Annotated in this window: 57 protein-coding genes and 1 tRNA gene (2 of these 58 only partly in view); 16 read left to right on the forward strand and 42 right to left on the reverse strand. The window is 63.4% G+C overall.

Going from position 1 to position 55,534, the window contains the following annotated elements:
- Positions 1-141: the end of an acetylglutamate kinase gene (argB, locus tag YWC_RS0106415; RefSeq protein WP_051306276.1), read on the forward strand. The gene continues 789 nt to the left of window position 1, outside the view; only the last 141 of its 930 coding nucleotides appear in the window; the start codon falls outside the window, past its left edge; the stop codon is at positions 139-141.
- A gap of 43 nt (positions 142-184) precedes the next feature.
- Positions 185-259 (forward strand) — tRNA-Thr (locus YWC_RS0106420).
- A gap of 22 nt (positions 260-281) precedes the next feature.
- On the opposite strand, the gene YWC_RS0106425 is transcribed toward YWC_RS0106420, so the two are convergent.
- Positions 282-1,184 carry a TraB/GumN family protein gene (locus tag YWC_RS0106425; protein WP_027864629.1) on the reverse strand — a complete coding sequence of 301 codons (903 nt, stop codon included), beginning with the start codon at positions 1,182-1,184 and terminating at the stop codon, positions 282-284.
- 27 nt (positions 1,185-1,211) lie between these two features.
- Between YWC_RS0106425 and YWC_RS0106430 the strand changes: the two genes are divergently transcribed.
- The 3 genes from YWC_RS0106430 to pabB are packed head-to-tail and all read left to right on the forward strand — an operon-like array spanning position 1,212 to position 4,416.
- The gene (locus YWC_RS0106430; protein ID WP_027864630.1) at positions 1,212-1,955 is read left to right on the forward strand and encodes a pyrimidine 5'-nucleotidase; all 744 of its coding nucleotides are present in this window, start codon (positions 1,212-1,214) and stop codon (positions 1,953-1,955) included.
- Between the two features lie 30 nt (positions 1,956-1,985).
- Positions 1,986-2,561 (forward strand): nucleoid occlusion factor SlmA, encoded by a 576-nt coding sequence (gene slmA / locus YWC_RS0106435; protein WP_027864631.1) that lies wholly within the window; start codon positions 1,986-1,988, stop codon positions 2,559-2,561.
- A gap of 19 nt (positions 2,562-2,580) precedes the next feature.
- A complete protein-coding gene (gene pabB, locus YWC_RS0106440) occupies positions 2,581-4,416 on the forward strand; it encodes an aminodeoxychorismate synthase component I (protein WP_027864632.1) in 1,836 nt (611 codons plus the stop codon).
- A gap of 6 nt (positions 4,417-4,422) precedes the next feature.
- Here pabB and YWC_RS0106445 read toward each other — a convergent pair whose 3' ends face one another.
- The 3 genes from YWC_RS0106445 to YWC_RS0106455 all read right to left on the reverse strand — a co-directional run bounded on the left by YWC_RS0106445 (position 4,423) and on the right by YWC_RS0106455 (position 6,264).
- Positions 4,423-5,034 carry an OmpW/AlkL family protein gene (locus YWC_RS0106445; RefSeq protein ID WP_027864633.1) on the reverse strand — a complete coding sequence of 204 codons (612 nt, stop codon included), beginning with the start codon at positions 5,032-5,034 and terminating at the stop codon, positions 4,423-4,425.
- A gap of 111 nt (positions 5,035-5,145) precedes the next feature.
- Positions 5,146-5,745 carry a glutathione peroxidase gene (locus YWC_RS0106450; protein WP_027864634.1) on the reverse strand — a complete coding sequence of 200 codons (600 nt, stop codon included), beginning with the start codon at positions 5,743-5,745 and terminating at the stop codon, positions 5,146-5,148.
- A gap of 93 nt (positions 5,746-5,838) precedes the next feature.
- Entirely contained in the window at positions 5,839-6,264 is a 426-nt protein-coding gene (locus YWC_RS0106455) for a CoA-binding protein (protein ID WP_027864635.1), read from the reverse strand.
- Positions 6,265-6,375: 111 nt separating this feature from the next.
- On the opposite strand from YWC_RS0106455, the gene YWC_RS0106460 reads away from it, so the two are divergent.
- Entirely contained in the window at positions 6,376-6,990 is a 615-nt protein-coding gene (locus YWC_RS0106460; protein WP_027864636.1) for a peptidoglycan recognition protein family protein, read from the forward strand.
- A 4-nt stretch (positions 6,991-6,994) separates the two neighbouring features.
- Here the strand turns inward: YWC_RS0106460 and YWC_RS0106465 are convergent, their stop codons facing one another.
- From YWC_RS0106465 to YWC_RS0106545, 17 genes are all read right to left on the reverse strand, one after another.
- Entirely contained in the window at positions 6,995-8,665 is a 1,671-nt protein-coding gene (locus YWC_RS0106465) for a serine hydrolase (protein ID WP_027864637.1), read from the reverse strand.
- A 102-nt stretch (positions 8,666-8,767) separates the two neighbouring features.
- On the reverse strand, positions 8,768-10,447 hold the full coding sequence (locus YWC_RS28535) for a serine hydrolase (protein WP_169728093.1): 1,680 nt from the start codon (positions 10,445-10,447) through the stop codon (positions 8,768-8,770).
- Positions 10,448-10,588: 141 nt separating this feature from the next.
- Positions 10,589-10,951 (reverse strand): hypothetical protein, encoded by a 363-nt coding sequence (locus YWC_RS0106475; RefSeq protein ID WP_084416333.1) that lies wholly within the window; start codon positions 10,949-10,951, stop codon positions 10,589-10,591.
- Between the two features lie 185 nt (positions 10,952-11,136).
- Entirely contained in the window at positions 11,137-11,559 is a 423-nt protein-coding gene (locus YWC_RS0106480; protein WP_027864639.1) for a F0F1 ATP synthase subunit epsilon, read from the reverse strand.
- 27 nt (positions 11,560-11,586) lie between these two features.
- Positions 11,587-12,990, reverse strand: coding sequence for a F0F1 ATP synthase subunit beta (gene atpD, locus YWC_RS0106485; RefSeq protein ID WP_027864640.1), 1,404 nt, complete (start codon positions 12,988-12,990; stop codon positions 11,587-11,589).
- Positions 12,991-13,035: 45 nt separating this feature from the next.
- Positions 13,036-13,911, reverse strand: a complete 876-nt coding sequence (gene atpG, locus YWC_RS0106490) for a F0F1 ATP synthase subunit gamma (protein WP_027864641.1) — start codon at positions 13,909-13,911, stop codon at positions 13,036-13,038.
- Positions 13,912-13,967: 56 nt separating this feature from the next.
- A complete protein-coding gene (gene atpA / locus YWC_RS0106495) occupies positions 13,968-15,509 on the reverse strand; it encodes a F0F1 ATP synthase subunit alpha (RefSeq protein ID WP_027864642.1) in 1,542 nt (513 codons plus the stop codon).
- A 76-nt stretch (positions 15,510-15,585) separates the two neighbouring features.
- Positions 15,586-16,119 (reverse strand): F0F1 ATP synthase subunit delta, encoded by a 534-nt coding sequence (locus YWC_RS0106500; RefSeq protein WP_027864643.1) that lies wholly within the window; start codon positions 16,117-16,119, stop codon positions 15,586-15,588.
- Between the two features lie 2 nt (positions 16,120-16,121).
- Positions 16,122-16,592 carry a F0F1 ATP synthase subunit B gene (locus tag YWC_RS0106505; protein WP_027864644.1) on the reverse strand — a complete coding sequence of 157 codons (471 nt, stop codon included), beginning with the start codon at positions 16,590-16,592 and terminating at the stop codon, positions 16,122-16,124.
- Between the two features lie 76 nt (positions 16,593-16,668).
- Positions 16,669-16,911, reverse strand: coding sequence for a F0F1 ATP synthase subunit C (gene atpE, locus YWC_RS0106510; RefSeq protein ID WP_027864645.1), 243 nt, complete (start codon positions 16,909-16,911; stop codon positions 16,669-16,671).
- A gap of 86 nt (positions 16,912-16,997) precedes the next feature.
- Complete coding sequence (gene atpB, locus YWC_RS0106515; protein WP_027864646.1) at positions 16,998-17,831, reverse strand: F0F1 ATP synthase subunit A; 834 nt, start codon at positions 17,829-17,831, stop codon at positions 16,998-17,000.
- Between the two features lie 3 nt (positions 17,832-17,834).
- Positions 17,835-18,173, reverse strand: a complete 339-nt coding sequence (locus tag YWC_RS0106520) for an ATP synthase subunit I (protein WP_027864647.1) — start codon at positions 18,171-18,173, stop codon at positions 17,835-17,837.
- Between the two features lie 326 nt (positions 18,174-18,499).
- Positions 18,500-19,387 (reverse strand): ParB/RepB/Spo0J family partition protein, encoded by an 888-nt coding sequence (locus tag YWC_RS0106525; protein WP_027864648.1) that lies wholly within the window; start codon positions 19,385-19,387, stop codon positions 18,500-18,502.
- Between the two features lie 23 nt (positions 19,388-19,410).
- Positions 19,411-20,181 (reverse strand): ParA family protein, encoded by a 771-nt coding sequence (locus YWC_RS0106530; RefSeq protein WP_027864649.1) that lies wholly within the window; start codon positions 20,179-20,181, stop codon positions 19,411-19,413.
- 108 nt (positions 20,182-20,289) lie between these two features.
- Entirely contained in the window at positions 20,290-20,937 is a 648-nt protein-coding gene (gene rsmG / locus YWC_RS0106535; protein ID WP_027864650.1) for a 16S rRNA (guanine(527)-N(7))-methyltransferase RsmG, read from the reverse strand.
- Positions 20,934-22,865, reverse strand: coding sequence for a tRNA uridine-5-carboxymethylaminomethyl(34) synthesis enzyme MnmG (gene mnmG, locus YWC_RS0106540; RefSeq protein WP_027864651.1), 1,932 nt, complete (start codon positions 22,863-22,865; stop codon positions 20,934-20,936). The genes rsmG and mnmG overlap by 4 nt, the downstream gene beginning before the upstream one ends.
- A 190-nt stretch (positions 22,866-23,055) precedes the next feature.
- A complete protein-coding gene (locus tag YWC_RS0106545) occupies positions 23,056-23,826 on the reverse strand; it encodes a sulfite exporter TauE/SafE family protein (protein ID WP_027864652.1) in 771 nt (256 codons plus the stop codon).
- A 93-nt stretch (positions 23,827-23,919) separates the two neighbouring features.
- Between YWC_RS0106545 and YWC_RS0106550 the strand changes: the two genes are divergently transcribed.
- Positions 23,920-25,077, forward strand: coding sequence for an iron-containing alcohol dehydrogenase (locus YWC_RS0106550; protein ID WP_027864653.1), 1,158 nt, complete (start codon positions 23,920-23,922; stop codon positions 25,075-25,077).
- On the opposite strand, the gene YWC_RS0106555 is transcribed toward YWC_RS0106550, so the two are convergent.
- The 9 genes from YWC_RS0106555 to YWC_RS32695 all read right to left on the reverse strand — a co-directional run bounded on the left by YWC_RS0106555 (position 25,072) and on the right by YWC_RS32695 (position 33,656).
- Positions 25,072-25,893, reverse strand: a complete 822-nt coding sequence (locus tag YWC_RS0106555) for an alpha/beta fold hydrolase (protein ID WP_027864654.1) — start codon at positions 25,891-25,893, stop codon at positions 25,072-25,074. The genes YWC_RS0106550 and YWC_RS0106555 overlap by 6 nt on opposite strands.
- A 34-nt stretch (positions 25,894-25,927) precedes the next feature.
- The gene (locus YWC_RS0106560; protein ID WP_027864655.1) at positions 25,928-26,905 is read right to left on the reverse strand and encodes a branched-chain amino acid ABC transporter permease; all 978 of its coding nucleotides are present in this window, start codon (positions 26,903-26,905) and stop codon (positions 25,928-25,930) included.
- 1 nt (position 26,906) lies between these two features.
- A complete protein-coding gene (locus YWC_RS0106565; RefSeq protein WP_027864656.1) occupies positions 26,907-27,791 on the reverse strand; it encodes a branched-chain amino acid ABC transporter permease in 885 nt (294 codons plus the stop codon).
- Between the two features lie 217 nt (positions 27,792-28,008).
- Positions 28,009-29,202 carry an ABC transporter substrate-binding protein gene (locus YWC_RS0106570; protein WP_027864657.1) on the reverse strand — a complete coding sequence of 398 codons (1,194 nt, stop codon included), beginning with the start codon at positions 29,200-29,202 and terminating at the stop codon, positions 28,009-28,011.
- Positions 29,203-29,239: 37 nt separating this feature from the next.
- Positions 29,240-29,944, reverse strand: a complete 705-nt coding sequence (locus tag YWC_RS0106575; RefSeq protein WP_027864658.1) for an ABC transporter ATP-binding protein — start codon at positions 29,942-29,944, stop codon at positions 29,240-29,242.
- The gene (locus YWC_RS0106580) at positions 29,941-30,714 is read right to left on the reverse strand and encodes an ABC transporter ATP-binding protein (RefSeq protein ID WP_027864659.1); all 774 of its coding nucleotides are present in this window, start codon (positions 30,712-30,714) and stop codon (positions 29,941-29,943) included. Before YWC_RS0106580 ends, YWC_RS0106575 begins: the two co-directional genes overlap by 4 nt.
- Before the next feature lie 174 nt (positions 30,715-30,888).
- The gene (locus tag YWC_RS0106585; RefSeq protein ID WP_027864660.1) at positions 30,889-32,514 is read right to left on the reverse strand and encodes a GMC family oxidoreductase; all 1,626 of its coding nucleotides are present in this window, start codon (positions 32,512-32,514) and stop codon (positions 30,889-30,891) included.
- Between the two features lie 561 nt (positions 32,515-33,075).
- Positions 33,076-33,261, reverse strand: a complete 186-nt coding sequence (locus YWC_RS32690; protein WP_156923533.1) for a hypothetical protein — start codon at positions 33,259-33,261, stop codon at positions 33,076-33,078.
- A gap of 218 nt (positions 33,262-33,479) precedes the next feature.
- The gene (locus YWC_RS32695) at positions 33,480-33,656 is read right to left on the reverse strand and encodes a hypothetical protein (protein ID WP_156923535.1); all 177 of its coding nucleotides are present in this window, start codon (positions 33,654-33,656) and stop codon (positions 33,480-33,482) included.
- Between the two features lie 337 nt (positions 33,657-33,993).
- On the opposite strand from YWC_RS32695, the gene aac(6') reads away from it, so the two are divergent.
- The gene (aac(6'), locus tag YWC_RS0106590; protein ID WP_027864661.1) at positions 33,994-34,440 is read left to right on the forward strand and encodes an aminoglycoside 6'-N-acetyltransferase; all 447 of its coding nucleotides are present in this window, start codon (positions 33,994-33,996) and stop codon (positions 34,438-34,440) included.
- Positions 34,441-34,468: 28 nt separating this feature from the next.
- Positions 34,469-35,236, forward strand: coding sequence for a 5'-methylthioadenosine/adenosylhomocysteine nucleosidase (locus YWC_RS0106595; RefSeq protein WP_027864662.1), 768 nt, complete (start codon positions 34,469-34,471; stop codon positions 35,234-35,236).
- Here the strand turns inward: YWC_RS0106595 and ald are convergent.
- Complete coding sequence (gene ald / locus YWC_RS0106600; protein WP_027864663.1) at positions 35,233-36,348, reverse strand: alanine dehydrogenase; 1,116 nt, start codon at positions 36,346-36,348, stop codon at positions 35,233-35,235. The two genes, YWC_RS0106595 and ald, sit on opposite strands and share 4 nt — an antisense overlap.
- Before the next feature lie 89 nt (positions 36,349-36,437).
- Positions 36,438-40,082, reverse strand: a complete 3,645-nt coding sequence (gene putA, locus YWC_RS0106605) for a trifunctional transcriptional regulator/proline dehydrogenase/L-glutamate gamma-semialdehyde dehydrogenase (protein WP_027864664.1) — start codon at positions 40,080-40,082, stop codon at positions 36,438-36,440.
- Between the two features lie 215 nt (positions 40,083-40,297).
- Between putA and YWC_RS0106610 the strand changes: the two genes are divergently transcribed.
- Positions 40,298-40,753, forward strand: coding sequence for an Lrp/AsnC ligand binding domain-containing protein (locus YWC_RS0106610; RefSeq protein ID WP_005664065.1), 456 nt, complete (start codon positions 40,298-40,300; stop codon positions 40,751-40,753).
- A gap of 34 nt (positions 40,754-40,787) precedes the next feature.
- Here the strand turns inward: YWC_RS0106610 and YWC_RS0106615 are convergent, their stop codons facing one another.
- Entirely contained in the window at positions 40,788-41,744 is a 957-nt protein-coding gene (locus YWC_RS0106615) for a LysR family transcriptional regulator (RefSeq protein ID WP_027864665.1), read from the reverse strand.
- Positions 41,745-41,885: 141 nt separating this feature from the next.
- On the opposite strand from YWC_RS0106615, the gene YWC_RS28540 reads away from it, so the two are divergent.
- Positions 41,886-42,083: a hypothetical protein gene (locus YWC_RS28540; RefSeq protein ID WP_036216849.1), complete on the forward strand. Its 198-nt coding sequence runs from the start codon at positions 41,886-41,888 to the stop codon at positions 42,081-42,083.
- Positions 42,084-42,582: 499 nt separating this feature from the next.
- On the opposite strand, the gene YWC_RS28545 is transcribed toward YWC_RS28540, so the two are convergent.
- The 5 genes from YWC_RS28545 to YWC_RS0106645 all read right to left on the reverse strand — a co-directional run bounded on the left by YWC_RS28545 (position 42,583) and on the right by YWC_RS0106645 (position 45,834).
- On the reverse strand, positions 42,583-43,134 hold the full coding sequence (locus YWC_RS28545; protein ID WP_084416334.1) for a DUF1003 domain-containing protein: 552 nt from the start codon (positions 43,132-43,134) through the stop codon (positions 42,583-42,585).
- Positions 43,135-43,231: 97 nt separating this feature from the next.
- Positions 43,232-43,492: a YfhL family 4Fe-4S dicluster ferredoxin gene (locus YWC_RS0106630; RefSeq protein ID WP_027864666.1), complete on the reverse strand. Its 261-nt coding sequence runs from the start codon at positions 43,490-43,492 to the stop codon at positions 43,232-43,234.
- Positions 43,493-43,528: 36 nt separating this feature from the next.
- Complete coding sequence (coaD, locus tag YWC_RS0106635; protein ID WP_027864667.1) at positions 43,529-44,029, reverse strand: pantetheine-phosphate adenylyltransferase; 501 nt, start codon at positions 44,027-44,029, stop codon at positions 43,529-43,531.
- 218 nt (positions 44,030-44,247) lie between these two features.
- A complete protein-coding gene (gene rsmD, locus YWC_RS0106640; protein ID WP_027864668.1) occupies positions 44,248-44,892 on the reverse strand; it encodes a 16S rRNA (guanine(966)-N(2))-methyltransferase RsmD in 645 nt (214 codons plus the stop codon).
- A gap of 48 nt (positions 44,893-44,940) precedes the next feature.
- Positions 44,941-45,834, reverse strand: coding sequence for a DUF6279 family lipoprotein (locus YWC_RS0106645; protein WP_084416335.1), 894 nt, complete (start codon positions 45,832-45,834; stop codon positions 44,941-44,943).
- Positions 45,835-45,860: 26 nt separating this feature from the next.
- Here YWC_RS0106645 and glmU point away from each other — a divergent pair, with 26 nt between their 5' ends.
- Positions 45,861-47,237, forward strand: a complete 1,377-nt coding sequence (gene glmU / locus YWC_RS0106650) for a bifunctional UDP-N-acetylglucosamine diphosphorylase/glucosamine-1-phosphate N-acetyltransferase GlmU (RefSeq protein ID WP_027864670.1) — start codon at positions 45,861-45,863, stop codon at positions 47,235-47,237.
- 112 nt (positions 47,238-47,349) lie between these two features.
- On the opposite strand, the gene YWC_RS0106655 is transcribed toward glmU, so the two are convergent.
- Positions 47,350-47,820, reverse strand: coding sequence for an Lrp/AsnC family transcriptional regulator (locus YWC_RS0106655; protein WP_027864671.1), 471 nt, complete (start codon positions 47,818-47,820; stop codon positions 47,350-47,352).
- 162 nt (positions 47,821-47,982) lie between these two features.
- Between YWC_RS0106655 and glmS the strand changes: the two genes are divergently transcribed.
- Positions 47,983-49,812 carry a glutamine--fructose-6-phosphate transaminase (isomerizing) gene (glmS, locus tag YWC_RS0106660; protein ID WP_027864672.1) on the forward strand — a complete coding sequence of 610 codons (1,830 nt, stop codon included), beginning with the start codon at positions 47,983-47,985 and terminating at the stop codon, positions 49,810-49,812.
- A gap of 81 nt (positions 49,813-49,893) precedes the next feature.
- Here the strand turns inward: glmS and YWC_RS28550 are convergent, their stop codons facing one another.
- Both YWC_RS28550 and YWC_RS0106670 read right to left on the reverse strand, forming a co-directional pair.
- Positions 49,894-50,973, reverse strand: coding sequence for an HNH endonuclease (locus tag YWC_RS28550; RefSeq protein ID WP_051306281.1), 1,080 nt, complete (start codon positions 50,971-50,973; stop codon positions 49,894-49,896).
- On the reverse strand, positions 50,974-51,381 hold the full coding sequence (locus tag YWC_RS0106670) for an HIT family protein (protein ID WP_229413031.1): 408 nt from the start codon (positions 51,379-51,381) through the stop codon (positions 50,974-50,976).
- A gap of 141 nt (positions 51,382-51,522) precedes the next feature.
- Here YWC_RS0106670 and YWC_RS32700 point away from each other — a divergent pair, with 141 nt between their 5' ends.
- From YWC_RS32700 to YWC_RS0106680, 3 genes are all read left to right on the forward strand, one after another.
- Positions 51,523-51,774, forward strand: coding sequence for a hypothetical protein (locus YWC_RS32700; protein ID WP_156923536.1), 252 nt, complete (start codon positions 51,523-51,525; stop codon positions 51,772-51,774).
- A 182-nt stretch (positions 51,775-51,956) separates the two neighbouring features.
- Positions 51,957-53,048 carry an NAD/NADP-dependent octopine/nopaline dehydrogenase family protein gene (locus YWC_RS0106675; RefSeq protein ID WP_027864674.1) on the forward strand — a complete coding sequence of 364 codons (1,092 nt, stop codon included), beginning with the start codon at positions 51,957-51,959 and terminating at the stop codon, positions 53,046-53,048.
- A 4-nt stretch (positions 53,049-53,052) separates the two neighbouring features.
- Positions 53,053-54,360 carry a phenylacetate--CoA ligase family protein gene (locus tag YWC_RS0106680; RefSeq protein WP_027864675.1) on the forward strand — a complete coding sequence of 436 codons (1,308 nt, stop codon included), beginning with the start codon at positions 53,053-53,055 and terminating at the stop codon, positions 54,358-54,360.
- A 17-nt stretch (positions 54,361-54,377) separates the two neighbouring features.
- Here the strand turns inward: YWC_RS0106680 and YWC_RS0106685 are convergent, their stop codons facing one another.
- Positions 54,378-55,534, reverse strand: partial view of a hypothetical protein gene (locus YWC_RS0106685; RefSeq protein ID WP_156923538.1) — the 3' portion only. Its footprint extends 244 nt past the window's final position; the window shows 1,157 of its 1,401 coding nt (coding positions 245-1,401); its start codon lies beyond the right edge, outside the window — the gene reads right to left on this strand; its stop codon occupies positions 54,378-54,380.

The following is a 55,534-nucleotide window of genomic DNA, read 5'->3' on the forward strand; positions in this document are numbered from 1 at the left end:
CTGCCGAAGATCTCGTCGGCACTGGATGCCGCCAAGTCGGGCGTCAATACCGTGCACATCATCGACGGACGCATCGAGCACAGTTTGTTGCTGGAAGTCTTGACCGAGCAGGCATTTGGCACTATGATCCGGTCTCACTGATTTTTTGTGGCGGAAATTTTCGCCACAGAAAATAAAAGGAAATGCCCTTGTAGCTCAGTGGTAGAGCACTCCCTTGGTAAGGGAGAGGCCACGTGTTCAATCCACGTCAAGGGCACCACCTCCCTCCTGCAGCACCTCCCTCAGTAGATCCGCTCCACCTTGATGCCGCGCTTGCGCAGCAGCTCGGGCAATCCGCCTTGTCCCAGCAGGTGCAGCAGGCCCACCGCCACCACCGCCTTGTCCTCGCGCGCCAGCAGCGCCGCTACCTTGTCCGCCATCGGTCCGTTGCGCTCGTCGAGCAGGATGTCGCGCGTGAACTTGCCGGTCAGGCTGTCGTCGCTTTCCACCCGCCGCATCAGGTCTTCCTGCGCGCGGCGGTCGGCGCGCTCGTAGGCATCGAGCATCTCGCGCGTTTCGCGCAGCTGGCGGCCCGAGGCCATGTCTTCCAGGGTTTCTTCCAGCAGGCGCCACTGTTCTTCGTCCGACAGGCGGTTCAGCAGGCCGGCCTGGTACTGCATGGTCTCGAGCTCGGCGATGCGGGTCTTGCCCTGGCGCGCCAGCGTGGCGAGGTGGTCGTCGACGCCCAGGGCCGGGTCGTAGCCCAGCTTGGCGGTCTCGAACACGGCAAGCATGGTTACCAGCATCCAGGGCTTCAACTGCGCCACGGCGGCCGGCTCCAGCCCGTGCTTGCGCAGCGCGGCTTCGATGCGCGCGCGACGCTCGGGCGCCAGGCCCGCGTAGCCCGGGCTGCCGGGCGGGAACATGCCGTGCTGCTGGACGGCGGCCGCGATCGCGGCCGGATCGCCCTTCATGTCGATTTCCAGCGCCAGCGTGGGGGCGGCCGCGACCGCCGCCCGGATGCGCGGCTCGAGGGGATAGAAGTCGGCGCGGCCGACGTGCATGGTGCCATACAGGTACAAGGTATTGCCCTTGTCCGTGGCCTTGAACAGCGCGCCCCGCGCTGTGCCTACTTCGGCTGCCAGCGCCTGGAAGGCCAGCAAGAACAAGCTGAGGAACACCACTATAATCGGACGTCGTCGCATTCATTTCCCCTTGTTGTATTCGGAACCGTGGCAAATCATACCCTCCCCTCCCCCGTCTGGCTGTTCGACCTCGACAATACCCTGCACGATGCCTCGCATGCCATCTTCCCGGCCATCAGTGCCAACATGAACACCTACATCGCGCGCGTGCTGGGCGACGACCTCACCCCCGCCACCCAGGCGCAGGTCGATGCGGCGCGCCTGGGCTACTGGAAGCGCTACGGCGCCACCCTGCTCGGCATGATCCGCCACCACGGCGTGTCGGCGGCCGACTTCCTGCACGTCACGCACGATCTCGGCGCCCTCGACAAGCTGGTGCGCGCGGAAAAGGGACTGGGCACGCTGCTGCGCCGCCTGCCGGGCCGCAAGATCCTGCTCACCAACGCGCCGACGCGCTACTCGACCGACGTGATGCGTCACCTGGGCCTGAGCCGCCACTTCGCCCACCACGTCGCGATCGAGCACATGCATGTGCACCGCCAGCTGCGCCCCAAGCCTTCGAGCCTGATGCTGCGCCGCCTGCTGCGCAAGCATGGCGTGGCGGCGCGCCGCTGCATCCTGGTCGAGGACACGCTGGCCAACCTGAAAAGCGCCAGCCGCCTCGGACTGCGCACCGTCTGGGTGACGCAATACCTGCGCATGAGCGACCCGATCGGAAAAGCCGGGCCGCGCATCGGACCGCTGCCGCGGACCCTGAAACGCCCCGGTTACGTCGATGTCAAAGTAAAATCCGTGCGGCAGCTTCCGGCGCGTCTGCACCGGCTGCGCTAATACCAACAACAACACCAAACTAGGGATCACATGGCAACCAAGCCAGGTCAGCGCAAGCTGCAAATCCTCCAGGCCCTGGCCTCGATGCTCGAGCAGCCGAAGGGCGAAAAGATCACCACGGCGGCGCTGGCGGCGCGCCTGTCGGTATCGGAGGCGGCGCTGTACCGCCACTTCGCCAGCAAGGCGCAGATGTACGAAGGCCTGATCGAGTTCATCGAGTCGAGCGTCTTCGGCCTGATCAACCAGATCGCCGAACGCGAGGAAGACGGCGTGCACCAGGCGCATGCGATCCTGCAGATGCTGCTGTCCTTCGCCGCCAACAACCCGGGCATGACCCGGGTGCTGATCGGCGACGCGCTGGTGGGCGAGGACGAGCGCCTGCAGCTGCGCATGAACGGGTTCTACGACAGGATCGAAATGGCGTTCAAGGGCGCCTTGCGGATCGCCGTCACCCAGGGCCACGGCCTGGAGACCGACGTCGCGGCGCGCGCCAGTCTGCTGGTGAGCTACGTAACCGGACGCTGGCACCGCTTCGCCAAGAGCGGCTTCAAGCAGAACCCGGCCGAAGGCACGGCCCTGCAGCTGTCGCTGCTGCTGGCGGCATAAGGACAAGCGCCAGGCGATCATGGACACCCAGGAAGTATTCGCGCTGCTGGACGACGCCGGGGCGACCGGCGAGGCCCGTTCGCGCCTCTACAGCCGCCACGCCGGCACGCTGTATTGCACGGACGCCGCCGGCTGGCCGCAGCTGCTGCGCGAACTACAGGAAGCACTGGGACGCGGCCTGTACGCGGTGCCGCTGCTCACCTACGAGCTGGGTGCGCACCTCCAGGGCGTCCCGGCGCACCCGTTGGAAGGCGCGCTGGCGCAGGTGCTGCTGTTCGAACAGTGCGAGCACCTGGACGCAAGCCAGGTCGAGGCCTGGATCGCCACCCGCGCGCCTGCGGGCGAACTGGCGGGCGTGGCCGGCATCGCGCCCAATGTGGACGAAGCGGCGTTCACCGAGGCGATCCGCCGCATCCGCGACTACATCGCCGCCGGCGACACCTACCAGGTGAACTACACCTACCGCCTGCGTTTCGACACCTACGGTTCTCTGGTCAAGCTGTATGCGCGGCTGCGGGCGCGCCAGCGCGTGCCCTACGGCGCCCTGGTGGCCCTGCCGGACGGCGGCGCCGTCTTGTCCTTCTCGCCCGAGCTGTTCGTGCGCCACGAGGCCGGCAAGCTGCTGGCGCGGCCGATGAAGGGCACCGCGCCGGCCAGCGGTGACGATGCGGTGGATGAGGAGCGCTCCCGGGCGCTCTCGTTGGACACCAAGAACCGCGCCGAGAACCTGATGATCGTCGACCTGCTGCGCAACGACCTGGGGCGGGTCGCCGCCACCGGCAGCGTCGAGGTGCCGGCGCTGTTCGAGGTGCGCCGCTATGGCGGCGTGCTGCAGATGACCTCGACCGTGCAGGCGCACCTGCGCGAGGATGCGAGTCTGGAGGACGTATTCGCCGCGCTCTACCCCTGCGGCTCGATCACGGGCGCGCCGAAGCGCCGCACCATGGAGATCATCCATGAACTCGAGCCGAGCGCGCGCGGCATCTATACCGGCGCGATCGGCTGGTTCGACCCACCCGCGGCAGGCAGCGCCAAGGCCTTCGGTGATTTCTGCCTGTCGGTCCCGATCCGCACCCTGGCGCTGGGCGCACCGGCGGGCGGCACCCGCAAGGGAGAGCTGGGCGTCGGCGCCGGCATCGTGTACGACAGCGACGCGGCGTCCGAATACGCCGAGTGCCAGCTCAAGGCACGCTTCCTGACCGGCCTGCCCAACGAGTTCGAGATTTTTGAAACCCTGCGCGCTTCCTGGGACGACGGCTGCCGCCACGTCGAGCAGCACCTCGATCGCCTGGCCGCGTCCTGCCGCTACTTCGGCTATCCGTTCGATTATGGCGCCGCCCGCGCGGCCCTGAACGAAGCCTCCCTGGCCCTGCCCCATGGCGGGCTGCACCGGCTGCGCCTGGCGGTGGCCCCCGGCGGCGAGCTAGCCGTGCAGGCGGCGCCGATCACGCCCTTGAGCGAGCCGGTGGCGCTGCTGCTGGCGCAGGAAAGCACCCATTCGGGCGACATCTTCCTGCGCCACAAGACGAGCGTGCGCAGCCGCTACGATGCAGCCTGGCGCGCCGCCGAGGCGCAAGGGGCTTTTGACGCCTTGTTCTTCAACGAGCGCGGGGAACTGACCGAGGGAGGACGCAGCAGCGTGTTCCTGCGTTTCGGCAGCGAGTGGATCACGCCGCCCTTGTCGAGCGGCCTGCTGCCGGGCGTGATGCGGGGGGTGCTGCTCCAGGCGCCGGCCTGGCGCGCCAGCGAACAGCTCATCACGCGCGAGATGCTGGCGGAGGCGGACGACATCGTCGTCTGCAATGCGCTGCGCGGGCCGCTGCGGGCGGTCCTGCTGGACGACCCGCAGGGGTAAGCTGCTTCAGAAGCGGTAACCGAACCCCAAGCCGAACAGCACCGGATCGACCTTGACTGCGCTTGCCTTCGCGCCGCCGACCATCAGGTCGCTGCGGATGTTCACTTTCTTCACGTCGAGGTTCAGCGACCAGCGCGCATCGAGGCGGATGTCCACGCCGGCCTGCAGGGCCAGGCCCCAGCTGTCGTTCTCGAGATCGGCCGCGCCGTCCAGCAGCTTCACGCGCGAGATGCGCGTGTAGTTGAGGCCTGCGCCCACGTAAGGATTCACCGTCGACTGCGGCGCGAAGTGGTATTGGGCCGTCAGGGTCGGCGGCAGGTGGCGGAAGCTGCCGATGCGGGCGCCGTCCAGGGTGACGTCGTGCTTCTGTGGATACGTCAGGATCAGCTCGGCCGCCAGGTGCGGCGTGAAGAAGTAGGAGATGTCGACTTCGGGGATGGTCTTGCTGGCCACGTGAATGCGATCCGCGGCGCCGCTGCCGGCCAGGGGCGCGGATTCATTCGCCGGGTCGATGTGGACGGCGCGCGCACGCACCATCCAGTTGCTTTCCTGTGCCAGGGCCTGGCCGCAGGCAAGTGCGAGAGAGATCGCCAGCACAGGCTTCAACAAGCTTTTCATTTCTTCTTCCTTTCGTCATGGTAACGAAAGGAAGAATATTGATGCAGCGCAAAAAAATCGTTGATGTGGATCAAATAACCATAATGGCAGAAAGGTTATTCGATCCCTGCCTTATATGGCGAGCGCCTGCTCGATCTTGCCGACCAGGGCCGGGTCTTCCGGCGTCACCTTGCTCGGGAAGTGTTCCAGCACCTTGCCATCGCGGCCGATCAGGTACTTGGTGAAGTTCCACTTCGGCGCCTGGCCGGTCGCCTTGGTGAGGCTGGCGTGCAGCGGATTGGCTTCCGGACCGGTGACCGCGCTCTTGGCGAACATCGGGAACTTGACGCCATAGGTGTTGAAGCAGAAGTCCGCGATCTCCTTCGCGTTGCCCGGCTCCTGCTTGCCGAAGTCGTTGGAGGGGAAGCCCAGCACCACCAAGCCGCGCCCGCCGTACTTCGCGTACAGCTTCTCGAGTCCTTCGTACTGCTTGGTGAAGCCGCAGTAGCTGGCCGTGTTCACGACCAGCACCACCTTGCCCGCGTACTGGCACAGGTCCTGCGGGGTGTCGTCCTGCAGGCGCTTGAAGTTCTGCTTGAGGATGGCGGGGCAGCTCATCGGCATGCGCGCGGCAGCCGGGGCGCCCGGCGTGGACGTGGCCTGTGCGGCGGCAGGAAGGGCAGCGCTGGCTGCGGCAAGGGCAGCGATCAGCAGGGCGGTGGTCTTGATCATGGCGGGGAGTTCCCTGGTTGGTGATGCCACGATTGTAACGCAGCCGCCGCCTGTAAAGATGGCGGATGACGGCGGCGCCCGGACGATATCCGTTCAGCCGGCGTTCAGGCTGCGGTGCTCGATCTTGATGCAGTGGTTCATGACGACGTCGAGGCCGGCGGCGCGCGCCAGGTCGGCGGCGGCCTGGTTTTCGATGTCCAGCTGCATCCACAGGCAGCCGGCGCGCACGGCGATCGCTTCGCGTGCGATCGGCGGGATGTCTTCGGACTTGCGGAAGCAGTCGACGATGTCGATCCGCTGGCCGTTGCTTGCCAGGGCGTCGGCCGCTTCCTGCAGCGTGGCGTATACCTGTTCGCCCAGGATGGTCTCGCCGGCGTAGCTCGGGTTCACCGGCACGATGCGGTAGCCGTTTTGCTGCAAGTAAGCGGCCACTTCATTGCTGGCGCGGTCGGGCTTGTTCGACAGGCCGACGATGGCGATGGTCTTGCTGTCGTTGAGGATCTGGGCAATGCTTCTCATGGTGGCTTGGCTCGATGTGGATTGGTGTCTAGCTTATCAGATTTGCATCATTGCTGGCGTTGCGGGTGCAAACGTGAAAAGATGCGGGCACGTCCGATTTCCATTCCAAGCATGCGCCCTACCGCCCTCTCCTTTCTCACCGCCCTGGCCCTCTCGCTGCCTCTTCACGCGGCCGAACCGCTGGCCGCGGTCGAACGCGCCATCGTCCCCGTCGCCAGCTGGGGCGGCACCCCGGCCGACGCGTCGAAAGCGCGCCGCCACACCATCAGCCAGATCACCCTGCACCACCAGGGCGAGCCCTTCAAGCCGGGCACCGATCCGCAGGGCTACCTGCGGCGCCTGCAGTCGTGGTCGCGCGCCAGCAAGGGCTGGCTCGACATCCCCTACCACTACGTCATCGACCTCGACGGCCGCATCTACGAGGCGCGCAACATCGACTTCGCGGGCGATACCAATACCGAATACGATCCGAGCGGCCACGCCCTGATCGAAGTGGTCGGCAATTTCGAGGAAGTGGAGCCGAACCAGCAGCAGCTGGAGGCCGTGGTCGACCTGATGGCGCTGCTGGCGGCCAGGTACAAGGTCTCGCTGGACGACATCAAGAGCCACCGCGACCACTCCGATAAAACCGTGTGCCCGGGTGCGAACCTGTACCGCTACGTGAAGGAAGACTGGTTCCGCCACAAGGTGGCGCTGCGCCTGGCGGGTGAGCAGGCCAGGCGCTGAGCCCTTACAACTTGCGCGCCGGGATGTTGCGCCCACCCTGTTTCAGCACGAAGCCCTGGCCGGCCGCCGGTTCGAAGCTGATCTCGGCATCGACGTCGTTCGAGAAGAACACGGTCTCGCTCATCGCAAAGATCTCCAGCTTGGGCTGCCCGGTGGCCTGGGCAAAATAGCGGTCGCCCTCGCGGCTGAGTTCCATCACGAAGCCCGGACCCAATTCGTAGCGGCCGACGCGGGTATCGAAGGCCGCGTTCGCGATCTTCACCGCCTTGCGGCCGGCCGGCGCGTCGCCGATACGTTGATTGACCAGCGCATTGCCATCCTGGTGCAGCGTCACGGCAGTCACCTTGCCCGCCGCGTCACGCTGGAATTCGAACCAGTCCAGGCCGCCCGGCACGAAGAAGCTATTGTCCGACGCGGCCTTCAGTGCTACCGGCGGCCGGCCGCTGCGCTGCATCACCAGGCCATCGGCGCTGCGGCGGAACACGCGCTGCACGCCCTTCTCGATCTCGTAGGTGCCGGAGACCGCGTCGAGCGCCGCGCCGTCCAGCGCCACCTCCGTGAACTCGCGGTAGGGTTTGCCGATGGCGATGGCGGCCGCCTTGCGCGCCACCAGGCCCGGATTGGCCGGCCCACTGTCGCTGTTGGTCAGCACCGCGACATACACCTTCTGCTCCGGGAAACGCAGCGCATGCGTCGCGAAGCCGTTGATGCCGCCGCCGTGGCCGATCGCGGTCGCACCCTGCACCTTGCCGGCTTCCCAGCCATAGCCGTAGCCCGTGGCCTTGCCGTCGCTCAGGCGGTACGAAGTGAACGCTCGCTCCCAGCTGGAAGGCTTGAGCAGGCGGCCTCCGGCGATCGCCGCATCCCAGCGCGCCAGGTCGTCCACCGTGGACACCAGCGAGCCGGCCGCATAGGGCTGGGTCATGCTGAGCGGCGCGGCGGCGCCATAGCCCTTCTCGGTGCGGCTATGGCCGGCCGCCACCGGCGCCTTGCTGGTCTTGACGCCCTCGTAATAGGTGTCGTGCATGCCGAGCGGTTTGAAGATGCGCTGCTCCAGGAAGCTGGCGTAGGTCTGGCCCGAGATCTTCTCGATGATCGCGCCGAGCAGGAAGTAACCCGAGTTGTTGTAGCGGTACTGGCTGCCGGGTTCGAACTCGAGCGGATCGTTCTTGAAGGTGTCGATCATCCGGGCAACGCTCATGTCCTGCGCCATGTTGAGCATGTAGCCCGGCTTGCCGGTGTAGCTGGGGATGCCCGAGGTATGCGTCAGCAGGTGCTCGATCGTGATCTTCTTTCCCTTGGCCGGGTAGTCCGGCAGGTGCTTCGTGATGTCGTCGTCCAGCGACAGCTTGCCCTCCTCCGCCAACATCAGGATGGCGGTCGACGTGAACTGCTTGGTGATGGAACCGAGGCGCAGCGCCATCTCCGGACGCATGCTCACGCCTTTCGCGGTATCGGCCATGCCGTAGGCCTTACGCAGCACGGGCTTGCCGTCCTTGACCACGATGACCGTGGCGCCGGGCGCGTCGGCCTTGAAATACGGCGCAATGAAGGCGTCGATGCGGCTGGCCAGGTCCTGCTCCGCGGTCGCGGATGTGACGGCATCCTGGGCGAATGCAGCTTGTGGATGGCACAGCAGCAGCACGGCGGCGCAAATGGCGGTACGAAGCAGCATGGTCGGTCCTTTTCCTTGTTGTAGGGGCTGGACAAGAATAGGCCCGGCTTGCCTGGACGGCAAACACCGGGCGACAAACGGCCGCTTAACCGGCCCAGACGGTCAAATCCGGCGACCGGTAAAGTTGCGGCTGCCCTGCTTGAAGCTCAAGGCCTGGCCCTCGAAACTGAGCTCGGCATCGACGTCGCGCGAAAAGAAGCGGGTTTCGCTCAGCGGGAAGATCTCGACCCGGCGCTGGCCGGTCGGCTGCACGAAGTAGCGGCTGCCCTCGCGCGTCACCTCGAACACCATGCCCGGCTGGATCTCGTAGCGGCCGGCATGCGCGTCAAAAGCGGCGTCCGCGATCTTCGCCACGATCCGCGGCGCCGGCGCCTCGCCGCTGCGCACGTGCTTCAGCGCCCTGCCGTCCTGGTGGTAGGTCACGCCCGTCACCTTGCCGGCAGGGTTGCCACCCTCGCGCTGGAACACGAACCAGTCGGCCGTATCCGGCACGAAGAACGCGTTGGCCGACATGGGCTTCAAGACCAGGGGCCCGCGGCCGGCGCGCTGCAGCGACAAGAACTCGCCGTCGCGGCGGAAGACGCGTTGCGTATCCTTGTCGAGGCTGTACACGCCCGCCACCGCGTCCAGCGCCGCGGCATCGAGCGCCACCTCGCGGAATTCCGGCAGCGGCTTGCCGATGGCGACGGCGGCCGCCCTGCGCGCCACAACGTCCGGCACCACCATGCCGGCGTCGCCGTTGGTCAGCACCGCCACGTACACGCCCTTGTTGGGCAGGCGCAGGCCATACGAGCGAAAGCCCCGGGTCGAACCGCTGTGGCCAATGGTCGGCTCGCCCTGGATCAGGGTCAGCTCCCAGCCATAGCCGTAGTGGCTGTCCTTGCCATCGCTCAGGCGGTAGGAGGTGAAGGCGCGTTGCCAGGTGGCCGGCTTGAGCAGCTTCTTGCCGACGGCCGCATCCCATTTCGCCAGGTCGTCCACGGTCGACATCAGTTCGCCGGCAGCATAGGACTGGTTCTTGCCGAGCGGCCGGGCCGGGCCAAACCCTTTTTCAAGCGGGGAATGGCCGGCGGCGCTCGGCCACGCGCTGCGCTCGTGGCCTTCGTAGGCGGTGTGCTCCATCCCGAGGGGCACGAAGATGCGCTGCTCCAGGAACTGGTGGTAGGGCAGGCCGGAGACCTTCTCGATAATGGCCCCGAGCAGGTAGTAGCCCGAATTGTTGTAGCGCCAGGTGCTGCCCGGCTCGAACTGCAGCGGGTCGTTCTTGAACGAGTCGATCTGGGCCGCCACCGTGATGTCCTGCGGCGCGCGCTGCGGGAAGCCCGGCTTGCCGGTATAGCTGACGATGCCCGAGGTGTGTGTCAGCAGGTGTTCGATGGTGATCTTCTTGCCCTGGGTCGGGTAGTCCGGCAGGTATTTGGTGATCTCGTCGTCGACCGACAGCTTGCCTTCGTCCGCCAGCAGCAGGATGCCGGTGGCGGTGAACTGCTTGGTCATCGAACCGATGCGCATGGCCATTTCGGGCGCCATTTTCACGCCCTTGGTGGTGTCGGCCATGCCATAGGCGCGGCGCAGGACGGTCTGGCCATCCTTGACGACCAGGACGACGCCACCTGGCGCCTCGGCGGGGAAATAGGGAGCGACGGTGGCGTGCAGGCGGAAGGACAGGTCGTCGAGGGCGCGCTTGCTGAGCGGCTTGTCCTGCTTGGCGTCGGCAGCGAAGGCGGCCTGCGGCGTGCAGAGGAGCAGCGCGGCGGCACAGATGGCGGTACGAATGAACATGGTCGGCATTCCTTTCTTGTTATGGCGTGCCGTGACTGTACGTACGGGGCCGGGCCGGCTGCAATCGGCAGCCGATCAGCGGTCGTTCGGATGGGTCAAGTGGTGCCTATCCGGGGGCGAACGGGACCGCCCCGGCAGGGGTCAAGGCAGGCGGGCGGCGAGGAACAGCCAGATCACGGTCATCACGAGGATGCCGGTGATGGTCACGCAGGTACCGGTGAAGAACAGGGCCGACAGCATAGTGGCGGACAGCACGCGCTCGAACAGGAAGCCGAGCGCGAAGTCGAAGGTGGCCAGCACCGACCAGCGCCGCATGTAGACCGGCAGGTAGCGGCTCATGCGCCGGTTATGCTCGCGCGCGGCGTGGCGCTCGTACAGGTTGCGCGCCCTGCTGACGTCGCGGAACAGCCAGTCGAAGAAGAGGAAGCGGTACAAGGTTTGGCCGAAGCGGTCTTCCGCCGGCAGGGTTTGCTGCTGTTCGCGATGGTCTGGAGGGCTTGCCATGGTCGGCTCGAGCTGTCTCAACGCACAGGAGGCCATACTAAGCCCAAAACACCCACACACTCGTGCGCCAGCTAACCGTGCGCCGTCATCTTCGTTACAGGCACTTGCGCAAAAACAATGTCAGACCTGACCCCCATAAAAAAGGCAGCCCGCAGGCTGCCTCCTTGTACCGCGAAAGCGGATGCTTAGCGTCCTCGCGAACGCAGCTTCTGGATCGCCGCCAGCTGCGCGATCGCCGCGGCCATTTCGGCCTGGGCTTTCGCGTAGTCGATCTTCGACTCCTTGTTCAGCATCAGCTCTTCGGCCTGCTTCTTTGCTTCCAGTGCCTTCGCTTCGTCCAGGTCGCCACCGCGGATCGCGGTGTCGGCCAGCACGGTCACGCCGTTCGGCTGCACTTCGAGGATACCGCCTGCGACGAAGACGAACTCTTCGCCGCCGGCAGCCGTCTGGATCCGGACGGCACCTGGCCTGATGCGCGTGATCAGCGGGGTGTGGCGTGGGTAGATACCCAGCTCACCCGCTTCACCCGGCAGCGCGACGAAGGTAGCCAGGCCGGAGAAGATCTGCTCTTCGGCCGAGACCACGTCCACTTGAATGGTGTTTGCCATGTCTGTCCTTCGGGTTAAGAATCTGGCTTAGGCAGCCAGCTTCTTGGCCTTTTCGATTGCTTCCTCGATGGTGCCGACCATGTAGAAGGCCTGCTCCGGCAGGTGGTCCAGTTCGCCCGATGCGATCATCTTGAAGCCCTTGATCGTGTCTTTCAGCGAAACGTACTTGCCCGGCGAGCCGGTGAACACTTCAGCGACGTGGAACGGCTGCGACAGGAAACGCTGCATCTTGCGAGCGCGTGCGACGACCAGCTTGTCTTCCGGCGCCAGTTCGTCCATGCCCAGAATCGCGATGATGTCACGCAGTTCCTTGTAGCGCTGCAGGGTGCCCTGCACGGCGCGCGCGGTGGCGTAGTGCTCTTCACCGACGACCAGCGGGTCCAGCTGGCGCGAGGTCGAGTCCAGCGGGTCCACTGCCGGGTAGATACCCAGCGAAGCGATGTCACGCGACAGAACGACGGTCGAATCCAGGTGGGCGAAGGTGGTAGCAGGCGACGGGTCGGTCAAGTCATCCGCAGGGACGTACACGGCCTGGATCGAGGTGATCGAACCGGTCTTGGTCGAGGTAATACGCTCTTGCAGGCGGCCCATTTCTTCGGCCAGGGTCGGCTGGTAGCCCACCGCGGACGGCATACGGCCCAGCAGTGCCGACACTTCGGTACCGGCCAGGGTGTAACGGTAGATGTTGTCGACGAAGAACAGAACGTCCTTGCCTTCGTCACGGAAGGCTTCCGCCATGGTCAGGCCGGTCAGCGCGACGCGCAGACGGTTGCCCGGCGGTTCGTTCATCTGGCCGTAGACCATCGCCACTTTCGAGTTGGTCGGGTTTTCCAGGTCGACGACCTTGGCGTCCGCCATCTCGTGGTAGAAGTCGTTACCTTCACGGGTACGCTCACCCACGCCGGCGAACACGGACAGACCCGAGTGCGCCTTCGCGATGTTGTTGATCAGTTCCATCATGTTGACGGTCTTGCCGACGCCGGCGCCGCCGAACAGGCCGACCTTACCGCCTTTTGCGAACGGGCAGACCAGGTCAATCACCTTGATGCCGGTTTCCAGCAGGTCGGTCGACGGCGACAGCTCGTCGTAGGCCGGCGCATCGCGGTGGATCGATGCCATGCGCTCGTGGCTGACCGGACCGCATTCGTCGATCGGGTTGCCCAGCACGTCCATGATGCGGCCCAGGGTCGGGGTGCCGACCGGAACCATGATCGGGTTGCCGGTGTTCTGGATAATCATGCCGCGACGCAGGCCTTCCGAGCTGCCCAGTGCAATGGTACGGACCACGCCGTCGCCCAGCTGCTGCTGGACTTCCAGGGTCAGTTCCGAACCTTCCATTTTCAGTGCGTCGTACACTTTCGGCATGGCGTTACGCGGGAATTCCACGTCGACCACTGCGCCGATACACTGAACGATTTTGCCATCAGCCATGTTCGTTCCTTCAGATATATAGTTAAATTCTTGTGCTTTGATCGCTTAGACGGCTGCTGCGCCGGAAACGATCTCGGAGAGTTCTTTGGTAATCGCTGCCTGGCGGGTCTTGTTGTAGACCAGCTTCAGGTCGCTGATGACACTACCGGCGTTGTCGCTCGCTGCCTTCATCGCCACCATGCGTGCCGACTGCTCGGACGCCAGGTTCTCGGCGACGGCCTGGTACACCAGCGCTTCCACATAACGCACCAGCAGTTCGTCGATGACGACGGCCGCTTCCGGTTCGTAGATGTAGTCCCAGCTGATACCGCCCTTGTCCGCTTCCATGTGCTTGGCCGGCAGCGGGAGCAGCTGCTCGACCATCGGTTCCTGCTTCATCGTGTTGATGAACTTGGTGTAGCACAGGTAGACAGCGTCGAGCTTGCCTTCCTGGTACGCGTCCAGCATCACTTTGACCGGGCCGATCAGCTTGTCCAGGTGCGGCGTATCGCCGAGCTGGGTCGCTTGCGAAACAACTTTCATGCCCATGCGGTTCAGGAAGCCCAGGCCCTTGTTGCCGATGGCAACTGCCTCGACGGTGTTACCTGCCTGCTCCATCTCGCGCGCCTTCAGCGTCACCTGGCGCAGCACGTTGGTGTTCATGCCGCCGCACAGACCCTTGTCGGTCGTGACGACGATGAAACCCACGGCCTTCGCCTGCACGTGCTTGGCTTGCGCCATGAACGGGTGCGTGTATTCCGGGTTTGCGCCGGCCAGATTGGCGGTGATGGTACGAACCTTGTCACTGTAGGGACGGGCGGCGCGCATACGGTCCTGCGCCTTGCGCATTTTCGATGCGGCGACCATTTCCATCGCCTTGGTGATCTTCTTCGTATTCTCTACGCTCTTGATCTTGCCACGAATCTCTTTGCCTACTGCCATGAGTCCTTACTCCTTCCGCGCACCGGCACCGTGCTCACACGGCGCCGGCTTGACGATTAATATGCGCCGGATTTCTTGAAATCAGCAATGGCGGCCGACAGCGCAGCTTCGCCGTCCTTGTCCAGTTGCTTGGTTTCGTCGATCTTCGACAGCAGCGCAGCGTGGCTCGACTTCAGGAAGTTGTGCAGGCCCTGCTCGAACGGCAGGACTTTCTTGACTTCGATGTCGTCCAGGTAGCCCTTGTTGACGGCGAACAGCGATGCGGCCATCAGCGAGGTCGACAGCGGCGAGAACTGCGGCTGCTTCAGCAGTTCGGTCACGCGTGCACCGCGGTCCAGCTGCTTGCGGGTCGATTCGTCCAGGTCCGATGCGAACTGCGCGAACGCAGCCAGTTCACGGTACTGCGCCAGGTCGGTACGGATACCGCCCGACAGGCCCTTGATGACCTTGGTCTGGGCTGCGCCACCGACGCGCGACACCGAGATACCGGCGTTGATCGCAGGACGGATACCGGCGTTGAACAGCGAGGTCTCCAGGAAGATCTGGCCGTCGGTAATCGAAATCACGTTGGTCGGCACGAATGCCGAGACGTCGCCTGCCTGGGTTTCGATGATCGGCAGTGCGGTCAGCGAACCGGTCTTGCCGGTGACGGCGCCGTTGGTGAACTTCTCGACGTAGTCGGCGTTCACGCGTGCTGCGCGCTCCAGCAGACGGCTGTGCAGGTAGAACACGTCGCCCGGGTAGGCTTCGCGGCCCGGCGGACGGCGCAGCAGCAGCGAGATCTGGCGGTAGGCAACGGCTTGCTTCGACAGGTCGTCATAGACGATCAGTGCGTCTTCGCCGCGGTCGCGGAAGTATTCGCCCATGGCGCAGCCCGAGTAGGCCGAGATGTACTGCATCGCAGCCGATTCCGAAGCGGAAGCGGCGACAACGATGGTGTACTCCATCGCGCCGTGCTGTTCCAGCGAGCGGACGATGTTCTTGATGGTCGAAGCCTTCTGGCCGATTGCGACGTACACGCAGGTGACGCCCTGGCCCTTCTGGTTGATGATCGCATCGACAGCCACGGCCGACTTGCCGGTCTGGCGGTCGCCAATGATCAGCTCACGCTGGCCACGGCCGATCGGCACCATTGCGTCGATCGACTTGATGCCGGTCTGCATCGGCTGCGAGACCGATTCACGGGCGATGACGCCCGGAGCGATCTTTTCGATCGGTGCGGTCAGGGTGGTGGCGATCGGACCCTTGCCGTCGATCGGCTGGCCCAGTGCGTTGACCACGCGGCCACGCAGTTCCGGACCGATCGGCACTTCCAGGATGCGGCCGGTGGTCTTGACGTTGTCGCCTTCCGAGATGTGCTCGTAGGCGCCCAGGATGACGGCGCCGACGGAGTCGCGCTCGAGGTTCATCGCCAGGCCGAAGGTGTTGCCAGGGAATTCCAGCATCTCGCCCTGCATCACGTCCGACAGACCATGGATGCGGCAGATACCGTCGGCGACGGAGATCACCGTGCCTTGATTGCGAACTTCAGCCGAACCTTCCAGACCCTGGATGCGGCTCTTGATCAGTTCGCTGATTTCAGAAGAATTAAGTTGCATGAGTGCTAACTCCAAATGTTTTTGATGCGTAGGGCAAGGGCGCTAGGGCCGGCGCGTGCTGCTAGATATCGATCGATTACGACACCAGCGCAACTTGCATCTGTTGCAGCTTGGCGCGTACCGAGGTATCGAGCACTTCGTCGCCGACGACCACGCGCACACCACCGATCAGCGAAGGATCCACTGTCACCGTTGGGTTCAGCTTGCGGCCAAATTTCTTTTCCAGCGTAGCGACCAGCTGGGCCAGCTGGTCACCCGAGATCTCGAAGGCGCTGAAGATCGCCGCATCGGCGGCACCTTCGTTGGCGTTCTTCAGTGCCGCGAACTGGGCGGCGATTTCGGGCAGCAGGGTGACGCGGCCGTTTTCGGCCAGCATCGCGATAAAGTTCTTCGCTTCAGCGTTCAGCGGCGACTTGACCAGGGACGCAATCGTGTCGGCCAGCTGGGCGGCGGTGACCTTCGGGTTGGCGGCGAAAGCCTGCACTTCCGGATTGGCGCCGATCTGGCCCAATTCGGCAGTGACGGCCGACCAGGCGGCCACGTCGCCCGATTGGGCGACACGGTACAGCGCTTCGGCGTAAGGGCGGGCGACGGTTGCGAGTTCAGCCATGATCAGAGCTCGGTCGACAGTTTCGACAGCAGGTCGGCGTGGACCGCTGGGTTCACTTCACGCTTCAGGATCTGCTCGGCGCCTTGCACTGCCAGCGAGGCGACCTGTGCGCGCAGTTCTTCGCGGGCGCGGGTCACTTGCTGCTCGGCGTCGGCCTGGGCGGCAGCGACGATACGGGCGGCTTCTTCGGCAGCGGTTGCCTTGGCTGCGTCGATGATCTGGGCAGCGCGCTTTTCAGCGTCGGCGATGCGCTTCTGGACTTCGTCACGGGCGCCGGCCATTTCGGCCTGCACACGCTTTTCTGCGGCGGCCAGGTCGGCCTTGCCACGATCGGCTGCTGCCAGGCCATTCGCAATCCTCTCAGCACGCTCGTCGAGTGCTTTCATCAGTGGCGGCCACACGAACTTCATCGTGAAGGCGGCCAGGATGAGGAAGACCACGAGCTGTGCAAACATCGTTGCGTTAAGGTTCACGGTATTTTCCTTATTACAGAAACACGGATGCCGAACCGGATCCGGTTCGGCTCTTCAATGCGTCAAGACGTGTGTCTTAGCCGGTGAACGGGTTAGCGAACGCGAACAGCATGGCGATACCAACACCGATCAGGAATGCCGCGTCGATCAGACCGGCCAGCAGGAACATCTTGGTCTGCAGGGTGTTCATCAGTTCTGGCTGACGTGCAGAGGCTTCCAGGTATTTACCGCCCATCAGAGCGATGCCGATGCAAGCACCGATAGCGCCCAGACCGATGATCAAACCGCAAGCCAGTGCAACAAAAGAAAGGTCAGTCATGTGTAACTCCAAAAGTTAATTTAAAAACTAGATTAAAAACTACAACTTCTTTACAACCACTATCTGTTCGATGCTTGCGGCGCCGATCAGTGGCCTTCATGGGCCTGACCGAGGTACACCAGCGTCAGCATCATGAAGATGAATGCCTGCAGGAACACGATCAGGATGTGGAAGATCGCCCAGATCGAGCCAGCAATCACGTGGCCGACGAAACCGAAGACGGTAGCGGTCGAGCCCAGCAGAGCGATCAATAGGAACAGCAGCTCGCCGGCGAACATGTTGCCGAACAGTCGCATACCGAGCGACACCATTTTTGCTGCGTATTCGATGATGTTCAGGAGCAAATTGAACGGCGCCATGGCGATGCCGAACGGTGCTGCGAACAGTTCGTGAATCCAGCCGCCCAGGCCTTTGACCTTGATGCTGTAGTAGAACATCAGGAGCAGCACGCCCAGCGAAATGCCGATAGTGCCGTTCAGGTCGGCGGTAGGAACGACGCGGTGATACGGGAAGATGTGCTCCACGCCCAGGGCGCTGAAGGCCAATGCGAACATGTCGACCGGTAGGAAGTCCAGCGAGTTCATCAGGGCGACCCAGACGAACACGGTGAGCGCCAGCGGGGCGATGAAGCTGCGGTCGCCGTGGACGATCGACTTCGACTGGTCTTCAACCATCTCGACCAGCATCTCGACGGCAGCCTGGAAGCGGCCCGGTACGCCCGAGGTGGCTTTACGCGCGGCCATCCACATGATCAGGCAGCCGAGAACGCCCATGGCGATCGACCAGAAAATCGTGTCGTAGTGCAGGATCGAGAAGTCGACCGGGCTGTCCTGGTGGTGGTTCGACAGATGGCCCAGGTGGTGCTTGATGTATTCTGAAGCGGTGGGCGCGTGCGCTGCGCCGTCGGTTGGAGTCGCCATTTTTCAGTGCCTAAATAATAAGAATATGTAACTTTTCAGCGCCACGACAAACCCGGCAAGTAGCGCCAGCCAGTTCAGATCGTGGTACAGCCACGCGGTAGCGCCCAAGAGCGCCAGCGTGAGAGCAATCTTTATAAATTCCCAGATGAAGAATGTTGCAGGACTGGCACCACCGACTCGGTGAGCGTTGGCGAACAGCCTTATTGCCATGATTCCGTTGGGCACTACACAACACAAACCGCCCAGTACTGCCGAAAACATCGCAGACCATCCCCCCAGTAGAGCGGCGATGGCGCCTGCGACTACTGTTGCAATCAATTGCAGGGAGACGATGCGCAACATTTTTGTTCTGGTTTCTCGCCGCGCAATCGGACAGTTACGATGTGGTAATTACATGAATCAGCGGGATTATAAGTGGTTATACGGACGCGAGTCAAACGATTCCGCGCTTATAACTGCTGCGTAAAGATGTGATGGGAGCAACATTGGCATTTCTGTTTTTCCCATATTTTCAGTCACTTAACTGATGAGCCAGTACTGACTTGCGCAGCGTGGACTGGTCTCCTGCCCACGCGTTCAAACAGTCTTCGCGGTGAGCGAACGTGGCATGCATACGTCACTTCCGGCGCGGGGTTGACAAGCTTTGCCACCCCGCGCCAAGACACATTTCAGGCACGCAGGCGCGCCAGCACGCCGTCCAGGATGTCGAGGTCGGCAAAGTCGATGATCAGCTGTCCCTTGCCCTTCGCCCCCATCTTGAACATCACCGGCGTGGCAAGCTTGTCCGACAGTTCCTCTTCCAGGCGCACGATGTCGCCCGGCTTGTCCTTGGCACGCGCCGGGGTTGCCGGGCTCGACTGCTCCTCGAGCGCACGGGCCACCAGCTTCTCGGTCTCGCGCACCGACAGGCGCTTGGCGATCACCTGGTTGGCCAGGGTGATCTGGTTCGCGCTCTCCACCGCCAGCAGGGCACGGGCATGGCCCATGTCGATGTCGCCCGCCATCAGCATGGTCTGCACCGGCTGGGCCAGGTTGATCAGGCGCAGCAGGTTCGACACCGCGCTGCGCGAACGGCCGACGCTGGCTGCCGCCTGCTCGTGGGTGAAGTTGAAATCATTGATCAGGCGCTGGATGCCCTGCGCTTCTTCGAGCGGGTTCAGGTCTTCGCGCTGGATGTTCTCGATCAGGGCCATGGCCGCGGCCGACTGGTCGTCGACCTCGCGCACCAGCACCGGAATCTCGTCCAGGCCGGCCATCTGGGCGGCGCGGAAGCGGCGCTCGCCGGCGATGATCTCGTACGGAACCGGGGCGCCGTCGGGACTGGCGCCCGACTCCAGCGGACGCACCAGCACCGGCTGCATGATGCCCTGGGTCTTGATCGAGGCCGCCAGCTCGCTCAGCGAGGTTTCGTCCATGCGGGTACGCGGCTGGTACTTGCCGGCCTGGATCTGGGTGATCGGCAGCGACGAGGGGGCTTTACTAGGCGCCGGCTGGCTGTCGCCGCCGAGCAGTGCGTCGAGGCCGCGCCCGAGGCCTTTGAGTTTTTTGGTTGCCATATCTATGTCAGCTAGTTTTGTAATCACATGGTCTTGATGCGCTCGACCATCTCGGCGCCAAAGGCTATGTACGCCTGCGCGCCTTTCGAGGACGGGTCGAACACCACGCCCGGCATGCCATACGACGGCGCCTCGGCCAGGCGCACGTTGCGCGGGATGATGGTCTTGAACACCTTGTCGCCGAAGTGCTGCTCGAGCTGGCTCGACACCTGCTGCGACAGCGTCATGCGCGGATCGAACATCACCCGCAGCAGGCCGATGATGCGCAGGTCGGTGTTCAGGTTGGCGTGCACCTTCTTGATCGTGTTGACCAGGTCGGACAGGCCCTCCAGCGCGTAGTACTCGCACTGCATCGGGATGATCACGCCGTGCGCTGCGCACAGGCCATTGAGCGTGAGCAGCGACAGCGCCGGCGGGCAGTCGACCAGGATGAAGTCGTAGTCCTTGTCCACCGCCGCCAGCGCTTCCTTCAGGCGGCGCTCGCGGTTCTCGAGCGCCACCATCTCGACTTCGGCACCGGCCAGCTCGCGGTTGGCCGGCAGCACGTCGAAGCGCCCGGACTCGGAACGCAGGCGCGCGGTGGGCACATCGAGCTCGCCCAGCAACACCTGGTAGATCGAACCTTCGAGCGAGGCCTTGTTGATGCCCGCGCCCATGGTGGCATTGCCCTGCGGGTCGAGGTCGACCAGCAGCACGCGCTGGTCCAGCTTGGCCAGGCCTGCCGCCAGGTTCACACTGGTGGTGGTCTTGCCGACCCCGCCCTTCTGGTTCGCTACGCAAAAAATCTTCGCCATCTATTCTTGTCCGTGGAAGCCAAGGTGGTATACCGTTCATATTGTACAAACCATTTAAACGGTTAGTATTTTATAAACGATATAAACTGTTTATACGGTTTATTCTGTTTATGTCGATCGCTCGACAAATATGAGGTGACGCTCCGCGCCCAGCCTTGGAACCTGCAATGGCTGTAAACCGCTTATTTTCCATTCCGCCGGTATGCGTTCCTGCTCTTCCGCCGGCGCCGTGCCTTTCAAGGCGATGAATTTTCCGCCCTCGGCCAGCAGGTGCCCGGACCAGTTCAGGAAATCCGTGAGGTCCGCAAACGCGCGGGAAGTAATCACGTCGAATTTGTCATTCACTTTGAGTTCCTGCACCTTCATGGTGTGCACAGTGACGTTGGTCAGCTCGAGTTCCGCTTTCACCTGCTTGAGGAAGGCGGTTTTCTTGTGGACCGTGTCGATCATCGACAATGTCATGTCTGGCCTGCAGATGGCGAGCACCACACCCGGCAATCCGCCCCCTGCCCCGACGTCCAGCACATTGCGCGCGTCCGCAAAGGCAGGCACCGCCGCGAGCGAATCGAGCAGGTGGTGGGTCACCATCTGCATCGGGTCGCGCAGCGAGGTCAGGTTGTAGACGCTGTTCCACTTGTTCATCAGCGCCAGGTAATCGAGCAGCTTGTCCTGCTGTGCTGCCGATACGTCGAGATGCATGTCCTTGATGCCGTCAGCTAGCACCTGCGCCAATGCGGCGCGGTCGAAGTATTTCATTCAGCCTGCTCCGCCGGTGCGTTGGTAAAGCCCTTGGCGCCGCGCTTTTTCAAGTGCACCAGCAGCAGCGAGATCGCCGCCGGGGTGACGCCCGAGATGCGCGAAGCCTGGCCCAGGGTTTCCGGACGCTGCTTGTCGAGCTTCTGGCGCACCTCGAAGGACAGGGCCTGGATATCCAGGTAGTTCAGGTTTTCCGGCAGCTTGAGGTTCTCGTAGTGGTCGTGACGCTCCACTTCGCGCGCCTGCCGGTTGATGTAGCCGGCGTACTTCAACTGGATCTCGATCTGCTCCTTCACCGCCGGGTCTTCCACACCGGGGCCGGCCAGTGCCTGGCCTTCGATCCCGGTCATGCTCATCAGGGTGTCGTACTGCACGCCCGGGCGGCGCAGCAGGTCGGCCAGGTTGTACTCGCGTTCGATTGCCTGCCCCACCACGCGCTCGGATTCGGCGGCGGCCAGGATGCGCGGGTTGACCCAGGTCGAGCGCAGGCGCTCGAGCTCGCGGGCTACCGATTCGCGCTTGTTCTCGAAGGCGGCCCACTGGGCGTCGCCGACGATGCCGAGCTTGCGGCCGATCTCGGTCAGGCGCATGTCGGCATTGTCCTCGCGCAGCGACAGGCGGTATTCGGCGCGGCTGGTGAACATGCGGTAAGGCTCGGCCACGCCCTGGGTGGTGAGGTCGTCGACCAGCACGCCGAGGTAGGCTTCCGAGCGGCCCGGCGTCCAGGCATCCTTGCCCTGGGTCTGCAGCGCGGCGTTCAAGCCGGCCAGCAAGCCTTGCGCGGCCGCTTCCTCGTAGCCGGTGGTGCCGTTGATCTGGCCGGCAAAGAACAGGCCCTTGATCGCCTTGGTTTCCAGCGAGGCCTTCAGGCCGCGTGGGTCGTAGTAGTCGTATTCGATCGCATAGCCGGGGCGCAGGATGAAGGCGTTCTCCATGCCACGCATCGAGCGCACCAATTCCAGCTGCACGTCGAACGGCAAGCTGGTCGAGATCCCGTTCGGGTAGAACTCGTTGGTCGTCAGGCCTTCCGGCTCCAGGAAGATCTGGTGCGACTCTTTCGACGCAAAACGGTGGATCTTGTCTTCGATCGAGGGGCAGTAACGCGGGCCCACGCCTTCGATCACGCCGGTGTACATCGGGCTGCGATCGAGGCCGTTACGGATGATCTCGTGGGTCTTCTCGTTGGTGTGCGTCACCCAGCACGGCACCTGGCGCGGGTGCATGGCGGCGTTGCCCATCACCGAGAATACCGGCACCGGATCGAGGTCGCCCGGCTGTTCCGACAAGACCGAGAAGTCGATGCTGCGGCCGTCGATGCGCGGCGGCGTGCCGGTTTTCAGGCGGCCCTGCGGCAGCTTGAGTTCCTTCAGGCGGCTCGACAGCGAGACCGCGGGCGGATCGCCGGCGCGGCCGCCCGAGTAGTTCTGCAGGCCGACGTGGATCTTCCCGTCCAGGAAAGTGCCGGCGGTGAGGACCACGGCGCGGGCGCGGAACTTCAGTCCGACCTGGGTGACGGCGCCGACCACGCGCTCGCCCTCCAGCATCAGGTCTTCCACGGCCTGCTGGAACAGCCACAGGTTCGGCTGGTTTTCCAGGCGCGAACGGATCGCCTGCTTGTACAACATGCGGTCGGCCTGGGCGCGGGTGGCACGCACGGCCGGGCCCTTGGACGAGTTCAGGATGCGGAACTGGATGCCCGACTCGTCGGTGGCAATCGCCATGGCGCCGCCGAGTGCGTCGACTTCCTTGACGAGGTGGCCCTTGCCGATGCCGCCAATCGATGGGTTGCACGACATGGCGCCGAGGGTTTCGATATTGTGGGTCAGCAGCAGGGTCTTTTGACCCGTGCGTGCAGACGCAAGTGCGGCCTCGGTACCGGCATGGCCGCCGCCGACGACGATGACGTCGAATTCAGTTGGAAATAGCATGATGGAGAGTGAGGCGAGGAGTCTAATGCGCGATTATAGATTCTTTTTTCTTGCGGAAGCTTTTGGGGGGCTGAAAAGGACAAATTTTGTTTCACGTGGAACACTCAGCCGGGCTGTCCTTGGAATGTTTCACGTGGAACAAAAACAAGAAAGCCGGGCGAGCCCGGCTTTGCTGTTTCACGTGGAACAATCACCAACCGATCTTGGTGAAGGCATCGTAAGCGGTTTTCAGGATCAGTCCCGACACGACAACCAGGAACAGCTTGCGGACAAACCCGCTACCGTGCTTCAGTGCCAGCCTGGTGCCGATCAGTGAACCGGCGACCTGGCACGCCGCCATCATCAAGCCGAGCTGCCACAGCAGGTGGCCGCTGTAGCCAAACCACAGCAGGGCCGAGAAGTTACAAGCGACGTTGACGATCTTCGCCGCCGCGGACGCGCTCAGGAAATCGAAGCCGAAGAAGCGCACGAACAGGAAGATCAGGAAGCTGCCCGTGCCCGGTCCAAAAAAACCGTCATAGAAGCCGATCGCGGCGCCGATACCGATGGCCCAGTAACGCTCAGCCAGTCCGCTGTGCACCGGTGCATGCACCGAACCGAGGTCCTTCTTCTTGAAGGTGTAGATAGCGACCGCCACCAGGATGATCGGCAGCAGCGTACGTACAAAGTCCGCCGGCACCCGCGTCACGGTCCAGGCCCCGGCGAAGGACAGCGCGAAGGCCGCCAGCGCGGCCGGCGCTGCGGTGCTCCAGGCCACCCTCACCCGCCGCGCGTAATTCACGGCGGCGGCACTGGTGCCGAAGATGCTGGCGAACTTGTTGGTTCCCAGCAGAGTCGCGGGAACCTCTTTCGGCAGCACGGAGAAAATCGCGGGAATCTGGATCAGGCCGCCGCCGCCGACGACGGCATCGACCAGCCCGGCGGTGAAGGCAGCAACGCCGAGCCAAGCAAAATCAATCATGGGAAAACGTGGAGGAATGCAGAGGCTGCATTGTACGGCAGTGGCAAGGGAACGGATGGGTTAAGCTAGTCCGACAAATACAGGAGACAAACCATGACCGCCTTTGCTTTCAGCACCGTTCCGAGCATCCTGTCCGAACCGGGCGCTACCCGCCGCTTGGGCGAGCTCATCGCGGAACGCTTCCCAGGTGTCCGCCGCCCCTTCATCGTGACCGACGCCGGCTTCCTGCGCACTGGCCTGCTCGATTTTCCAAAGCTCAGCCTGGAGCAGGAAAGCATGGCGCCAGCGCTCTTCTCCGGCGTGATCGCGGACCCGCCCGAGGCAGTCGTGCTGGACGCGATCGAGGCAGCCCGCCGCCATGAAGCTGACCTTGTTATCGGCTTCGGCGGCGGCAGCTCGATGGATGTAGCGAAGCTGGTCGCGGTCCTGGCCGGATCGCGGCAGGCTATTGACGAGATGTATGGGATCGGCAAGGTCAAGGGCCAGCGCCTTCCTTTGGTGCAGGTGCCGACTACGGCCGGCACCGGATCGGAGGTGACCAATATCGCCATCGTCACCACCGGCGCCACCACCAAGAGCGGGATCGTCGCACCCCAGCTGTATGCCGACCTTGCCATCCTCGATGCGGCCTTAACCCTGGGGCTGCCGCCGACGGTTACGGCCGCGACCGGCATCGATGCAATGGTGCATGCCATCGAGGCCTATACGAGCAGGCACAAGAAGAATCCGCTCTCCGATGCGCTGGCCCGTGAAGCGCTGTCGCTACTGTCACGCAACCTGCTGCGCGCCTGCGAGCAGGGCAGCGACATCGAGGTGCGGCAGGCCATGCTGCTGGGCGCCTGCCTGGCGGGCCAGGCCTTTTCGAACGCACCGGTCGCCGCCGTGCATGCGCTGGCCTACCCGATCGGCGGCATTTTCCACGTGCCGCATGGCCTGTCGAACTCGCTCGTCCTGCCGCAGGTGCTGCGTTTTAACCTGCCTCAAGCGAGCCGGCTGTATGCCGAACTGGCAGGCATCGTCGTGCCCCATGCGAGCGGCAGCGAGGAAGCGCGTGTGGAAGCGCTCATTGTTGCGACGCAACAAATGGCCAAAATGACGGGGATCGAAACGCGCTTGCGCCAGGTTGGCATCACGGAAGCCCACCTTGAGCGCCTGGCCGACGAGGCCATGCTGCAAACCAGACTGCTCGGCAACAACCCACGGGAAGTCACGCGCGCCGATGCGCGCGCCATCTACGCCGCTGCCTTATGAGGTCCGCAGGAAGTCGAGCAGCAGGGCGTTGAGGCGCTCCGTCGCCGACAGCTGCATCCAGTGCCCCGCTCCGCTCAGGCGCTCGTAGCGAAAGCCCGCGCGGCAGTGGTGGAACGAATCCAGCATCTGCTTCTCGCCCAGCGCCGGGTCGCGGTCGCTCCAGACGCCCATGACCGGCACTTCGACCGGGCGCCAATGGTGCGGCCGGCCCAGCTTGAGGTTGGCGCGGTAGTAGTTCAGCGCCGCCGTCAGGCGCCCTTCCGGCTCCAGCGCCGCCCGCCAGATCGCTACCTGTTCCGGACGGCGCGTCATCTGGCGCAGGAAGAACCAGTCGTTGGCGCGGATCGCATGTTCGGCCACCACCGGCATCAGGAAACCCAGGATGTACCAGAAGCGCATCTGCTGGGTGACGCCGGCACTGGCGATCGCCGCCGGGTGTCCGGTGGACAGAGCGACGAAACGCTCGAAGCGCTGCGGCGCATTCATGCACAGTTGCCAGCCGACCAGCCCGCCCCAGTCGTGGCCCACGAGCGAGGCCTTCTCCAGGCCGAGCTGGTCCATCAGGCCGAGGATGTCGGCGCACAGGAATTCGATAGCGTACGCGCCGGTGGCAGGCGGCGCGTCGGTCTTGCCGTAGCCGCGCATGTCGGGCGCGATCACCCGGAAACCCTTGGCAGCCAGCGCCGGGAGCTGGAGCCGCCAGATCGCATGGGTGTCCGGAAAGCCGTGCATCAGGATCACGGCCGGGCCTTCGCCCACGCTGACGAAATGCATGCGCAGGCCGTGTACGTCGACGTAATGGGATTCCAGATTCATGTCCGCTCCGCGTGCAATGGGCAGCCGCCCTTCCCTACGTGGCGGCCTTGCGGCCGCGCTCGAGCAGCGCTCCTAGTTCCCCAACCATACCACGACGGAACAATAGAACACAGACAATGAAGATCAGGCCCGTCACCATGCCCACCGACTCGCCGAGCGTCCCGAACCAGGTAACGCCCGACTGTTCCGCCAGCCAGCTGCCGACGTCGCCCAGCTTGTTCTCCAGCGCGATGACGAGGAAGGCGCCGAGGATGGGCCCGGCCAGGGTTCCCATGCCGCCCACGAGCGTCATCAGGACCACCAGCCCCGACATGGTCCAGTGCACGTCGGTCAGCGTGGCGAAGCCCAGCACCACCGTCTTGGTGGCGCCAGCAAGCCCTGCCAGGCTAGCCGAGAGCACGAAGGCCAGCAGCTTGTAGCGGTCCACCTCGTAGCCCAGCGACACGGCGCGCGCCTCGTTTTCCTTGATCGCCTTGAGCACCTGGCCGAAGGGCGACCGGACGATACGGATGATGAGCAGGAAGCCGGCCACGGCGATCGCCAGCACCACGAAGTACATCGCCAGGTCGTTCGACAGGTCCAGCAGGCCGAACAATCGCCCGCGCGGCACGCCCTGCAGTCCATCCTCGCCGTGGGTATAGGGGGAACGCAGCGCCGCGAAATAGACCATCTGGGCCAGCGCCAGCGTGATCATCGAGAAGTAGATGCCCTGCCGGCGGATCGCCAGCGCGCCGATGATCAGGCCCAGCAGGCACGAGGCCGCCACGCCCAGCACAATGCCGAGCTCGGTCGGCAGCCCCACTACCGCCAGCAGGTGTCCGGTCACGTAGCCGGCGCTGCCGAAAAAAGCGGCATGGCCGAAGGACAGCAGTCCGGTAAAACCGATCAGGAGGTTGAAGGCGCAGGCGAACAGGGCGAAGCACAGCAGCTTCATCAGGAACACCGGATAGGCCAGGAAGGGCGCCGCCAGGAACAGCGCCAGCGCGAGGAGGTAAGCGATCTTCTTGTTCATCTCATCGTTCCTTGCCAAACAGTCCGGCCGGACGCAGCAGCAGGACGATCACCATCACGACGAACACCACCACTTCCGAGCCTTCCGGATAGAACACGCGCGTCAGGCCCTCGATCACGCCGAGGGCCAGGCCGGTGAGGATCGCGCCAAGGATCGAGCCCATGCCGCCGATGACGACCACCGCGAACACGACGATGATCAGGTTCGAACCCATCAGCGGCGTGACGTTGATGACCGGCGCCGCCAGCACGCCCGCGAAGCCCGCCAGCGCCACCCCGAAGCCATAGGTGAGCGTGACCATCAGCGGCACGTTGATGCCGAAGGCTTCGACCAGCTTCGGGTTCTCGGTACCCGCACGCAGGTAGGCTCCCAGACGGGTCTTCTCGATCACGAACCAGGTGGACAGGCAGACGAACAGCGAGGCGACCACCACCCAGGCGCGGTAGTTCGGCAGGATCATGAAGCCGAGGTCGGTGGCCCCGGCCAGTTGTTCCGGCACGTCCAGGGTCTGGCCCGATACCCCGAAGAAGGAGCGGAACACCCCTTCCAGCAGCAGCGTGATGCCGAAGGTCAGCAGCAGGCCGTAGAGGTGATCGAGCTGGTACAGCCGGCGCAGCATCGTGCGTTCGACCAGGATGCCGAACAGGCCGACCAGCAGCGGGGCGACCAGCAGCATCACCCAGTAGTTCAGCCCGAAACTGGTGACGCCGATGTAGGCGGCGAAGGCGCCCATCATGTACAGCGCGCCGTGCGAGAAGTTGATGACGTTCAGCAGGCCGAAGATGACGGCCAGGCCCAGCGAGAGCATGGCGTAGAAGGAGCCGTTGACCAGGCCGAGCAGGAGCTGGCTCAGCAGGGCCTGGTGGGGGATGCCGAAGATGTCCATGGTCAGTTTTGGTCTTATCGGGACATGTGACTGCGCCTTACGTCGGTCCCGCTGCATATGAACGTCGTTCCGGCGAAGGCCGGAACCCAAGTTCGTAGCGCTGCCAATACGCATGCAAAAATTGGAGGGAACAATGCCAGTGGCATTGTTCGCGCCTTCACCGGGATGACGGTTTTTCGGCTAACGCAGAGAATTGCGTTAGCAAAATCTTGAACGTCTACTTCCACAGCGCGCACTTGGTCTCGGCCTTCTTCGTATAAGCCTGGTCCCCCGGAATGGTGGCCACCACCTTGTAGTAGTCCCACGCACCCTTCGATTCCTGCGGCGTCTTCACCTGCATCAGGTACATGTCGTGCACCATGCGCCCATCCGGGCGGATCGTGCCATTCCTGGCGAACATGTCGTTGATCGGCGTGGCCTTCAGGTGCGCCATCACCTTCTCGGCATTGTCGGTGCCCAGGGCTTTCACCGCATTCAAGAACTGCATGGTGGCCGAGTAGTCGCCGGCCTGCAGCATCGAGGGCTGCTTCTTCATCTTGGCAAAATAGCGCTTGGCCCAGGCGCGGGACTCCGGGGTGCGGTCCCAGTACCAGCCATCGGTCAGGTACATGCCGTGGGTCGTGTTCAGGCCCAGGGTGTGCACGTCGTTGATGAACACCAGCAGGCCGGCCACTTTCATCTTCTTCGTCAGGCCGAACTCGTTGGCCGCCTTCACCGCATTGATCAGGTCACCGCCGGCATTGGCCATGCCCAGCACCTGCGCCTTGGAGGCCTGCGCCTGCAGCAGGAAGGATGAGAAGTCCGAGGCCGACAGCGGGTGCTTGACGCTGCCCACCACCGTGCCGCCGCCCGCCTTGACGACGTCGGCCGTATCCTTCTCGAGCGACTGGCCGAAGGCGTAGTCGGCGGTCAGGAAGTACCAGGACTTGCCGCCCTGCTTGAGCATGGCCGCGCCGGTGCCGCGCGCCAGCGCCACGGTGTCGTAGGCGTAGTGGACGGTGTAGGGCGTGCATTGTTCGTTGGTCAGCTGCGCGGTGCCGGAACCGATCGCGATGAACACCTTTTTCTTTTCCGCGGCCACCTTGGCCATCGCCAGGCTGGCGCCGGAATTGGTGCCGCCGATGAGCAGGTCGACGCCTTGCTGGTCGAACCATTCGCGCGCCTTGGAGGCGGCGATGTCCGGCTTGTTCTGGTGGTCCGCCACCACCAGCTGGATCTTCTTGCCGTTGATGGCGCCCCCCATGTCGGCGATCGCCATGCGGATCGCTTCCGCCCCGCCGTTGCCGTCGACGTCCGAATACACGCCGGACAGGTCGGTGATGAAGCCGATCTTGACGACATCGCCCGAGATCTGGGCCTGGGCGGACATGGTGACAAAAGCGGCAGCGAGGGCAAGGGCGGTGCGTTTCATGTTGTCTCCGTTTGGTGTGTGCGGGTGCTTCACATGTTCAGACGCCGAGCAGCTCGGTCAGCAGCGGCATCCGGTTGTCCAGTTCCGCGGCGCCGAAGGTCTCGACGATCTGGCCGTGCTCGACCACGTAGAAGCGGTCCGCGAGCGGCGCGGCGAAACGAAAATTCTGTTCGACCATGACAATCGTGTAGCCCTTCTCTTTCAGGGTCCTGATGGTGCGCGCCAGACTCTGCACGATGACCGGCGCCAGTCCTTCGGATATCTCGTCGAGCAGCAGCAGGCGCGCGCCGGTGCGCAGGATGCGGGCGACGGCCAGCATCTGCTGTTCGCCGCCCGACAGGCGCGTGCCCTGGCTGTGGCGGCGCTCGGCCAGGTTGGGGAACATCGCGTAGATCTCGTCGACGCTCAGTCCCGGCCCTGCCCCCTTCAGCTGCGGCAGCAGCAGGTTTTCTTGCGCCGACAGCGAGGAAAAAATGCCGCGCTCCTCGGGGCAGTAGCCGATGCCGAGATGGGCGATAAGGTGGGTAGGCAGGCCGATCGACTCGACGCCGTTCACCCGGATCGCGCCGCTGCGCCGGCCGGTCAGGCCCATGATGGCGCGCAGCAGCGTGGTCCGCCCGGCGCCGTTACGGCCCAGCAGGGTCACCACTTCGCCCTGCGCCACGTCGAGGCTGATCCCATGCAGGATGTGCGATTCGCCGTACCAGGCGTGCAGGTCGCGGATCTCGAGGGCGGCGCTCAATGCTGCGCTCCCGCCAGGCTGCCGTCGCCCGTGCCCATATAGGCTTCCACTACCAGGGGATTGCGCGAGACCTCGGCATAGCTGCCTTCGGCCAGCACGGCGCCGCGCTGCAGGACCGAGATGCGGTCGCAGATGCCGGCCACCACGTTCATGTTGTGCTCAACCATCAGGATGGTGCGGCCCGCCGACACCTTCTTGATGAGCTCGGTCACCCTGTGGACATCTTCATGGCCCATGCCCTGGGTCGGCTCGTCCAGCAGCATCAGTTCCGGCTCCATCGCCAGCGTGGTGGCGATTTCCAGGGCGCGCTTGCGGCCGTATGGCAGGTCGGCGGTCATGGTGTCGGCAAAACTGTCCAGGCCGACTTCGGCCAGCAGGCCGAGTGCGCGCTCGTTCAGGCGATCCAGCGAGCGGCTGCTGCGCCAGAAGTGAAAGCTGGTGCCGAGCTGGCGCTGCAGGCCGATGCGCACGTTCTCGAGCACTGTCATGTGCGGAAAGACGGCGGAAATCTGGAAGGAACGGATGATGCCCATGCGCGCGATCCGGGCCGGCCGGGTGCCCGTGATGTCGCGCCTGTTGAAGAGGATCTGGCCGGACGTCGGCGCCAGGAAACGGGTGAGCAGGTTGAAACAGGTGGTCTTGCCGGCGCCGTTCGGGCCGATCAGGGCGTGGATGTGGCCGCGTTCGACCTGGAGGCTGACCTCGCTGACTGCCGTGAATCCCTTGAACACCTTGGTGAGCCTGTTCGTCTCCAGGATGACGTCCGCCATTGGGTCTCCAACACGCGATGCTGCAGATTGATAAAACTGCGAACAGAACTGCGAGGACTACTTGCCTGATGATACATACAAGCCCTGGCGCTCACAATACGGCCGGGCTGGCGTGCGGAGCAGAGATGCGCCATATCAGCGCACGCCGGGTGTGCGTTTTTGCACGAGCCTGCTTTAGGCGTACTCGGCGAGGATGTCCTGGGCGGCCTTTTCCGCAATCATGATGGTCGGGGAATTGGTGTTCCCGGAAGTGATGAAGGGCATGATCGAGGCGTCGACGACGCGCAGTTTCCCCACGCCGCGCACCCGCAGGCGGCTGTCGACCACGGCCAGCGGATCGTTTTCTTTACCCATGCGGCAGGTGCCGACCGGATGGAAAATCGTGGTGCCGACCAGGCCTGCCGCGTGGGCCAGTTCTTCCTCGCTCTGGTATTGCGGACCAGGCATGAACTCTTCGGGGCGGTATTTCGCCAGGGCCGGCGCAGCCACGATGCGGCGCGTCAGCGCCAGCGCGGCGGCAGCGGTTCCGCGGTCGGCCTCGGTGCTCAGGTAGTTCGGCGTGATCCTGGGCGGCGCGTAGCTGTCGCTGGAAGCGATGCGGACATGCCCGCGTGATGTGGGCTGCAAGTTGCACACGCTGGCCGTAAACGCCGGGAAGCGGTGCAGCGGATCGCCGAACTTGTCCAGCGACAGGGGCTGGACGTGGTACTGCAGATTTGGCGCCGCCAGGTCCGGCGACGATCTGGCGAAGGCGCCCAGTTGCGAGGGCGCCATCGACATCGGCCCGCTCTGGAAGAATGCGTACTCCAGTCCAATGAGCGTCTTGCCGAACCAGTTGGTGGCGCGCGTGTTCAGGGTGCTCACACCCTGGACCTTGAAAATCATGCGCAGCTGCAGGTGGTCCTGCAGGTTGGCGCCGACGCCGGGCAGGTCCGCCACCTGCGCGATGTCGTGGCGCTGGAGTTCCTCCGCTGCCCCGATGCCGGACAGCTGCAGGATCTGCGGCGAACCCACCGCCCCCGCCGCCAGCAGGGTCTCGCGGCGTGCCATCGCCGTGTAGGCCTGGCCTCCACCGGTGAAGCGGATGCCGGTGCAGACTTTGGCTTGCTCGGTGTCCCCGAACAGCAGGCGCTCGACGTGGCAGCCGGTCATGATGGTCAGGTTGGGCCGTTTCGCCGCCGGTTTCAGGAAGGCTTTCGCGGTATTCAGGCGGATACCGCGCCGCTGGTTGACCTCGAAATAAGCCGAACCTTCGCCGCGGCCGGCGTTCAGATCATCGATCTTCGGAATGCCGGTCTCGGCTGCCGCTTCACGGAACGCGTCGAGGATCTGCCACGACAGCCGCTGCTTTTCGACACGCCATTCGCCGCTGGCGCCATGCAGTTCGCTCGCCCCCAGGTAGTGGTCTTCGCTGCGCTTGAACAGCGGCAGCACGCTCTCCCAGCGCCAGGAATCGTCGCCGGTCATGTCGGCCCAGCGCGCGTAATCCGCCGGCTGGCCGCGCATGTAGATCATGCCGTTGATCGATGAACTTCCGCCCAGCACCTTGCCCCGCGGGTAGATCAGCGCCCTTCCGTGCAGGCCGGGATCGGCCTCGGTGCACAGCAGCCAGTCCGTGCGCGGATTGCCGATGCAATGCAGGTAGCCGACCGGGATGTGGATCCACATGTAATCGTCACGGCCGCCCGCCTCCACCAGCAGGACCTCGATCTTCGGGTTACGGCTCAGCCGGTTGGCCAGCACACAGCCGGACGTGCCGCCGCCGACGATGATGTAGTCGTACTCGCCGGCCGATTCCAAGGCTAGCGTTCCCGCACGCCGCTGCCATTGCCGCGCTCGCCACGATCGGCATGGCGAAGCAAACGCGAACCGCCGCACTTCGGCTCACGTGGCAAGGGCTTACGAAACAGCGTGTCGAGATCCACCAAGGCCTCCGTTCGTCATTCGTTGAGGCAAGCTTACCAGATCGTAAACGGAAGTCTAGAGCCCCTCTGTGGATAAGCCTCTTGATATCCACAGGCCTGATTTGTGCAGAACCGGAAGGTTTATGGGGTACTCAAAAACTTGTCCAGTTTTCAGGCTGCCTTCACGCGCCAGTGATGCACTGCCTTATGCGCTCGCTAAACCAATGATTTTCCGGGCGTTAACCGTGTTGTCCACAAGCTGGGGCCGTCGTTAACCACTACTACTACCGTTGTATACAAACTTTGGTTGTAAACCTGTAGAAAATTTTTCGAAAATTTTTTTTCAGCCTGCGTCGCAGTCTGCCGACATCCCCAAAAGCACAGCGACAGGCAAAGGCTCACGCCAGCTGATGCCCTGGATGCAGGTCTGACCGCAAGCTTCAGCTGCGAACCTGGATCAGCGCGCGATCACAATGCCTGCGGCCAAGGTCGACCGTAATCCGATTACCGCGGCCAGACCCTGGATGCCGCTTGCCGATCCTGCTGGCAGGTTCACGCGCACTGGCAACTCGGCAGCCTGAAAGCTCGCCAGAGCACCGCAGTCGCCCTTCTGGCCTGCAAAACGGCTGATTTTCGAACTCATCTGTGGAAAACAGCTGGGATATCCACAGGATCGAATGTGCAGAACAGCTGTTTAACCCAGTCAGCCAAAAATCTGTCCAAGTTTCCTCCAGTTTAAAAACAAGCTTTGTTCAGCAGGTTAACGCGACCGTAAACCATTGACGTTGTGGAGAAAACCCTTCTTATCCACAAAGGATTGCGCGTTTACTATTACTACCAGTTTGTATACAAACTTGTTTACTACAACAACAAAACCAGCAGCGCGAATCCAGCCCCGACAGCGTCCAGCCTGAAGACCTGTCGACCACCAGCATGGTTTGTCACCAGCTGGCCAACACCGTCAGCCAGGATCGCTCCTGAAACACCGCTTGCCCGCAAATCGCCTGCCAAACGGTTTTTCAGCACATTGCTGATCACGCGACTGTGGAAAAGTCGATGTATATCCACAGGATCGGATGTGCAGAACGCTGCAATTCCTGCTTCGCCCGAAAACTGTCCACGTTTCGTTCAAAATCCACACAGCCTTTGTTCAACCGGTAAACGCGTCTGCAAGTCATTGATGCTGTGGAGTAAACGCGAGTTATCAACAGAAGAGGCCGCGTTTACTATCTACTACCAGTTTGTATACAAACTTTAGTTAACTAATACCGTGAAGTGCTGCGCGCCCGGAAAAGCCCGCAAAACCAGGTTTTCACTGGCCTCACGCTCGTAAGACAAGCAAAATGCACACTCAACCGTCAGAATTGGCAGCCTCATGAGCTCGATCAAACCGTGTACAAGCCCTGAACAAGCCGGCTGGCTGCAGCTGCGCATGGCCTTATGGCCTGCGGATCGCGCCGACCACCTGCAGGAAATGCAGGAGCTGTGTGCACAACCCGGCCGTTATGCACAGTGGATTGCCTACTCGCGCCTTGGAGAGCCCCAGGGACTGGTCGAAGTGGCGCTGCGTAGCGATTACGTCAACGGCACCGACTCGTCTCCTGTCGGCTTCCTGGAAGGGCTGTACGTCAATCCCGCCTTTCGAAAGCAAGGAGTCGCTGCGATGCTCGTAAAGACCGCCGAGCAATGGGTGAGAGAACAGGGTTGCACCGAGATGGCGTCCGATGCTCTGCTCGACAATACGACGAGCCACGCGATGCACCGTACGCTTGGATTCGAGGAAACCGAGCGGGTGGTCTACTTCCGCAAGCTGCTTTCATAACAAAAACGCAAGAAAAACAAGGAAAAACATGCGACTGGGGATCATCAGCGCGCTGTACGAAGAACAGCTGGGGCTCGTAGAAGCCATGCAAGGGCCCGCCAAGCTCATCCATGGCATGCGTGAGTACTGGGCAGGGAAGCTGTGGGAAATCGACGCTGTGTGCGTTCTGTCGCGAATTGGCAAGGTTGCCGCTGCCATGACAGCCACAACCCTTGTGGAAAAGTTCGGAGTTACCCACATCCTCTTTACCGGCGTGGCCGGCGCCGGGGATAAAACGGTGCAAGTCGGCGATATCGTGGTCGCGGAAGCCCTGGTCCAGCACGACATGGATGCGAGCCCGCTGTTTCCCCGTTTCGAGGTGCCGCTCACCGGCCTGACGCACTTCCAGCCGGACCTGCAGCTGTCGCTGCGCCTGTCGCGCGCCGCCCATGACTTCCTCGAGCAAGATCTGAACAGCGCGATCAGCGAGGGCGAGCGGCGCGAATTCCGCCTGGCGCAGCCGCGCGTGCACCGCGGCCTGGTGGCGAGCGGCGACCAGTTCATGAGCGAGCGCCTGCGCCTGAATGCGCTCAACGAGGCCCTTCCCGGCCTGGTGGCGGTCGAAATGGAAGGCGCCGCGGTGGCCCAGGTGTGCTACGAGCTGGGCGTGCCCTGCGCCGTGATCCGCACCGTGTCCGACAACGCCAATGAAAACGCGGCCACCGATTTCATGCGATTCGTGAAATCGGTGGCCGCGCAGTACGCTTTCCACATCACCCGGCGGGTGTGCCGGGACCTGGCGAGCAGGCCGCTCTAGCCCAGCAGCGATTCGGCCGGCACATAGTCGTAATTCAGGTCCCGGGCCACGGCTTCGTAGGTGACCTTGCCCTGGCAGACATTCAAGCCATTGCGCAGGTGGACGTCGTTCGACAAGGCCTGGCGCCAGCCCTTGGTGGCCAGCGCCACGGCGTGGCCGATGGTTGCGTTGTTGAGCGCGAAGGTGGAGGTGCGTGCCACCGCGCCCGGCATGTTCGCCACGCAGTAGTGGATCACGCCGTCGACGACAAAGGTCGGGTCGGCATGGGTGGTCGGGTGCGAGGTGTCGAAGCAGCCGCCCTGGTCGATCGCCACGTCCACCACCACCGCGCCCTTCTTCATGCGCGAGATCATGTCGCGGGTGACCAGCTTGGGCGCCGCGGCGCCCGGCACCAGCACGCCGCCGATCACCAGGTCGGCGTCCAGCACCGCTTCCTCGATCGCATGCGCGTTGGAGTAGAGCGTGGAAATGCGGTTGCCGTAGACCAGGTCCAGCTGGCGCAGGCGGTCGACGTTCTTGTCGAGCACCGTTACGCGTGCGCCGGTACCGACCGCCATCTGCAGCGCATTGGTGCCGACCACGCCGGCGCCGATGATCACCACGTGGCCCGCCGCCACACCCGGCACGCCGCCCAGCAGCAGGCCCATGCCGCCCCTGGATTTCTCCAGATGCGCGGCGCCGGCCTGGATCGCCATGCGGCCGGCTACTTCGCTCATCGGCGCCAGCAGCGGCAGGCCGCCGCCCGGGCCGGTGATGGTTTCATATGCGATGCAGACCGCGCCGGATTTCACCAGGGCGGCGGTCTGTTCGGGATCCGGCGCCAGGTGCAGGTAGGTGTAGAGCACCTGCCCTTCGCGCAGCATCGCGCATTCGGCGGGTTGCGGCTCCTTGACCTTGACGATCATGTCGGCACGCGCGAAGACTTCGCCGGCGCTGGCCACCATGCTGGCGCCGGCCGCCATGTACTGCTCGTCCAGGAGCCCGATCTGCTCGCCGGCGCCCTGCTGCACGATGACGTCGATGCCGCGTGACGTCAGCTCGCGCACCGAGGGTGGGGTCATCCCGACACGGTACTCGTGATTCTTGATCTCCTTGGGTACGCCAACAAGCATGTCTACCTCCAAGATTTATAAGAATGTGAAGCTACGGCTGCTACGCTACTCCTGTTGCAAAAAAAAGGGAGCTTGCGCTCCCTTGATGATTACACTCCCAGCGTCATCAGGCTTGCGTTGCCGCCAGCCGCGGTGGTGTTGACGCACACCGCCCTTTCCGCCACCAGCCGCCACAGGGCGACCGGCTCGCTGGCGCCCGTGTCGGCAATGCCGACGATGGCCCCGGGCCGGGCCGCCAGCTTGCTGCGCAGCGAGCCGGCCAGGCCTGCTTCCAGCAGCGCGATCTGGAACTCGCTGGCGTCGATTTCTTCCATCCCGATGAAGCGCACGCGCTCCTTGACCAGGGCCGGCAGATTGGCCGGGATCAAATCCGGCGCGGCCAGCACCAGCGCGCGGTTGCCGTTGGCGAGGCTGGCCGCCAGCTGGTTGAGCAGGCCGGCAGCCGTCTTCGGCGCGCACAGCACGGTGCCGCGCGGCGTGAAGGCCAGGGTATTGCGCTCGCCGGTCGGACCCGGCAGGGCGATCTCGACACCGTTGAGCGCAGTGCGGCCGTAAGCTTGCGCCAGCGTCGCCACATCCGTATGGCCGTTGTTGCGCAGCCAGCCGAGCAGCGCATCCAGGCCTGCGTCGAATGTGCGGCTGTGTTCCATGAGCGGCGCCGCATGGCGCTGCAGGCGCTTCAGGTAGAGCGGACCGCCGGCCTTCGGACCGGTGCCCGATTTGCCCTCGCCGCCGAAAGGCTGCACGCCCACGACCGCGCCGACGATGTTGCGGTTCACGTAGATGTTGCCCACATGGGCGCGCGCGACGATGAAGTCGATGGTCTCGTCGATGCGCGAATGTACGCCCAGGGTCAGGCCGTAGCCGGTGGCGTTGATGGTGTCGACCACCTTCGGCAGGTCGGCACGGCGGTAGCGCACGATGTGCAGCACCGGGCCGAAGACTTCATGCTTGAGTTCAGCCATCGAGCCGATTTCCAGCACGGTCGGCGGCACGAAGGTGCCGGCATTGTTCACGCTGTCCGGCAGCTCGAGCGCGAAATGGCTGCGCGCGGTGGCGCGCATGCGTTCGATGTGGGCCAGCAGGTTGCGCTGGGCTTCGCTGTCGATCACCGGGCCGATGTCGGTGGCCAGGCGGTCCGGCGAGCCGACGCGCAGTTCCTGCATCGCGCCCTTGAGCATGGTGATGGTCTTGTCGGCGATGTCTTCCTGCAGGAACAGCACGCGCAGCGCCGAGCAGCGCTGGCCGGCCGAGTCGAAGGCCGAGGACAGCACGTCCTGCACCACTTGCTCCGGCAGCGCCGAGGAATCCACGATCAGCGCATTCTGGCCGCCGGTTTCGGCCACCAGCGGAATGTCGATGCCTTCCTGCTCGGCGCGCTTGGCGAGGGTACGGTTGATCAGCTGCGCCACTTCGGTGGAGCCGGTGAAGATCACGCCTTTCACACGCGAGTCCGAGGTCAGGGCGGCGCCGACCACTTCGCCGCGGCCCGGCAGCAGCTGCAGCGCGGCGCGCGGGCAGCCGGCTTCCAGGAACAGCTCGACCGCGCGGTGCGCGATCAAGGGGGTCTGCTCGGCCGGCTTGGCCAGCACCACGTTGCCGGCCGCGAGCGCGGCGGCCACCTGGCCGGTGAAGATCGCCAGCGGGAAGTTCCATGGGCTGATGCAAGTCACCGGACCGAGTGCGCCTTCCGCTTTGGCTGCGCGGATCTCGACCGCGTAGTAGCGCAGGAAGTCGACCGCTTCGCGCAGTTCGGCGATCGCGTTCGGCAGCGATTTGCCGGCTTCGCGCACGGCCAGCGCCATCAGTTCGGTGCCGTTCTGTTCGAACAGGTCGGCAGTACGCTCGAGGATGGCGGCGCGGGTCTCGACACCTGTGGTTTCCCATTCGCCGGCGAAGGCGGCAGCCGCGGCCAGCGCGGTGTCGACATCGGCGCGCGTGGCTTCCTGCACCTGGCCGACGACATCGCTCGACATGGCCGGGTTGACGACCTTGGCGGTTTCACTTCCTTCCACCGGGCCGGCGATCAGCGGCATTGCCTTGTGCTGGCGCTGCTTGGCCAGGCCTTCGGCGGTCGCGGTGAGCGTGTGTTCGTTGACCAGGTCCAGGCCGCTCGAGTTCTTGCGCTCGGCCCCGAACAGCTGCAGCGGCAGGGCGATGGCCGGGTGTGGCTTGCCACCGGCGGCGCGCGCCTGCTCGAAGGGATCGGCCAGCAGGGTGTCGATGGCCACCTTCTCGTCCACGATCTGGTTCACGAAGGACGAGTTGGCGCCGTTTTCCAGCAGGCGGCGCACCAGATAGGCCAGCAGGGTTTCGTGCGAGCCGACCGGCGCATAGATGCGGCAGGCCTTGTCCAGCTTGTTCGAGCCGACGACCTGGTCGTACAGGGTCTCGCCCATGCCGTGCAGGCACTGGAATTCGTAGTTCTTGATGCCGTCGGCCTTGGCCCAGGTGTAGATCACCGACAGCGAGTGCGCGTTGTGGGTGGCGAACTGCGGGTAGATGATGTCGCTCGCCGCCAGCAGCTTGCGCGCGCAGGTCAGGTAGGAGACGTCGGTGTACACCTTGCGGGTGTAGACCGGATAGCCCGGCATGCCGTCGACCTGGGCGCGCTTGATCTCGGCGTCCCAATAGGCACCCTTCACCAGGCGCACCATGAACTTGCGGCTGCTCCTCTTGGCCAGGTCGACCACGAAGTCGATCACGAAGGGGCAGCGCTTCTGGTAGGCCTGCACCACCAGGCCGATGCCCTCGAAGCCGGCCAGTTCAGGGTCGAAAGCGAGCGACTCGAGCATGTCGAGCGAGATCTCGAGGCGATCGGCTTCTTCCGCGTCGATGTTGATGCCGATGTTGTACTGCTTGGCCAGCAGGACCAGGCTGCGCACGCGCGGCAGCAGCTCACCCATCACACGCGCGTACTGCGCGCGGCTGTAGCGCGGGTGCAGGGCCGACAGCTTGATCGAGATGCCCGGGCCGTCCTTGATGCCGCGGCCGTTCGAGGCCTTGCCGATCGCATGGATCGCGCTCTCGTAGGAGGCGTAGTAGTTCCTGGCGTCCGCTTCGGTGAGTGCGGCTTCGCCCAGCATGTCGTAGGAATAGCGGTAGCCGCGCGTTTCGTTCTCGCGGCTATTCTTGAGGGCTTCCTCGATGGTCTGGCCGGTGACGAACTGGTTGCCCAGCATGCGCATGGCCATGTCGACGCCCTTGCGGATCAGGGGTTCGCCGCCCTTGGCGATCAGCCGGGTAAGCGCCGATCCCAGGTTCTTTTCGCTATTGGTCGAGACCAGCTTGCCGGTGATGAGCAGGCCCCAGGTGGCCGCGTTGACGAACAGCGAAGGCGATTCGCCCAGGTGCTTCTTCCAGTCGCCGCGGCTGATCTTGTCGGCGATGAGGCGGTCGGCGGTTTCGCTGTCCGGGATGCGCAGCAGCGCCTCGGCCAGGCACATCAGCGCCACGCCTTCTTCCGACGACAGCGAGAACTCGTGCATCAGCGCGTCCACGCCCGAGGAACGGGTGCGCTTCTCGCGCACGCTCGAGACCAGGCGGTGCGCCAGCATGTAGGCGTCGGCATTCGCGCTGGCGCCCTGGGCCAGCAGCCACTGCACCGCCTCGCTTTCATCGCGGCGGTAGGCGGCGGTGATGGCTTCGCGCAGCGGGGTCTGGTCCTGCTTGACCTCGCGTTGGAGTGCATCGAAGGGAACGAAAGCGGAGGCCAGGGCGGCGTCAATGTGCATGGTGAGTCTTCTAAAAAGGAATCAAACGTAGGCTCGGCGCAGCAAAAAACGCCGACCCGCGAGAATGGCGGACGGCGTACTGCGCAATACTTTGGAATGATTCGATTGTAGAAGGAAATCTTCTGGATTAATTCTGTTTTTACGACAGACTAGCAAAAGATAGTTTTTGGTGCGACAATCTGACCGAATAATATTTACATGGCAGGAGACCGACCATGCTCGACAAGATCAGTAAGAAAATTCTGGCGGAACTCCAGAACGACGGGCGAATCAGCAACGTCGAGCTGGCAGCACGTGTCAACCTGTCTCCTGCCGCCTGCCTGGAGCGCGTGCGCAAGCTGCACGAGTCCGGCTACATCATGGGCTACACCGCGCAGCTCAACCCACAGCTACTGGATGTGTCGCTGCTGGTGTTCATCGAAGTGGTGCTTGATCGTACCACTCCCGAAGTGTTCGATGCATTCAAACAGAGCGTCCAGATGATTCCGGAAGTGCTGGAATGCCACATGGTGGCGGGCGGCTTCGATTACCTGGTCAAGGCGCGCGTCAAGGACATGGCGGCCTATCGGGAATTCCTCGGCAAGACCTTGCTGCAGAAGGGCGTGCGCGAGACGCACACCTATGCGGTGATGGAAGAGGTCAAGAACACGACCAAGCTGCCGATCCGCTGAACGTGCGTTGGCCGGCATTGCCGGCCACTGCCGCTTACACGACCTTGCGTGCGCCGGTCTTCGGCGCCGCGCTCTCCGCCATGCTTTCCAGGTTCTTGCGCAGCCAGCGGTGCGCCGGGCTGCGGCCGTCGCGCTCGTGCCAGAGCATGTCCAGGTGCACGGCCGGCAGCTGGAAGGGCAATTCGCGCCAGACCAGCGCATCGGTCATGCCGGTCGAGACCATCAGGTGTTTCGGCAGCACCGTGATCAGGTCCGAGTTCGCCACCACCCGCCCCGCCGTGAAGAACTGGTTCACCGTCAGCAGGATGCGGCGCTCGCGGCCGATCTGGGCCAGCGCTTCGTCGACCAGGCCATGCGCGCGCCCTGAAAAACTCACCAAGAGGTGGTTGGCCTTGCAGTAAGTGTCGAGATCCAGCTTTTCCTTGGCCAGCGGGTGGTCCTTGCGCATCACGCACACGTAGACGCCCGAATACAGGCGCTCGTGGCGGATCGGCGAGCCGGTCTCGTACGACAGCTGGGCCGCCACGCCCGGGAAGAAACCCACCGCCAGGTCGATGTCGCCGCGCAGCAGCATCGGCCGCGGCTCGCGCGTGGTCAGCGGCACCATGCGGATGTTCACGCCCGGCGCTTCACGCTCGATCGAACGCATCAGCGAGGGCAGCCACAGGGCGGCGGTCGCGTCGGCCATCGCCATCCGGAAGGTCGCCTGGGCCTTCGACACGTCGAAGGTTTCCGGCATCACGGCCGCTTCCAGCGCGGCCAGCGCCTGGCGTACCGCCGGCCACAGCGCTTCCGCACGCGGCGTCGGCTTGACGCCATAGGCGGTGCGGATCAGGAGTTCGTCCCCGAGGCTTTCACGCAGGCGCTTGATCGCGTTCGAGACCGCCGGCTGGGTCATGGCGAGGTGCCCGGCGGCGCGGGTAAGGTTTTGCTCGGTCATCACTGCGTCGAAGACACGCAGCAGGTTCAGGTCAAGCGTCAGGAAGCTCATGGGAACTAGTTGATGGCAATACAGAAGGTATTCCCAGTGTACCTCAAGTATTCACAGAATGCATAAGCGTCATCAGTGAACAGAATTAGATTTATATGTTGCATCGCACTATATTGGGCGCAACTGAACAATTTGCACATCATGTCCGCCTCACTCACCCTTATCCAGACCGCCGTTGCCGCCGTTCCCGTCGGCCAGGTCCTCCGCGCCGCCAGCGGCCTTGCGCTGCTGGGTGGCGTCGCCATGTTCTTCCGTCCGCTGCTCGTCGGTATCGGCCGCGCCGCCGTGTTGACCGTACGCCCGCGCCCGCCGAAAGCCCATCTGGCCAAGCGCCACTGATTCTGTTTTCCTCCGTTTGAACGCGGCCTCCGATCCGGACGCCGCGTTTTTTTTCGTCCGTCCTCCCCGCCTCTCCCGATTTCCGGGCCATTCCCGCACCGTTGCCGACCATCCAGCGTAGCGCGTCTGGTGACTCTTCGTCACCGGGGTTTTCTCGCTCCTTTGATTTAACAAAGTTCACGAAGAATCAACAATCAGAAAAGAGAAGATTTTTGCAGGCTTGAATGATGGCCGCCAAATGGAAGAAATTGGATGCACAATGTCGAGAAATGAGGTGAGATACCCTCAAGCTGGCCATCAAGCGAATCCTTGCATCGACCGGGTCGAACAAGAGCTGTTTGGGAGAAATTAGCTGTATAAAGTCAGCATATTGATGAGTAATACATGAGGTTCCACACAATTCAACTTCTATTACATGAAATGGATGAGTATTGGTAATAACGTGTGCGTGAGTACCCCTATCCCCGCCCAGAGCGTTTTACGGGCCCTGCGCAGTAAACTATTTCCGCTCGCAGTTGAGCTGCTCTGAGGACTCTTCGATGATGGACAGGACGGCTTCGGTATCGGTCGGTCTGGACAGTTCTTCGGCCTCGGGATCGGGCTTGTTGCCGACGTTGGGCAGGTCGCGCCGCAGTTCTTCCAACATGCGGATGATCTTGCTGTTCTTTTCTTCCGCCAGCAGGTTGACCTGCAGGTCGAGGTGGGAGTGCTGGCCGGCGAGGGTGGACATGCGATTCTGGCGAATCAGCACGGTGGTGGAAATCACGAAGGCATTCAGGGCGATGAGCCCCTGCAGCCAGAAGAATGGCGGCTCGTCCCACTGGGCGAAGCCCAGCTCGGGCGCCGCCAGGTTCCAGGCGATCCAGAGGACGACGAACACCAGGTTGCCGACCACATAGCCCGGGCTGCCGAGAAAGAAACTGATTCTCTCCACAGCCCGTTGTGCCGGAGACAGGTCCTGGTTATGCCGCGCATAGAATTCCGCCACCGTGCCCAGGTGTTCCTGGAAGGCAGAAGGGAGGGCGTCCCTGCGGGCGTCTGGCGTATCCATCGAACCAGCATAGCACCGGCGGCAAGCGCCTTGCGTGCGCACGTTACCGGGGACCAAACAGGAATAAAAAAAGCCGGCAGAACAGCCGGCTTGGGGATCAGGCCTCTGCCTTGGCGGCAGTCAGGCGTTCATATTTCGCGTGCAATTGCTCACGCGTTTCGCGCCACTCGGGGTTGAGGGGAATGCAGGCAACCGGGCACAGCTCCGCGCAGGTCGGCTGTTCGAAATGGCCGACGCACTCGGTGCACTTTTGTGGGTCGATCTGGTAGAACTCGGCGCCCATCGAGATGGCGTCGTTCGGGCATTCGGGTTCGCAGACGTCGCAGTTGATGCAATCGTCGGTAATCATCAGTGCCATGGTCTTGCTCGTTCCTTGCTGCGGGTTATTGCTGGGTCAGGCCGCCGGCGCCGCCTTGATGGATGCAATCTTCTTCTGCAGCCAGCGGTCCACCGATGGGAAAACGAATTTCGATACGTCGCCGCCCAACATGGCGATCTCGCGCACGATGGTGCCCGAGATAAACTGATATTGGTCGGAAGGGGTCAAAAACAAGGTTTCGACATCGGGAAGCAGGTAGCGGTTCATGCCCGCCATCTGGAACTCGTATTCGAAGTCGGACACCGCGCGCAGGCCGCGCACGATTACGCGCGCATCGTGCTGGCGCACGAAATCCTTGAGCAGGCCGGAGAAGCTTTCGACCTGCACGTTTGGATAATGGCCGAGCACTTCATTGGCGATTTCCAGGCGCTCTTCGAGCGAGAAGAAGGGTTTCTTGTTCTTGCTGTCGGCTACACCCACTACCAGGCGGTCGAACAAACCCGATGCACGGCGCACTAAGTCTTCGTGCCCGCGCGTGAGCGGATCGAAAGTACCTGGATATACGGCTACAACCATTGCGGCTCCCTGGAGAATCAGAGGGTATGAAAATTCCGCCACGGCGGCGTTGCCTCGTCTCGCCGTACTAGCGTACTGTCTTCGACTCGGCGCCTTGCCGTGCCGGTTTTTCACACCCTCGTTGTTAGAACGCGCATTATGCCTGAAAATCCGGCAGCCGCCCCAGCCTGGGGCGGCTTTTGCCCAATCTTTGTGCAGGTTTGTTGCCGCAGTGCTCGTCAGGTATCGGCCCCGTTCAATTTCAGCAGGTAGTAATAGACCATGCCGGCCTTGTCGGCGCGAATCGCATCCCAGCCGGCCAGCCATTCGGGCAGCTCGGCGTCGAGCGGCAAGGCTTCGCCCGTCTCCGCATAGACCAGGCCGCCTTCGTTCAGGATGGCCGGGCACAGCGGCAGGATCTGGGTGAGCAGGCCCAGCTGGTAAGGGGGATCGAGGAAGATCACGTCGAAGCGCTGGCCACGTGCTGCCAGATCTTTCACCAGCGCCAGCGCGTCGGCGCGCAGCACCTTGACGTTGCCGGCCTTCAGCTTGTCGCGGTTGGCTTCCAGCTGGCGCGTTGCCACGCCATGGCTGTCCACCATCATGACCGAGGCCGCGCCGCGGCTGGCCGCTTCAAAGCCGAGGGCGCCGGAGCCGGCAAACAGGTCGAGGAAGCTGGCGCTGTCCCAGTCGCCGCCGAGCTGGTGGTTGATCCAGTTGAAGACGGTTTCGCGCACCCGGTCCGGGGTCGGGCGCAGGCCTTCGGAGTCGAGCACCGGCAGCAAGGCGCGCTTCCAGGCGCCGCCGATGATGCGCACCTGGCGCGGCGCCAGGCGGGGAGCCCTATGGGCTGGTTTAGAGGGTTTGGAGGACTTCTTTTGCATGGGCGGCACTATAGCACCCTGCCGCCCTGCCCGGCCTTCTCGGCAGCGCTACTTGCCGGAAGCCAGAACCTGGAAGTCATTGATCCAGCCCTGCATACGCTCGTGCGCGTGCTTCTTCTGCGCCGGCGTGGCGATCCGGATCGCGGTGAGCATGAACTTCGTGGTCTGGTCGAGATAATTGTCGTAGAAGGCCTTGCGCTCGGGCGACTCGGTGCGGTTGAAGAGTTCGCGCTGCATCGCCGTGATCTGGGCCGCGGCCTGCTCGCGGTTCGGCTTTTCCTGCTGAAACTTGCGCAGCAGGGAAAGGATGCGGCGCTGGCGCCAGACGCGTTCTTCCAGCCAGATGTCGCTGTCGAGCGGGCGGGCGTCGGACGCCTTGCGCAGGATGGCTTCCTGTTCGCTGCTGAAACCGCCGAACCACAGTTCGAGCTGGCTCATCGCCTTCTTGAAGCGCGCACGCTGGCGTTTTTCGGTGCTGCCTTCAATGAATTTCTTGCGGTATTCTGCGTTTTTTGAAATGAATTTGCGCTCGATATCGGCGATCTGCTCCGGTTTGATGGACAGTGCGAGGGTGGTCATTTCCGGCACGGCGCGGGCTGCCAGCCGTTCGCCGCGGACACGGATTTCCTTGTAGATGCCGATCAGGTCGGCCTGGGTCGGGTTGCCGGCAAGTTCCTTCTGCATGCTGCCGAGCAGCGCCGCATAGTCGCGCAGCTGGGTCTGGCGGTGCCACTGGAACAACTTGTCGATGTCGCGCTTGGCGATGTCGGCCTGCTGTCCTTCCAGATCGGCATAGGAATCCAGCCACCAATACAGTAAGGTATCGCCCTGGTTATAGGTGAAACGCACCGAGCTGCAGCCAGTAACGAAGGCGAACAATGCGATCAGGCACAAGGTCATGGTGCGCCGGAACAAGGTATCCGGCGTGATAAAATTTTTCATATTATCAATTATTTGAGGACGGCTTTATGAACGTTGTAATCCTCGCCGCCGGCATGGGAAAGCGCATGCAATCCGCGCTGCCGAAAGTCTTGCATCCACTGGCGGGGAAACCGCTGTTGCGGCACGTCATCGATACGGCCAGCAGCTTATCGCCGAGTAAATTATGCGTCATTTACGGGCACGGAGGCGCAGCGGTGCCGGAGATGGTGGGCAAACTGGCCGAGCAGACCGGCGCCCGGATCGACACCGCACAGCAAGCGCCGCAGCTCGGCACCGGCCATGCGGTGATGCAGGCCGTGCCCGAGCTGGACGAGAGCGTGCCGACCCTGGTCCTGTACGGCGACGTGCCGCTGACGACGGGCGCGTCGCTCGGCCGCTTGGTTGAGGCTGCCGGTACGGACAAGCTCGCCATCCTGACGGTCGAGCAGGCCAATCCCTTCGGCCTGGGCCGCATCGTACGCGAGAACGGCAGCATCGTGCGCATCGTCGAAGAAAAGGATGCCAGCGAAGCCGAGCGGGCGATCCGCGAAATCAACAGCGGCATCATGTGCATCCCGACCGCCCACCTCAAGCGCTGGCTGGCGGCGCTGTCGAACAACAATGCCCAGGGCGAGTACTACCTGACCGATATCGTGGCCCAGGCCGTCGCCGACGGCGTTCCGGTGGTGTCGGCCCAGCCTTCCGCCGAATGGGAAGTGGCTGGCGTCAACAGCAAGGTGCAACTGGCCGAGCTCGAGCGCCGCCACCAGCTGAACATCGCCAATGCGCTGCTGGAAAAGGGCGTGACCCTGATGGATCCGGCCCGCATCGACGTGCGCGGTGAACTCATCTGCGGCCGCGATGTCGTGATCGACGTCGGCTGCGTGTTCGAAGGCCGCGTGGAGCTGGCCGATGGCGTGACGGTCGGCCCGCACTGCGTGCTGGTGAATGCGAAGATCGGCGCCGGCGCCCAGATCAAGCCCTTCTGCCACATCGAGGATGCCGTGGTCGGCGACAAGTCGCAGATCGGTCCCTACGCGCGCCTGCGCCCGGGCACCGAACTGGGCGAAGACGTCCATGTGGGTAACTTCGTCGAGATCAAGAACAGCCAGGTCGCCGCGCACAGCAAGGCCAACCATCTGGCCTATGTGGGCGATGCCACGGTCGGTTCGCGCGTCAACATCGGCGCCGGCACCATTACCTGCAATTACGACGGCGCCAACAAGTTCCGCACCGTGATCGAGGATGACGCCTTCATCGGCAGCGACAGCCAGCTGGTGGCGCCGGTCACCGTGGGCAAAGGCGCGACCCTGGGAGCGGGCACGACGCTGACCAAGGATGCGCCGGCGGGCAAGCTGACCATCTCGCGGCCGAAGCAGATGACGATCGAAGGCTGGTCGCGTCCGGTGAAAACGAAGAAGTAATCCACTGGGTATCGACAGGCTAATCACAGGAAAGGCACAGGAAAAACACAGGCTAATCACATGCTTATCCTGTGGTTTTCCCGGTGCCAATCCACAAACTTATCCACAAGCCTTACACCGCGATCCGGGTGTCGAACTTGGAGCGGTGAGTGGAAAAGTAGGCTTTCACGTTGCGCACATTGGCGTGCGCCGTGAACAGGCGGTGCGCCAGCGCATGGTAGGCCGGCATGTCCGCCACCTGCACGATCAGCACGAAATCCGGCCCCGGGCTGACCCGGTAGCACTGCAGGACCGCGGCGTCCTGCGCCACCAGGGCCTCGAACTCGTCCATGCGCTCGGCGGCCTGCACGTCGAGGGTGATCTCGACGATGGCGCTGAGGCGGGCGCCGACCTTGGCGGGATCCACGATCGCCACCTGGCGTTCGATGACGCCGCTGTCGGTCAGCTGTTTCACCCGGCGCAAACATGTCGGCGGTGAGACATGTACGAGTTCCGCCAACTCCGCATTCGTATGCGATGCATCAGCCTGCAGTGTATTCAGAATGCGACGATCTAGCTCATCAAGAAGTGGTTGATCTGACATCGAATGAAATAATAATAAAGAAATCGGTATGAAATGAAATAATATTTCGCGCTTAAAGGGTCATGAAATAATCTATCAAATCATGCGGAATTCTGAAAGCTTATTTCAACAGTGTTGCTCTACGATTCGTTTCATTGCAAATCTTTCAGATGAGGTCCAACCATGTGCGGTATCGTCGGCGCTGTCGCCAAGCGCAATATCACCCCAGTCCTGCTCGAGGGCCTGAAGCGTCTCGAATATCGGGGCTACGATTCCTGCGGCGTGGCCGTACACCTCGATGGCAAACTGACCCGTGCGCGCAGCACGTCGCGCGTGGCCGAGCTCGAAGAGCAGGTGCGCGAAGCCCATCTGGACGGCTTCACCGGCATCGCCCACACCCGCTGGGCCACCCACGGCGCGCCGGCTTCGCACAATGCGCACCCGCACTTCTCGCCGAGCGAAGACAATGCGCGCATCGCACTTGTCCACAACGGCATCATCGAAAACCACGACGAGCTGCGCGCCGAACTGAAGGGCCTGGGCTACGAGTTCACCAGCCAGACCGACACCGAAGTCATCGCCCACCTGGTCGACCACATGTACAACGGCGACCTGTTCGACACCGTCCAGCAGGCCGTCAAGCGCCTGCACGGCGCCTATGCCATCGCCGTGTTCTCGCGCGAAGAGCCGCACCGCGTGGTCGCCGCGCGCCAGGGTTCGCCGCTGATCGTCGGCGTGGGCGAGAACGAGAACTTCGTGGCCTCGGACGCGATGGCGCTGGCCGGCACCACCAACCAGATCATCTACCTCGAAGAAGGCGACGTGGTCGACCTGCAGCTGGCGCGCTACTGGATCGTCGACGTCGACGGCCGTCCGGTCGAGCGCGAAGTGAAAACCGTGCACGCCCACACCGGCGCAGCCGAGCTGGGCCCGTACCGCCACTATATGCAGAAGGAAATCTTCGAACAGCCGCGCGTCATCGGCGACACCCTCGAGGGCGTCACCGGCATCATGCCGGAACTGTTCGGCGACGGCGCCTATGGCGTGTTCAAGGAAATCGACCGCGTGCTGATCCTGGCCTGCGGAACCAGCTACTACGCCGGCCTGACCGCGAAGTACTGGATCGAATGCATCGCCAAGGTCCCGGTCAACGTCGAGATCGCCAGCGAATACCGCTACCGCGACAGCGTCCCGCACCCACAGACCCTGGTCGTGACCATCTCACAGAGCGGCGAGACGGCCGACACCCTGGCCGCGCTGAAGCACGCGCGCAGCCTCGGCATGCCGCACACCCTGACCATCTGCAACGTCGCCACCAGCGCCATGGTGCGCGAGTGCAAGCTGGCCTACATCACCCGCGCCGGCGTGGAAGTGGGCGTGGCCTCGACCAAGGCCTTCACCACCCAGCTGGCCGCGCTGTTCCTCCTGACGCTGACCCTGGCGCAAGTGAACGGCCGCCTGACCGACGAGGAAGAAGCCCAGCACCTCAAGATGATGCGCCACCTGCCGGTCGCGCTGGGTTCGGTGCTGGCGCTGGAGCCGCAGATCATGGCCTGGGCCGAAGAATTCGCGCGCAAGGAAAACGCGCTGTTCCTGGGCCGCGGCATGCACTACCCGATCGCGCTGGAAGGCGCACTGAAGCTCAAGGAAATTTCGTACATCCACGCCGAAGCCTATCCGGCCGGTGAGCTGAAGCACGGTCCGCTGGCGCTGGTGACCGAAGAAATGCCGGTGGTCACGATCGCCCCGAACGATGCGCTGCTGGAAAAGCTGAAGTCGAACATGCAGGAAGTGCGCGCCCGCGGCGGCCAGCTGTATGTGTTCGCCGACGTCGACTCGCGCATCACCTCGGGCGACGGCCTGCACGTGATCCGCCTGCCGGAGCACTACGGTGACCTGTCGCCGATCCTGCACGTGGCGGCGCTGCAGCTGCTGGCTTACCACACCGCGCTGGCGCGTGGCACCGATGTGGACAAGCCGCGCAACCTGGCGAAGTCGGTGACGGTGGAGTAAGCGAGGCCGCTTATTTTTACGGCATCATCGCCGGCAAACGGTGGCTCGTGATGAGCCACTTCGCACCAGCAACGGCGTCGCTCAAGCCGCCGTTGCTGCCGGATCCGGGGGAGTTGGAAAGCGTTCCTGAAGAATCCGCCGATATCCTTCATCCAGCGGCACCACGTGTCCCCTGCCTTGCCAGGATTGCGACGACGCTGCAAAGCCGTGCTCATACGACCATTGCGCAACACGCAGCGTCGTCGGTTCATCGCAGACGAATTGCCCCTCCAGCTCCCTTTTCAGGGTGGCGCCCTGCACGACGTTCCTGTTTCGCCATCTCTCCAGGTGCTCGGTCGCGGCCAGGAGATCGCGCTTGTCACCGTTGCACCGTCTGTGTGCCAGCACAAAATTATGGCCGAGGTCGCGCGGGTAACGGGACCAGGCAATGAAATGGTCGACTTCGCCCATTTCGCCAAGTCGTCGCTGGCAATAGAAGCAGGTATCGCCTTGCAGGTCCTTGAGGATCGGTTTCACCAGTGCCAGCGAGGCCCGGTCCGTTCCGAACAGGACTTCTTCGAGGTCGTCGCGATCGCCAAGCAGGGCAGCGTTCTTCGGGTTGCTGCGAATATGGCTGGTCCAGGCGGCACGGATGAGCTGTTGCAGCAGGCCGTGAAAACGCCGCAGGTTGAACATCACGCCCGGCAACAGCCTGATAAAGGGACCAGCGCCCGGAATATAGAGAAAGCGGCTTTCCTGGCGCCGCAAGATCTGCAGCCGCCAGAGCGGCATGTCCTTCAACAGCCTGACCGTTTCCCTGACTGCCACCCGCCATTCTTGAGAAGCGCGTGCCTTGGGCAAGGTCCCATGACGGCCACGGATATCCTGCAACAGGACGATGACGGCGGCCTGCCTGCCCTTGTTCTGGATGAGTACGCCGCCCTCATCGTTTGCCCGATAGGGAATGACTTGTCGCCAATACACTTCCAGGAACTTGTCCGCGATTTGCGAATGAAACAGATCGAGCGTATCCCCGCTATCGGTGCCGAATTCGATTGCCAGTTCGGTTATCGCATGCAGCAAGGCGTACTTGTAGGTTGCAACGAACTCCCCTTCCTCGAACAGGCGCTGGATATGGTCGAGGAAAACCAGCTGCTCATGCGGTGACGGCGGCGGCAGCACTTAGGGCTTGCTCCAGTAATCGGCTTTTTCCGGAATGACCCATCTGACTCCGCCGCGCGGGTCCGCTACGTCGGCAGCAAAGCGCGGGATGAGATGCATGTGCAAATGGGGAACCGTCTGCCCGGCCGCAGCGCCATCGTTGATGCCGATGTTGTAGCCCGCCGGATGGAGCTCGGCCTTCAAGCCCGATGCGGCCTTGTCCAGGAGGCTCAGCATTGCGCTTCGTTCTTCCGATGTGATCTCGAAAAACGATGCCACGTGGCGCTTTGGAATGATTAATGTGTGCCCGGGAGAGATGGGATAAGCGTCCCGGATCGTCATCGCCAATGCGTTGCTGTCGATGATTCGCTCTTGAGGGAGTGAGCAGAAAACGCAAGACGTCAAAGTGGACATGATGTGCAGGGGCATAGGGAGGTGTTCCTATACTACTCCGCAATTTTTCTCGTTAGCAAGATGATCGTCGGCGCGGCCAAACCATGAGCAAAAGTGTAACAAGATGTGTATGGTTCTGCTTTTCCAGTCCTGCCACCGTGCTTCACGAAGATACGCGTGAGCGGACGAACAATGCCGTGCGTTACTCCTCATCTGCCTGTCGCCATCCTGCCTGCAGAGCGAAACAACGGCCAGGCCCTCATCCAGAAAGTTGCACTAAAGATTTTTAATAGTCGGCAAAATGTGTTCTTTTTTGGCTTATCTGTACGCTTCTTGCAGACGCACGCAAGCGGGAATTCGGTTGACTTCCCAATTGAACAAACTTATCGTAATTTCATCGATGAGCATCCGGAACTGCTGCTCATTTGATAATTTCCAATTCGTGCGGTGACGCAGAGAGGCATTGTGACTTCTCCTGGGAAGCGTTTGCGCGACGTTCCATGATCCTGTTGCCGCCTTGATGAACCCGATGACCGGGCCGCCGCCTCCTGGCGGAACCCGGCACTGACGCTCGCCGCGTCGTGCCGTCCGGCCGGTCGAATGGAGGACGCATGAATGTGTTAATGGTAGGTGCAGGCAATGCGGGATGCGCGCTCGGCGCGATCCTCGCACAGGACGGGCACCGGGTCGCCTTGCTGAAAACCTCGCACTCGCTGCACGACCAGAATTTCGATACCGTGCGCGAGACCCGCACGATCAAGCTCATCAGCAATCCCAAAGGCGGCGAAACCAGCACGGCGTCGATTGCCCTGGCCACGCGCGATGTCGGCGAAGCATTTGCCGAGACGCCGGACGCGATCATCATCACCACCCAGACTCAATGCCATGCCGAGATCGCCGAGCTGATCGGCCCCTACCTGAAGGCGCACCAGCTGGTGCTGCTGGCGCCGGGCTACATGGGGTCCTGCTACTTCCTGCCCTACCAGCAGAAGGAAGGCTTCCTGCTGGCGGAAGGCGAAAGCCTGCCCTATGACGCACGCATTGTCGAACCGGGCGTCGTCAACGTCCTGTTCCGCAACACGCGCAATGCGCTGGCCTTCCTGCCGCGCGAGCGCGCCGCCGAAGGGCTGGAACGCGCCGCGCGCCTGTTCCCGACCTATGTCGCCACCCGTACCAATGTGGTCGAGTCCGCCATGCACAATCCGAACCTGATCGTGCACACCATCGGCACCCTGCTGTCGGCCAGCCGCATCGAACATTCGGAAGGCGAATTCTGGATGTACCGCGAAGCCTTCACGCCCTCGGTGCTGAACCTGCTGTACAAGCTCGATGCAGAGAAGAACGCCGTCATCGCCGCCACCGGCGGCAAGCCCTCGCCCTATTTTGACGAGTGCAAGTTCCGCAACGAAGAAGACCTGTCGCAACCGTCGATCTCCGTGTTCCGCCGCTATGCGCGCGAAGGCGGACCGAAGGGTCCGGCCACCCTGCAGACGCGTTTCATCACCGAAGACGTGCCGATGGGCCTGGCGCTGCTGTCCTCGATCGGCCGCCTGATGAAGGTGCCGACGCCGACCGCCGACGCCCTGACCGTCATCGCCAGCGGCCTGCTGGACCGCGACTTCGCCGCCGAGGCACGGACCCTGGACAAGCTGGGGCTGGGCGACAAGTCGCCGGAAGAGTTCAAGCGCGTACTCAACGGGTGAGGCCATGAGCATCCACGACCTGCTCGCCAAACCCTACTACGCCTGGCGCCGCTACATTCCGAGCCGCGTTCTGTATCACCCGGACTTCTTCAGCGTGCTCGACATGCTGTCGCGGGACCAGGCCAGCATCGCCGATCTGGCCCGGCAGCGCCTGCGCAAGATCCTCGTCCACGCCCTCGAGCACGTGCCTTATTACCAGCGCACCGTCAAACTGAGCATCGAGGAGGCGAAGAACGAACCGGTGCAGGACGTGCTGGCGGCCTTCCCCTTCCTGGCCAAGGAAGAGGTGATGTCGCAACAGCGCGATTTCCTCGACCGCCGGCTCGATCCGCAAAAGCTGATGTATGCAACCAGCGGCGGCTCTTCCGGACAGGGTATCGGCCTGTGGCGCACCAAGCGCCTGGCCGACATCGAGAAAGCCTTCTTTACGCATGAATGGGGCAAGCTCGGCTTTTCCTTCGACAAGTCGCGCATCCTGCGCATCGGCGCCGATGCGCGCCGCCTGGCGCACGAAGAACCGGCGCGCGTGGTCGGCAACCGCCTGATGCTGTCGCCCTACCACGTGCATGAACAGCACAAGGCGGCCATCGTGGAGGCCATCAAGCACTTCCGGCCCGAGTATGTGCATGGCTATCCGAGTTCGGTGACGGCGCTGGCCGAGCTGGTCGACTCCCGCGAACTCGATGTGCAGGTAAAGGCGGTGCTGCTGGCTTCCGAACCGGCGACGCCGGCGCAGCTCGCGTCGATTCGGCGGCTGTTCCGTGCGCCGGTGTCGCTGAACTACGGGTTGTCCGAACGAACCAACTTGGCCTTCCTGCAGGTGGATGATCGCGGTACCTCGGATTACCAGTTCCAGCCGCTGTATGGCTGGAACGAGAACCGCATGGACGGCGACCGCCCGGAGATCGTCGGGACTTCGCTGTGGAACGATGTGATGCCGCTGATCCGCTACCGGACCAATGACTACGGCCTGATCGATGCGGATGGCCGCTGCCCGGGCATCGACGGCCGCGGACACGAATACCTGGTCGACCGGTCGGGCAAGCGCATTCCCGGGCTGTCGATCGTCATCGACGAAGTCACCTGGGACTTCGTGCGCCTGTACCAGGTGCGGCAGAAGAAGGCGGGCGAGATCACGCTGGCGGTGGTGCCGCGCCATGGCAGCCTGAACGACGAACAGCGCGCCTTCGTGCTGGACGCCCAGCAGCGCCGCTGGGGTGGCTTCTTCGACATCTCACTACAGGAAGAAAGCGATATTCCGCTGGCGCCGAACGGCAAGCGCAAGCTGGTGGTGAATTCGCTCACGACCTGATGCGCGACCCCGGCGGCTTATGCCGGGGGACGCACCAGGGCGGCACTGCGCAGGTAAGGATCCTCGTTGCCGATACACAGGATCGGCGCGCCGCGCTCCAGCGCATAGTGCCGTGCCAGTGCCAGTACCATCACGAAGGGCACGGCCCCGCAGCTTCCACTGCCCAGACCGACGCGAATGATGTCGTCCGCGGCATCGACCTGCGGGATCGCCGGCGCGCTCAGGCCCATCAGCTCGAGCACCCGATTGGGACGGTGCGCAGTATCGGCCACGACCATAGTGATCTGGGAGATATCCACAGCCGCCGCCTTGCTTGCCTGCTCGACCAGCTCCAGCAGCAGGCTTAAATCGACGCGTTTGGTATCGTCGGCCGAGGTGTCGCGACGGCGCTCGGTGACCGGGTCGAGCAATGTGAACTCGGCGCCGCAGGCATGGGCCAGTTCCAGGTCCGTCAACAGCAAGCCAGCAGCGCCTTCGCCCGGAATCTGGCCACGAGCTTGCGAGGAGGTGAACAGGGACGACTGCGCAGCCAGGCGGTCGATGCTTTCCTGTCCGATCAGTGAAGCGCAGGCGATGACGAGGGCTAGCGTTGGGGCCTTGCTCGATGTGGTGCCCGGAATGAGCTGCGTGATGATGGTCGCCGGTGAGACGTGCTCCTGTTCAGGGATGTCCGGGGTGACGATGCTGGCTTCCGGCCAGCCGTATTGGCTCACCGTATGCTTGAGCCACGTCGTCGCCGCGCGTCGGATGTCGACAGGCCAGTCACCGGGGAGCATCAGCCTGAGCTGGAGCGTTGGCGGGCTTTCCTCGTAGGGCAGCAGGTCACCGGCGGCGATACTGGCGAGTTCGGCTGCTACGCCGCTGGCCAAAGTGATGGCACGCCATTGTTCTTCGGAGAGGTGGACCTGCAGGCCCTGGCTGGACAGCCAGTCGGCAATGTCGTCCTGCAGCGCTCCGTCGTGCGCATCGTCGCTGCGTGCGGTCATGACGGGGAACCCGTTGTCGTCGACCAGTTCCTTGTCCAGGTCGGCGCGCGCTTCGTTGTCGGCGATGGCGCAGGCGAGTTCTTCGGCAGAGCTGCCGTGTGGGGAGCGCAGTGCCGTGGCGACGATTGCCAGCACAGGTGTGCCAGGTACCGCATCGGCTCGCGATGTGGCAGAAGCCGGCTTTGAGG

The sequence above is a fragment of the Massilia alkalitolerans DSM 17462 genome, from assembly GCF_000427785.1.
Taxonomy (GTDB): Bacteria; Pseudomonadota; Gammaproteobacteria; order Burkholderiales; family Burkholderiaceae_D; genus Telluria; species Telluria alkalitolerans.

Bases quoted from the DNA above. Each gene is read 5' to 3' on its own strand.
- YWC_RS0106615 (WP_027864665.1), bottom strand. From the start codon at position 41,744: ATGAGCTTCCTGACGCTTGACCTGAACCTGCTGCGTGTCTTCGACGCA.
- YWC_RS0106580 (WP_027864659.1), bottom strand. From the start codon at position 30,714: ATGGCGGACGTCATCCTGGAGACGAACAGGCTCACCAAGGTGTTCAAG.
- YWC_RS28545 (WP_084416334.1), bottom strand. From the start codon at position 43,134: ATGGATACGCCAGACGCCCGCAGGGACGCCCTCCCTTCTGCCTTCCAG.
- YWC_RS0106570 (WP_027864657.1), bottom strand. From the start codon at position 29,202: ATGAAACGCACCGCCCTTGCCCTCGCTGCCGCTTTTGTCACCATGTCC.
- glmU (WP_027864670.1), top strand. From the start codon at position 45,861: ATGAACGTTGTAATCCTCGCCGCCGGCATGGGAAAGCGCATGCAATCC.
- YWC_RS0106545 (WP_027864652.1), bottom strand. From the start codon at position 23,826: ATGATTGATTTTGCTTGGCTCGGCGTTGCTGCCTTCACCGCCGGGCTG.
- ald (WP_027864663.1), bottom strand. From the start codon at position 36,348: ATGCTTGTTGGCGTACCCAAGGAGATCAAGAATCACGAGTACCGTGTC.
- mnmG (WP_027864651.1), bottom strand. From the start codon at position 22,865: ATGCTATTTCCAACTGAATTCGACGTCATCGTCGTCGGCGGCGGCCAT.
- glmS (WP_027864672.1), top strand. From the start codon at position 47,983: ATGTGCGGTATCGTCGGCGCTGTCGCCAAGCGCAATATCACCCCAGTC.
- YWC_RS0106530 (WP_027864649.1), bottom strand. From the start codon at position 20,181: ATGGCGAAGATTTTTTGCGTAGCGAACCAGAAGGGCGGGGTCGGCAAG.
- rsmG (WP_027864650.1), bottom strand. From the start codon at position 20,937: ATGAAATACTTCGACCGCGCCGCATTGGCGCAGGTGCTAGCTGACGGC.
- YWC_RS0106595 (WP_027864662.1), top strand. From the start codon at position 34,469: ATGCGACTGGGGATCATCAGCGCGCTGTACGAAGAACAGCTGGGGCTC.
- coaD (WP_027864667.1), bottom strand. From the start codon at position 44,029: ATGGTTGTAGCCGTATATCCAGGTACTTTCGATCCGCTCACGCGCGGG.
- YWC_RS0106525 (WP_027864648.1), bottom strand. From the start codon at position 19,387: ATGGCAACCAAAAAACTCAAAGGCCTCGGGCGCGGCCTCGACGCACTG.
- atpG (WP_027864641.1), bottom strand. From the start codon at position 13,911: ATGGCAGTAGGCAAAGAGATTCGTGGCAAGATCAAGAGCGTAGAGAAT.
- YWC_RS0106610 (WP_005664065.1), top strand. From the start codon at position 40,298: ATGCTCGACAAGATCAGTAAGAAAATTCTGGCGGAACTCCAGAACGAC.
- YWC_RS0106500 (WP_027864643.1), bottom strand. From the start codon at position 16,119: ATGGCTGAACTCGCAACCGTCGCCCGCCCTTACGCCGAAGCGCTGTAC.
- YWC_RS0106475 (WP_084416333.1), bottom strand. From the start codon at position 10,951: ATGGCAAGCCCTCCAGACCATCGCGAACAGCAGCAAACCCTGCCGGCG.
- YWC_RS0106555 (WP_027864654.1), bottom strand. From the start codon at position 25,893: ATGAATCTGGAATCCCATTACGTCGACGTACACGGCCTGCGCATGCAT.
- YWC_RS28540 (WP_036216849.1), top strand. From the start codon at position 41,886: ATGTCCGCCTCACTCACCCTTATCCAGACCGCCGTTGCCGCCGTTCCC.
- YWC_RS28535 (WP_169728093.1), bottom strand. From the start codon at position 10,447: ATGTTCATTCGTACCGCCATCTGTGCCGCCGCGCTGCTCCTCTGCACG.
- YWC_RS0106550 (WP_027864653.1), top strand. From the start codon at position 23,920: ATGACCGCCTTTGCTTTCAGCACCGTTCCGAGCATCCTGTCCGAACCG.
- YWC_RS32690 (WP_156923533.1), bottom strand. From the start codon at position 33,261: ATGAGTTCGAAAATCAGCCGTTTTGCAGGCCAGAAGGGCGACTGCGGT.
- pabB (WP_027864632.1), top strand. From the start codon at position 2,581: ATGGACACCCAGGAAGTATTCGCGCTGCTGGACGACGCCGGGGCGACC.
- YWC_RS0106425 (WP_027864629.1), bottom strand. From the start codon at position 1,184: ATGCGACGACGTCCGATTATAGTGGTGTTCCTCAGCTTGTTCTTGCTG.
- YWC_RS0106460 (WP_027864636.1), top strand. From the start codon at position 6,376: ATGCGCCCTACCGCCCTCTCCTTTCTCACCGCCCTGGCCCTCTCGCTG.
- YWC_RS0106560 (WP_027864655.1), bottom strand. From the start codon at position 26,905: ATGAACAAGAAGATCGCTTACCTCCTCGCGCTGGCGCTGTTCCTGGCG.
- YWC_RS0106445 (WP_027864633.1), bottom strand. From the start codon at position 5,034: ATGAAAAGCTTGTTGAAGCCTGTGCTGGCGATCTCTCTCGCACTTGCC.
- atpA (WP_027864642.1), bottom strand. From the start codon at position 15,509: ATGCAACTTAATTCTTCTGAAATCAGCGAACTGATCAAGAGCCGCATC.
- YWC_RS0106675 (WP_027864674.1), top strand. From the start codon at position 51,957: ATGAATGTGTTAATGGTAGGTGCAGGCAATGCGGGATGCGCGCTCGGC.
- slmA (WP_027864631.1), top strand. From the start codon at position 1,986: ATGGCAACCAAGCCAGGTCAGCGCAAGCTGCAAATCCTCCAGGCCCTG.
- YWC_RS0106565 (WP_027864656.1), bottom strand. From the start codon at position 27,791: ATGGACATCTTCGGCATCCCCCACCAGGCCCTGCTGAGCCAGCTCCTG.
- rsmD (WP_027864668.1), bottom strand. From the start codon at position 44,892: ATGCAAAAGAAGTCCTCCAAACCCTCTAAACCAGCCCATAGGGCTCCC.
- atpD (WP_027864640.1), bottom strand. From the start codon at position 12,990: ATGGCTGATGGCAAAATCGTTCAGTGTATCGGCGCAGTGGTCGACGTG.
- YWC_RS0106630 (WP_027864666.1), bottom strand. From the start codon at position 43,492: ATGGCACTGATGATTACCGACGATTGCATCAACTGCGACGTCTGCGAA.
- YWC_RS0106450 (WP_027864634.1), bottom strand. From the start codon at position 5,745: ATGATCAAGACCACCGCCCTGCTGATCGCTGCCCTTGCCGCAGCCAGC.
- YWC_RS0106465 (WP_027864637.1), bottom strand. From the start codon at position 8,665: ATGCTGCTTCGTACCGCCATTTGCGCCGCCGTGCTGCTGCTGTGCCAT.
- YWC_RS0106680 (WP_027864675.1), top strand. From the start codon at position 53,053: ATGAGCATCCACGACCTGCTCGCCAAACCCTACTACGCCTGGCGCCGC.
- atpE (WP_027864645.1), bottom strand. From the start codon at position 16,911: ATGACTGACCTTTCTTTTGTTGCACTGGCTTGCGGTTTGATCATCGGT.
- YWC_RS0106520 (WP_027864647.1), bottom strand. From the start codon at position 18,173: ATGTTGCGCATCGTCTCCCTGCAATTGATTGCAACAGTAGTCGCAGGC.
- putA (WP_027864664.1), bottom strand. From the start codon at position 40,082: ATGCACATTGACGCCGCCCTGGCCTCCGCTTTCGTTCCCTTCGATGCA.
- YWC_RS0106455 (WP_027864635.1), bottom strand. From the start codon at position 6,264: ATGAGAAGCATTGCCCAGATCCTCAACGACAGCAAGACCATCGCCATC.
- YWC_RS0106655 (WP_027864671.1), bottom strand. From the start codon at position 47,820: ATGTCAGATCAACCACTTCTTGATGAGCTAGATCGTCGCATTCTGAAT.
- YWC_RS0106480 (WP_027864639.1), bottom strand. From the start codon at position 11,559: ATGGCAAACACCATTCAAGTGGACGTGGTCTCGGCCGAAGAGCAGATC.
- atpB (WP_027864646.1), bottom strand. From the start codon at position 17,831: ATGGCGACTCCAACCGACGGCGCAGCGCACGCGCCCACCGCTTCAGAA.
- YWC_RS0106670 (WP_229413031.1), bottom strand. From the start codon at position 51,381: ATGCCCCTGCACATCATGTCCACTTTGACGTCTTGCGTTTTCTGCTCA.
- YWC_RS0106645 (WP_084416335.1), bottom strand. From the start codon at position 45,834: ATGAAAAATTTTATCACGCCGGATACCTTGTTCCGGCGCACCATGACC.